The organism is Ensifer sp. 22521 (genome assembly GCF_052044795.1).
In the GTDB taxonomy this organism is placed as follows: domain Bacteria; phylum Pseudomonadota; class Alphaproteobacteria; order Rhizobiales; family Rhizobiaceae; genus Ensifer.
This window is the reverse complement of sequence record NZ_JBQENM010000030.1, coordinates 1-57,671: the sequence shown is the minus strand read 5'-3', so window position 1 is coordinate 57,671 and position 57,671 is coordinate 1. Positions and strand designations below refer to the sequence as shown.

Annotated in this window: 52 protein-coding genes and 1 pseudogene (1 of these 53 running past the window's edge); 33 read left to right on the top strand and 20 right to left on the bottom strand. The window is 62.9% G+C overall.

Translation table 11 applies throughout. The features are described 5' to 3' along the window. From ACTJKE_RS30945 to ACTJKE_RS30920, 6 genes are all read right to left on the bottom strand, one after another. Positions 1-144, bottom strand: partial view of an ABC transporter permease gene (locus tag ACTJKE_RS30945; protein ID WP_440639058.1) — the 5' end (the start) only. Its footprint begins 1,032 nt before the window's first position; the window shows 144 of its 1,176 coding nt (coding positions 1-144); the start codon lies at positions 142-144; its stop codon lies off the left edge, out of view. Beyond that, on the bottom strand, positions 141-1,139 hold the full coding sequence (locus ACTJKE_RS30940; RefSeq protein ID WP_058328051.1) for an ABC transporter permease: 999 nt from the start codon (positions 1,137-1,139) through the stop codon (positions 141-143). Before ACTJKE_RS30940 ends, ACTJKE_RS30945 begins: the two co-directional genes overlap by 4 nt. Before the next feature lies 1 nt (position 1,140). Beyond that, positions 1,141-3,042 carry an ABC transporter substrate-binding protein gene (locus ACTJKE_RS30935; protein WP_112996869.1) on the bottom strand — a complete coding sequence of 634 codons (1,902 nt, stop codon included), beginning with the start codon at positions 3,040-3,042 and terminating at the stop codon, positions 1,141-1,143. Then, entirely contained in the window at positions 3,039-4,931 is a 1,893-nt protein-coding gene (locus ACTJKE_RS30930; RefSeq protein ID WP_058328053.1) for an ABC transporter ATP-binding protein, read from the bottom strand. The genes ACTJKE_RS30935 and ACTJKE_RS30930 overlap by 4 nt, the downstream gene beginning before the upstream one ends. Positions 4,932-5,053: 122 nt before the next feature. Next, positions 5,054-6,004 carry a polysaccharide lyase gene (locus ACTJKE_RS30925; protein ID WP_440639061.1) on the bottom strand — a complete coding sequence of 317 codons (951 nt, stop codon included), beginning with the start codon at positions 6,002-6,004 and terminating at the stop codon, positions 5,054-5,056. A gap of 8 nt (positions 6,005-6,012) precedes the next feature. Continuing rightward, positions 6,013-7,362, bottom strand: a complete 1,350-nt coding sequence (locus tag ACTJKE_RS30920; RefSeq protein ID WP_058328055.1) for an adenylate/guanylate cyclase domain-containing protein — start codon at positions 7,360-7,362, stop codon at positions 6,013-6,015. 374 nt (positions 7,363-7,736) lie between these two features. On the opposite strand from ACTJKE_RS30920, the gene ACTJKE_RS30915 reads away from it, so the two are divergent. Then, positions 7,737-9,074, top strand: coding sequence for a nucleotide sugar dehydrogenase (locus tag ACTJKE_RS30915; RefSeq protein ID WP_058328056.1), 1,338 nt, complete (start codon positions 7,737-7,739; stop codon positions 9,072-9,074). 51 nt (positions 9,075-9,125) lie between these two features. Here the strand turns inward: ACTJKE_RS30915 and ACTJKE_RS30910 are convergent, their stop codons facing one another. Further along, positions 9,126-10,295 (bottom strand): DUF3095 domain-containing protein, encoded by a 1,170-nt coding sequence (locus ACTJKE_RS30910; protein ID WP_058328057.1) that lies wholly within the window; start codon positions 10,293-10,295, stop codon positions 9,126-9,128. Positions 10,296-10,572: 277 nt separating this feature from the next. On the opposite strand from ACTJKE_RS30910, the gene ACTJKE_RS30905 reads away from it, so the two are divergent. Further along, a complete protein-coding gene (locus tag ACTJKE_RS30905; RefSeq protein WP_112996872.1) occupies positions 10,573-11,403 on the top strand; it encodes an MBL fold metallo-hydrolase in 831 nt (276 codons plus the stop codon). Here the strand turns inward: ACTJKE_RS30905 and ACTJKE_RS30900 are convergent. The 8 genes from ACTJKE_RS30900 to ACTJKE_RS30865 form a co-directional block, all read right to left on the bottom strand. Further along, a complete protein-coding gene (locus tag ACTJKE_RS30900) occupies positions 11,390-12,160 on the bottom strand; it encodes a polysaccharide deacetylase family protein (RefSeq protein WP_440661578.1) in 771 nt (256 codons plus the stop codon). The genes ACTJKE_RS30905 and ACTJKE_RS30900 overlap by 14 nt on opposite strands. Next, complete coding sequence (locus ACTJKE_RS30895; protein WP_113514512.1) at positions 12,157-13,254, bottom strand: glycosyltransferase family 4 protein; 1,098 nt, start codon at positions 13,252-13,254, stop codon at positions 12,157-12,159. Before ACTJKE_RS30895 ends, ACTJKE_RS30900 begins: the two co-directional genes overlap by 4 nt. A gap of 69 nt (positions 13,255-13,323) precedes the next feature. Then, the gene (locus ACTJKE_RS30890) at positions 13,324-13,599 is read right to left on the bottom strand and encodes a hypothetical protein (RefSeq protein WP_112996895.1); all 276 of its coding nucleotides are present in this window, start codon (positions 13,597-13,599) and stop codon (positions 13,324-13,326) included. A gap of 51 nt (positions 13,600-13,650) precedes the next feature. After that, positions 13,651-14,490 carry a transglycosylase SLT domain-containing protein gene (locus ACTJKE_RS30885; RefSeq protein WP_440639065.1) on the bottom strand — a complete coding sequence of 280 codons (840 nt, stop codon included), beginning with the start codon at positions 14,488-14,490 and terminating at the stop codon, positions 13,651-13,653. A 105-nt stretch (positions 14,491-14,595) separates the two neighbouring features. Then, positions 14,596-14,724: a hypothetical protein gene (locus tag ACTJKE_RS30880; RefSeq protein ID WP_245296165.1), complete on the bottom strand. Its 129-nt coding sequence runs from the start codon at positions 14,722-14,724 to the stop codon at positions 14,596-14,598. Next, on the bottom strand, positions 14,712-15,071 hold the full coding sequence (locus tag ACTJKE_RS30875) for a hypothetical protein (protein ID WP_063893374.1): 360 nt from the start codon (positions 15,069-15,071) through the stop codon (positions 14,712-14,714). Before ACTJKE_RS30875 ends, ACTJKE_RS30880 begins: the two co-directional genes overlap by 13 nt. A 41-nt stretch (positions 15,072-15,112) precedes the next feature. Further along, complete coding sequence (locus ACTJKE_RS30870; RefSeq protein WP_440639068.1) at positions 15,113-17,233, bottom strand: mechanosensitive ion channel domain-containing protein; 2,121 nt, start codon at positions 17,231-17,233, stop codon at positions 15,113-15,115. A gap of 106 nt (positions 17,234-17,339) precedes the next feature. Beyond that, entirely contained in the window at positions 17,340-19,844 is a 2,505-nt protein-coding gene (locus tag ACTJKE_RS30865) for an SH3 domain-containing protein (protein ID WP_440693432.1), read from the bottom strand. Between the two features lie 472 nt (positions 19,845-20,316). Here ACTJKE_RS30865 and ACTJKE_RS30860 point away from each other — a divergent pair, with 472 nt between their 5' ends. From ACTJKE_RS30860 to ACTJKE_RS30820, 9 genes are all read left to right on the top strand, one after another. Next, positions 20,317-20,763, top strand: coding sequence for a helix-turn-helix domain-containing protein (locus tag ACTJKE_RS30860; protein ID WP_057251312.1), 447 nt, complete (start codon positions 20,317-20,319; stop codon positions 20,761-20,763). 27 nt (positions 20,764-20,790) lie between these two features. After that, entirely contained in the window at positions 20,791-22,662 is a 1,872-nt protein-coding gene (locus tag ACTJKE_RS30855; RefSeq protein WP_440693430.1) for an SARP family transcriptional regulator, read from the top strand. Positions 22,663-22,694: 32 nt separating this feature from the next. Next, positions 22,695-22,916: a hypothetical protein gene (locus ACTJKE_RS30850; protein WP_057251314.1), complete on the top strand. Its 222-nt coding sequence runs from the start codon at positions 22,695-22,697 to the stop codon at positions 22,914-22,916. A gap of 9 nt (positions 22,917-22,925) precedes the next feature. Next, a complete protein-coding gene (locus ACTJKE_RS30845) occupies positions 22,926-24,176 on the top strand; it encodes a YcaO-like family protein (protein ID WP_440693428.1) in 1,251 nt (416 codons plus the stop codon). Next, positions 24,173-24,898 (top strand): TfuA-like protein, encoded by a 726-nt coding sequence (locus tag ACTJKE_RS30840; RefSeq protein WP_058328063.1) that lies wholly within the window; start codon positions 24,173-24,175, stop codon positions 24,896-24,898. The genes ACTJKE_RS30845 and ACTJKE_RS30840 overlap by 4 nt, the downstream gene beginning before the upstream one ends. Before the next feature lie 120 nt (positions 24,899-25,018). Further along, positions 25,019-25,255 carry a hypothetical protein gene (locus tag ACTJKE_RS30835; RefSeq protein ID WP_058328064.1) on the top strand — a complete coding sequence of 79 codons (237 nt, stop codon included), beginning with the start codon at positions 25,019-25,021 and terminating at the stop codon, positions 25,253-25,255. A gap of 619 nt (positions 25,256-25,874) precedes the next feature. Beyond that, positions 25,875-26,912, top strand: a complete 1,038-nt coding sequence (locus ACTJKE_RS30830) for an isopenicillin N synthase family dioxygenase (RefSeq protein ID WP_058328065.1) — start codon at positions 25,875-25,877, stop codon at positions 26,910-26,912. Positions 26,913-26,957: 45 nt separating this feature from the next. Continuing rightward, positions 26,958-28,319, top strand: coding sequence for an O-acetylhomoserine aminocarboxypropyltransferase/cysteine synthase family protein (locus tag ACTJKE_RS30825; protein ID WP_082663593.1), 1,362 nt, complete (start codon positions 26,958-26,960; stop codon positions 28,317-28,319). Between the two features lie 180 nt (positions 28,320-28,499). After that, the gene (locus tag ACTJKE_RS30820) at positions 28,500-29,525 is read left to right on the top strand and encodes an NADP-dependent oxidoreductase (protein WP_440693426.1); all 1,026 of its coding nucleotides are present in this window, start codon (positions 28,500-28,502) and stop codon (positions 29,523-29,525) included. A 20-nt stretch (positions 29,526-29,545) separates the two neighbouring features. Here ACTJKE_RS30820 and ACTJKE_RS30815 read toward each other — a convergent pair whose 3' ends face one another. From ACTJKE_RS30815 to ACTJKE_RS30800, 4 genes are all read right to left on the bottom strand, one after another. Next, complete coding sequence (locus tag ACTJKE_RS30815; protein ID WP_440693424.1) at positions 29,546-31,306, bottom strand: tetratricopeptide repeat protein; 1,761 nt, start codon at positions 31,304-31,306, stop codon at positions 29,546-29,548. Between the two features lie 219 nt (positions 31,307-31,525). Further along, positions 31,526-31,801, bottom strand: a complete 276-nt coding sequence (locus ACTJKE_RS30810) for a hypothetical protein (protein ID WP_058328068.1) — start codon at positions 31,799-31,801, stop codon at positions 31,526-31,528. Positions 31,802-32,250: 449 nt separating this feature from the next. Continuing rightward, positions 32,251-33,297: an HAD family hydrolase gene (locus ACTJKE_RS30805; RefSeq protein ID WP_440639078.1), complete on the bottom strand. Its 1,047-nt coding sequence runs from the start codon at positions 33,295-33,297 to the stop codon at positions 32,251-32,253. Positions 33,298-33,340: 43 nt separating this feature from the next. Beyond that, complete coding sequence (locus ACTJKE_RS30800; protein WP_058328069.1) at positions 33,341-34,312, bottom strand: formylglycine-generating enzyme family protein; 972 nt, start codon at positions 34,310-34,312, stop codon at positions 33,341-33,343. Between the two features lie 254 nt (positions 34,313-34,566). Here ACTJKE_RS30800 and ACTJKE_RS30795 point away from each other — a divergent pair, with 254 nt between their 5' ends. The 11 genes and pseudogenes from ACTJKE_RS30795 to ACTJKE_RS30745 form a co-directional block, all read left to right on the top strand. Further along, complete coding sequence (locus ACTJKE_RS30795) at positions 34,567-35,538, top strand: AAA family ATPase (protein ID WP_058328070.1); 972 nt, start codon at positions 34,567-34,569, stop codon at positions 35,536-35,538. Between the two features lie 16 nt (positions 35,539-35,554). Beyond that, on the top strand, positions 35,555-36,550 hold the full coding sequence (locus tag ACTJKE_RS30790; RefSeq protein WP_113514497.1) for a DUF58 domain-containing protein: 996 nt from the start codon (positions 35,555-35,557) through the stop codon (positions 36,548-36,550). A gap of 71 nt (positions 36,551-36,621) precedes the next feature. After that, positions 36,622-37,080 carry a DUF4381 domain-containing protein gene (locus ACTJKE_RS30785; protein ID WP_440693422.1) on the top strand — a complete coding sequence of 153 codons (459 nt, stop codon included), beginning with the start codon at positions 36,622-36,624 and terminating at the stop codon, positions 37,078-37,080. Next, complete coding sequence (locus tag ACTJKE_RS30780; protein WP_058328073.1) at positions 37,067-38,071, top strand: vWA domain-containing protein; 1,005 nt, start codon at positions 37,067-37,069, stop codon at positions 38,069-38,071. Before ACTJKE_RS30785 ends, ACTJKE_RS30780 begins: the two co-directional genes overlap by 14 nt. Continuing rightward, positions 38,068-39,639: a VWA domain-containing protein gene (locus ACTJKE_RS30775; RefSeq protein WP_440693420.1), complete on the top strand. Its 1,572-nt coding sequence runs from the start codon at positions 38,068-38,070 to the stop codon at positions 39,637-39,639. Before ACTJKE_RS30780 ends, ACTJKE_RS30775 begins: the two co-directional genes overlap by 4 nt. After that, positions 39,636-41,006 carry a BatD family protein gene (locus ACTJKE_RS30770; RefSeq protein WP_440693418.1) on the top strand — a complete coding sequence of 457 codons (1,371 nt, stop codon included), beginning with the start codon at positions 39,636-39,638 and terminating at the stop codon, positions 41,004-41,006. The genes ACTJKE_RS30775 and ACTJKE_RS30770 overlap by 4 nt, the downstream gene beginning before the upstream one ends. 130 nt (positions 41,007-41,136) lie before the next feature. Continuing rightward, on the top strand, positions 41,137-41,577 hold the full coding sequence (locus tag ACTJKE_RS30765) for a hypothetical protein (RefSeq protein WP_058328076.1): 441 nt from the start codon (positions 41,137-41,139) through the stop codon (positions 41,575-41,577). A gap of 10 nt (positions 41,578-41,587) precedes the next feature. Further along, positions 41,588-42,619 (top strand): hypothetical protein, encoded by a 1,032-nt coding sequence (locus tag ACTJKE_RS30760; RefSeq protein ID WP_440693416.1) that lies wholly within the window; start codon positions 41,588-41,590, stop codon positions 42,617-42,619. Beyond that, positions 42,531-43,067: an L-2-amino-thiazoline-4-carboxylic acid hydrolase gene (locus ACTJKE_RS30755; protein ID WP_058328078.1), complete on the top strand. Its 537-nt coding sequence runs from the start codon at positions 42,531-42,533 to the stop codon at positions 43,065-43,067. The genes ACTJKE_RS30760 and ACTJKE_RS30755 overlap by 89 nt, the downstream gene beginning before the upstream one ends. Beyond that, positions 43,064-44,299, top strand: a complete 1,236-nt coding sequence (locus ACTJKE_RS30750; RefSeq protein ID WP_440693414.1) for a Zn-dependent hydrolase — start codon at positions 43,064-43,066, stop codon at positions 44,297-44,299. The genes ACTJKE_RS30755 and ACTJKE_RS30750 overlap by 4 nt, the downstream gene beginning before the upstream one ends. Positions 44,300-44,325: 26 nt before the next feature. Beyond that, positions 44,326-44,559 (top strand): annotated as a pseudogene (locus ACTJKE_RS30745) (LysR substrate-binding domain-containing protein); the annotation flags it as partial. Between the two features lie 11 nt (positions 44,560-44,570). Here ACTJKE_RS30745 and ACTJKE_RS30740 read toward each other — a convergent pair. After that, complete coding sequence (locus tag ACTJKE_RS30740; protein ID WP_058328081.1) at positions 44,571-45,800, bottom strand: ROK family transcriptional regulator; 1,230 nt, start codon at positions 45,798-45,800, stop codon at positions 44,571-44,573. 232 nt (positions 45,801-46,032) lie between these two features. Between ACTJKE_RS30740 and ACTJKE_RS30735 the strand changes: the two genes are divergently transcribed. The 11 genes from ACTJKE_RS30735 to ACTJKE_RS30685 form a co-directional block, all read left to right on the top strand. After that, positions 46,033-47,271, top strand: a complete 1,239-nt coding sequence (locus ACTJKE_RS30735) for an extracellular solute-binding protein (protein ID WP_058328082.1) — start codon at positions 46,033-46,035, stop codon at positions 47,269-47,271. A 179-nt stretch (positions 47,272-47,450) separates the two neighbouring features. Then, positions 47,451-48,332 (top strand): carbohydrate ABC transporter permease, encoded by an 882-nt coding sequence (locus tag ACTJKE_RS30730; protein WP_058324648.1) that lies wholly within the window; start codon positions 47,451-47,453, stop codon positions 48,330-48,332. After that, positions 48,332-49,177, top strand: coding sequence for a carbohydrate ABC transporter permease (locus tag ACTJKE_RS30725; protein ID WP_058324649.1), 846 nt, complete (start codon positions 48,332-48,334; stop codon positions 49,175-49,177). Before ACTJKE_RS30730 ends, ACTJKE_RS30725 begins: the two co-directional genes overlap by 1 nt. A 5-nt stretch (positions 49,178-49,182) precedes the next feature. Further along, positions 49,183-50,199, top strand: coding sequence for an aminotransferase (locus ACTJKE_RS30720; RefSeq protein ID WP_113514489.1), 1,017 nt, complete (start codon positions 49,183-49,185; stop codon positions 50,197-50,199). Between the two features lie 3 nt (positions 50,200-50,202). Beyond that, positions 50,203-51,138, top strand: coding sequence for a PfkB family carbohydrate kinase (locus tag ACTJKE_RS30715; protein WP_058328083.1), 936 nt, complete (start codon positions 50,203-50,205; stop codon positions 51,136-51,138). Then, on the top strand, positions 51,135-52,220 hold the full coding sequence (locus tag ACTJKE_RS30710) for an ABC transporter ATP-binding protein (RefSeq protein ID WP_058324652.1): 1,086 nt from the start codon (positions 51,135-51,137) through the stop codon (positions 52,218-52,220). Before ACTJKE_RS30715 ends, ACTJKE_RS30710 begins: the two co-directional genes overlap by 4 nt. Positions 52,221-52,324: 104 nt before the next feature. Beyond that, on the top strand, positions 52,325-53,383 hold the full coding sequence (locus ACTJKE_RS30705; protein WP_058328088.1) for a D-TA family PLP-dependent enzyme: 1,059 nt from the start codon (positions 52,325-52,327) through the stop codon (positions 53,381-53,383). Between the two features lie 316 nt (positions 53,384-53,699). After that, positions 53,700-54,737, top strand: coding sequence for a sulfate ABC transporter substrate-binding protein (locus ACTJKE_RS30700; protein WP_440639090.1), 1,038 nt, complete (start codon positions 53,700-53,702; stop codon positions 54,735-54,737). A gap of 116 nt (positions 54,738-54,853) precedes the next feature. Beyond that, positions 54,854-55,714 carry a sulfate ABC transporter permease subunit CysT gene (gene cysT / locus ACTJKE_RS30695; protein ID WP_440661586.1) on the top strand — a complete coding sequence of 287 codons (861 nt, stop codon included), beginning with the start codon at positions 54,854-54,856 and terminating at the stop codon, positions 55,712-55,714. Beyond that, positions 55,704-56,606: a sulfate ABC transporter permease subunit CysW gene (gene cysW / locus ACTJKE_RS30690; RefSeq protein WP_113515237.1), complete on the top strand. Its 903-nt coding sequence runs from the start codon at positions 55,704-55,706 to the stop codon at positions 56,604-56,606. The genes cysT and cysW overlap by 11 nt, the downstream gene beginning before the upstream one ends. Positions 56,607-56,619: 13 nt before the next feature. Continuing rightward, on the top strand, positions 56,620-57,671 hold a 1,052-nt coding region (locus ACTJKE_RS30685; RefSeq protein ID WP_440639824.1), incomplete at its 3' end, for a sulfate/molybdate ABC transporter ATP-binding protein.

Genomic DNA, 57,671 nt, shown 5'->3' with positions numbered 1-57,671 from the left:
TTTCCACCACATCAGGCGAAGCTGGGAAGCCTGGTTGACGCGTACCTGCTCGTCCGTCATCGCCTCGACTGAATAGGGATCGAAGGGAGCAGTCGATACGTAATGCGGCAAGGGCTCGCCGGGCGCCGGAAGAAATGACGTCACTTGGTGCTCCTGCCTTGCAGCCGAATTCGAGGATCGAGAATGGCAAGCGCGATATCGGAAATCAGCACGCCGATCACGGTCAGAAACGCGAGGAACATCAGGAACGAACCAGCGAGATACATGTCCTGGCTTTGCAGGGCCTTGATCAGCATCGGCCCGGTGGTTTCCAGCGACAACACGATCGCGGTGATTTCAGCGCCGGAAATGATCGCCGGCAGGATCGAGCCGATATCCGATATGAAGAAGTTCAACGCCATGCGCAGAGGGTATTTGACCAGCGTGCGCATCGGCGAAAGGCCCTTGGCGCGGGCCGTTACGACATACTGCTTCTGCAGCTCGTCGAGCAGATTTGCGCGCAGACGCCGGATCATGCCGGCTGTGCCCGCCGCGCCGACGATAACGACGGGGATCCAGATATGTTCGAGGATAGACTTCGCCTTGGCCCAGCTCATCGGCTCGGCCAGATACTTCTGGTCCATCAGGTGGCCGATCGAAATCCCGAACCAGATATTGGCGAAATACATCAGGATCAGCGCCAGCATGAAATTCGGAATGGCAATGCCGATCAAACCCACCAGCGACAGGCCGTAATCGCCCCAGCTATACTGGTGGGTCGCGGAATAGATGCCGATCGGAAAGGCGATCAGCCAGGTGAAGATGATGGTGACGAAGGAGACGAGGATCGTCAGCCACAGACGGTCGCCGACGACGGCGCTGACCGGCAGTTCGTATTCGAAGGAATAGCCGAAATCGCCTTGCAGAATGCCGCCGAGCCAGTAGACGTAGCGCAGGACCGGTGGCTGGTCGAAGCCGTACTCCTTCCTCAGCGCCTCGATCTGCTCCATGTCGACGCCTTCGCCCTGCGCCTTGATCTCGGAGACATAGCTCTCGAAGTAGTCGCCGGGCGGCAGTTCGATAATGGTGAAGACAAGTGCCGATATGATGAGGAGGGTTGGAACCATCGCTGCGATACGCCAGAGAATATATCGCAGCATGTCAGGCTTCCTGCTCGATCCAGAAGGTATCGGTTTTGTAAACACCAAAATATGACGTGGGATCGAAGCCGTAGAGCCCCGTTTCCGGCACATTCCGCAGCTTCTTCGCCACGAGGATCGGCTGTAGCGAGGCGTTGACGATACCGATCGAGAAGACCTGGTCTGTGTAGATCGACAGCATGCGGGTCCAAATCTCCGTGCGCTCGGCGTCTTCAGCCGAATGCCGCCAGCGTTGCAACAGCTCCGTCAGTTCAATAGCGGCAGGCAGATCCGGCGGCTGGCCCATTTCGCCATGGGACAGGTAGTTGAGCCCCCAGACCGGCCATTGCAGCTGGTCGTCAGCCGTCGGCGCCAGTTGCCCCGGGTTCATGCCCGGCGTCGGAACGCCGTTGTCGAGCCCGAACCACATCGACATGACGATCTCGCCGCCGACAGCACGGCTGCGGAACGTGTCGCGCTGCGAGGTGCGGATGAAAAGCGATATCCCGACCTTCTGCCAGTAGTCGGTGACGAGCTGCAGCACGTCCGTCTCGAGCGTGCTTTCGCCGGCCGTTTCCACGACGATTTGCGCGGCCCTGCCATCGGGCAGGACGCGAATGCCGTCACTATCGCGTTGCGTCAAGCCCGCTTCGTCGAGCAGTGCATTGGCTTGAGCTGGATCGTGGGCCACCCAAGCGTTGGCGAACTCCGGACGGAACAGCGGGCTGTCCGGCAGAACCGTGTCGGCGCTCTCCTTGGTCAAGCCGTAGAAGACTGCCTTGTTGATCTCGGTGCGGTCGATGGCCAGCGAGAGCGCACGGCGAACGCGCACATCCTGCAGCAACGACCGCCAGACCGTGTCGGAGCAGTTGAGGTTCGGCAACAGCGCCAGGCGCGAGCCTTGCGTCTTCTTCCACAGAAGCACCTTGACCGGGTACCGCTTCTCGGAATCCTTGAGGAAAGTATAGTCGACAAAGTCGATGCCCGTCGCCTGAAGGTCGCTTTCACCCGTGCCCGTCTTCGCCGGGATCAGCGCCGACGAGCTGACGTTGAGCACGAACTTGTCGATATAGGGAAGCTGCAACCCGTTCTCGTCGACGCGGTGGAAGTAGGGGTTGCGCTCAAAGATGAACTGTTCGGCAGGAAGCGGCGTCGTGTTGCGCCATGGATCGAGCGTCGGAAGCTCAGGATTCTCAGGGCGATAGGAGCGAGCCATGCGCATATGGAGCTGGCTCCACTTCTTGACGCGCTGCTCCTTCATCAAAGCCTTGAGCTTGTCTTCTTCCTGATATTTCTCGTGGAACTGCTTGAGATAGGCTGAAGGCACCGCCACCACCAGCGGTTGCGGTGCGGCGAGCTTCTGCAGGAAGTCCGGGTTCGGCGTCGACCAAGTATAGCGAACGGTTCGTTCGTCGATGACTTCGAACTTTCCGGCTTCGCCGTCCATCACCAGCGCAGTCGGCAAACCGGCGGGGCTCAGCTTCTCGTTGTTGAGCACATCGTCCCAGCAATAGCGGAAGTCCTCCGCCGTCAGCGGCGTCCCGTCGGACCACTTGTGCCCTTCTCTCAGGTGGAAGGTGAAGATGCGGTCCTCGACCGTCTCGTAGCTTTCGAGGACATCCGCTTCGAGCTTCAGCGTTTCATCATAGCCGACCAGTCGGGCATAGCCGTAGACGGTCATGAGCCGGATGTCCTTGGCACTGCCGATGATCATCGTCACGTCACCGCCGTGCTTGCCGGGCGTGCGCCCCAGCGCCGCGACGTTGATGACACGCGGCGTCTTGGGCAAGCGCTCGCTGACCGGCGGAAGCTTGCCGTCGGCAATCAGCTTTTCCAGAAACGCCGGTTCACCCCCAGCAGCCAGGAGCCGCATGGGGAATGCCACGGTTGCAAGCAATGCCAGTACAGTTCGGCGGGTGATCATGGCCGTAACTCCCTTGCATCCACGGACCGGCGCGCCAGCACGAAGTGGTCGCCACCGAGATCGGCGGGGATGAGCGTGTCGCCAGCGTCGTCGACACGGAACTGCGGTCCCCAGCGCCGCATATCCGATCCTTCGCTGTCCTTCAGCCTGTCAAAGTCGAGCGGCCGATCGAGATCCGGATAGGGAACGGCCGCCAACAGCGACTTGGTATAGGGATGAACCGGCTTGCGCATCAGCACCTCGCGCGGGGCGAGCTCGACAATGCGGCCGGCGCACATGACGGCAATACGGTCCGCCATGTAATCCACGACAGCGAGGTTGTGCGAGATGAACAGGCAGGTCAGTCCCAGTTCCTTCTGCAAATCCTTGAGAAGGTTGAGGATTTGCGCCTGGACCGAGACGTCGAGCGCCGATACCGGCTCGTCGCAGATCAGCAGCTCCGGCACGAGCGCGAGAGCCCGCGCAATGCCGATGCGTTGACGCTGCCCGCCCGAGAAACTGTGCGGATAGCGGTTGATGAAGCGCTGGTCGAGCCCGACGGCTTGCAGCAGTTCGCGCACGGTCTCGACGCGCGATTTGCCCGTTCCGCGCCCATGGATCTCCAGGGGCTCGCTGAGAATGTTCTTGACGGTCATGCGCGGGGAAAGCGACGAAACCGGGTCCTGAAACACCATCTGGATCTTCGACCGGAGCGCCTTCAGTTCGTCGCCTTGAGCCTTCAGCACATCGACCGGACCTTCGCCGTTGTCGAAGGTCACCGAGCCGGTGTCCGGCGTTACCGCCCGCATTAGGATCTTGCTGACGGTCGTCTTGCCGCAGCCGCTCTCGCCGACGAGGCCCAGGCATTCGCCGCGGCGGATATCAAAGCTGACATCGTCGACGGCGCGGTGATGAGAACTTTCGCCCCCACCAAACCAGGACGATTTTCGCGTTCCATATGTCTTCGAGAGGTTACGGACGGACAGCAGCACCTGTGGGCCAGCGCGCCGGTTGGCCACCGAAGTCCCAAGCACTGACCCGGCCTTGACCGGCACTTCGCGCAGCGCCTTCAGCCGTTCGCCGGGCTTCATGTCGAAATGCGGAACGGCGGCCATCAGGCCCTTGAGATAGGGATGCTGCGGGTTGCGGAAGATGGCCTCGACAGGACCAGCCTCGACGATCTGCCCATGATAAATCACCACAACCTCGTCGGCCATGTTGGCGACGACACCGAGGTCGTGGGTGATCAGCAGCATTGCCATATTGAGCTTCACCTGAAGCTCGCGCAGAAGTTTAAGGATCTGCGCCTGCACCGTCACATCGAGCGCGGTCGTCGGCTCGTCGGCGATCAAGAGGGCCGGCCGGCAGATCAGCGCCATCGCAATCATCGCGCGCTGGCGCATGCCGCCGGAAAGCTCGAACGGATACATTTCGTAGGCGCGCTTCGGATTGGCAAAGCCAACATAGCCGAGCAGTTCCTCGGTCCGTGCCCGGCGTTCAGCCTTTTCCGCATCCGTGTGGATCTTCAGCACCTCGGAAATCTGGTTTCCGATCGTATGGAGCGGCGACAACGACGTCATCGGCTCCTGAAAGATCTTGCTGATACGCGTGCCGCGCAGGCTACGTATCTCATCACCTTCCCGCTCCAGCGAAAGCAGGTCGATGGGCTTTGCCGCCGTGGTGGGATCGTTGAACAGAATTTTGCCACCAACCCTGGCGACGTTGGGCAAGATGCCCATCACCGCCTGGCTGATTGCCGACTTGCCCGATCCCGACTCGCCAACGAGCGCCGTGACCTTGCCGGACAAAATCCTGAAATTCGCATTATTGACGGCTTGAACTTCGCCGCCAAGCACCGAGAATGTGATCCGCAGACCTTCAACTCGAAGCAGGTCCGCCCCAGATGTCATAGCAGCACGCTTCCCTCATTGCTTTTTATCCGCCGCCTCTAAAAAAAGACTAGCGCAGCTTCAGAGGGCTGTCCAGCATGGCCAACTGCAACCGGAGCATTGCCCCGTGCATCTTCAGTTGGTTAGAGCGCGGGGCACGTCCCGCCCTTCAGCACGTCGGCGCAATTCGGCGAGCGGCGGAAGTCGTCATAAAACAGCGACCAGTCGGTCGTATCGGCAGCCCGATAGGGGCCGAACTTGAAGTACTGGTTCTTGCCGAGCCCCTTGTCGGCGTGGCCGACATGCCCCGCCACCGTGATGATCGGCTTGCCGTTGGCGAAGAGTTCGATGCGTCCCGTGCCACCGGCCCCCGGCAGCGTGTAGATCGCGAAGTCGATCCAGCCGGACTTCGGATCGGGCAGCGGGTTGCCATGGTTCGTCACCTTGATGGCATCTGTGCAGGCGTTGAACAGACTGCCGTCTTCCGGTTTCCAGTTGCTGTCGGCGGCGACCAGCATACGCATCTGGTTGACGCTAGGCCGCCCCCACACGGGGATTTCGCCAGGTTTGCAGCTCGCCGGCGTACCTTCCGGGCCGGATGACAGCGGCGCGATGTAATTCGTCTCCACCGTGACGAAGAGCTTGCCCGCCTCGAGGCGTAAAGCAAGGAACGGACTGAAATCACCTTCGGCGCCGGGATCGATCTCACGCTTCCATTGGGCGATCAGATAGCGATGATCCTCCTTCGGGACCGGATCGGCGAACTTGACCGCGAAACCATACCAGACCCCCTGGTCGTAGGGCACGCGTAGCGCCGTCTTCTCCCAGATCTCGGCTCGCTCGCTACAACCGTCGAGGGAATCCGGACAGGTCGGAACGACGCTCAGCTTGAGTGCGCCTTTGCCGGTGTGCGTCACCTGGTTTTGAAATTCCACCGTGCCCGCACTCTGCTCGAAGTTATCGCGATAGTAGAGCCCGCCTTCGGGTGCGAAATTCTGTCCCTCGAAGCCGTCTGACAGTTTGCTTTCCCACGGCTGCGCCATCGCGCCTCCTGCCATGGCGATGCTGGCGGCGACAAACACGGCTCGGAACATTCTACCCCCTATTGAAGCATCTTGTCGATAAGGCCGCGCGGCGGCTGAAGCGGACGAGTATTGCGGTGAAGCAGCATGACATGTTCCGCCTCGGAAAGTCCATCCTGCAACACATCGTCGAAGCGCTCATCTGCTCTGGCAAGCAACGCTGCATCGTTGGGGTAGAGAATCGTGAATTTCTGCCGCACTCCGCGCAGTTTTTCCTGGCCGAGCGCCGTCCAATCTCCGCCGCAGTAATTGACGAAGGCCTCGCTGGCGACGACGCTATGCGCATATTTCTTGGTGAGGTTCTGCAACCGCTGCACTTCGTTGACGGCCGAGCCGAAGGCGGAGAAGGTCAGCCGGTCGCGCAGGCCGACATTGCCGAACATCACGTTGCCGACATGCAGCCCGATGCCATAGCCGATGGGATCGCGGGATTGCTTGCGCCGTTCGCCGTTCAGCATCTCCATGCGCGCCGTTGCTGCGCGCACGGCGGCAAAGGCCTCGCGGGCGGCAAATTCGGACGGCTCCTTATGGCGCCCACACGGATAGACGGCGATGAACCCGTCCCCGACGAAGCTCAGGATATGGCCGCCATTGCGATTGAACGGCGCGGCGATCGCGTCGAAATAGGTGTTCAGCGTCTCGATATAGGACTGCCGCCCCTCCTTCTCCGCCAGCATCGTCGAGCGACGCATGTCGGCCATGACCAGGATCGCGCGCACGGTTTCGCCGTCGCCGCGGCGGACCTGGCCGCTCATCACGCGCCGACCGGCGCTGGAGCCGAGATAGGTGGTCAGCATATTGTCGGCGAGCTTTCCGAGCACCGCCATCTTCGCGGCGACCGCCAGGTGGTGCTGAAGCTTGAGCAACGCCCCGATCACATCATCGGTGAATCCGCCATGGCGATCCGTCGTCCAGGATCCGACCATGCCATGCCCCGAATCGGCGCCGAGCGATTGCATGAAGGCCAGGTAGTCCGTGGCGCCCATCTCCTTGAGATCGTCGAAAATCGGGAACTCGGACGGCATATCCTGGTAAAGACGCCGCCGGACATGCTCGAGATTGTTGTTGAGCAGATAGTAGTAGGGGCTCTGCAGGAAACGCTCGGGATTGAGCGCCAGCTCTTCGTGCCGAAGGCCGCTTACCTCGACGCCCTTGCCGCGGATCCAGGTAAAACCAAGCGCATCATAAAGCGGATGCAACATCGAAAAGGAGAGATGGACGCGCATCAGCGGCAGGCCGGCGGCAGCGAGCCGCTCGCAAAAGCCTTTGACGATCGTTTCCAGCGGCGCGTCGCTGAGCGACGTCCGCATCAGCCAGTCGGCAACCCTGTCGATGAGGATTTCGGATACGTTGTCGTTCGTCGGGGCCATTTCGCGTCCTCACCATGACAGACCGTCCCGCGTCAGCATCCGGAGACGACGAACGCCCCGGCAAGTTGCCGATCCATGTTCGCGGTGGATGATGATGAGCCGTGCCCGTTAAGAAAATGCTCCAACCGATTCCGGCGTCGATGACGTGCAGGCACCCGGAATGCGGCACTTATATGGTGCAGATATTGATGCCACCCGGCGATTTCCAGAGGCCGTGCAAAGTTTTTCTCGCATGATGTTTTGATAGAGGGCTCAAAGGCCTGTCCTTCGGCGTGACGCAGTGCCTCGCTTGACTTGGGGCTTGTTTCTCTCCAACAAACCACGACATGTTCGCGCGGCGTCACGCGTCTGTCCACGAGATCCGGAAAGCAAACTTGACCTCACCTCATTTCGAAAGCCTGCTCTCGTCCATCTCCGCCTCGAGCGCCAAGGTCGGCGTCATCGGTCTTGGCTATGTCGGCCTGCCGCTCGCCATCGCCGCTGCTCGCGCGGGTTTTGCCGTTACCGGCTTCGACATCGACCCCACCAAGATCGTCGCGCTCGACGCGGGCAAGTCCTACATCGCCGCCGTATCGGACGCCGCGCTCGCGAAAGAAAGCGGTGCCGGCCGCTTCCGCTCGACGACGGACTTTCAAGAGCTGGCGGACTGCGACGTCATCATCATCTGCGTGCCGACGCCGCTTACCAAACACCGCGACCCGGATCTTTCCTTCGTCGAAAAGACGTCACGCGCGATCGCGGCGACCCTCAGGCCTGCACAACTCGTCGTCCTGGAATCGACCACCTATCCCGGGACGACCGACGGCGTCGTACGCACCATCCTCGAGGAAACCGGACTCAGGTCCGGCAGCGACTTCTTCGTCGGCTTTTCGCCGGAACGCGAGGATCCCGGCAATCCGACCTACGAGACGGTGAGCATCCCGAAGGTCGTCGCCGGCGATGGACCGCAGGCTTCGGCCCTGATGGAGCGGTTCTATGCAGCCGTGGTGAAAACTGTCGTGCCGGTCTCCTCCAACGCCACGGCGGAGGCCGTGAAGCTCACCGAGAACATCTTCCGCTCCGTCAACATCGCCCTCGTCAACGAATTGAAGATCGTCTACGAGGCCATGGGCATCGACGTGTGGGAAGTGATCGAAGCGGCGAAGACCAAGCCGTTCGGCTATATGCCGTTCTACCCCGGACCGGGCCTCGGCGGCCACTGCATTCCGATCGACCCCTTCTACCTCACCTGGAAGTCGCGGGAATACGAGCTGCCGACACGCTTCATCGAGCTTGCTGGCGAGATCAACTCGGCCATGCCGCGCCATGTGGTCAGCCGCCTGGCCGAGGCACTCGACCGCAAGGCTGGCAAGGCGCTCAGCCGTTCCAACGTCCTCGTCGTCGGCCTCGCCTACAAGAAGAACGTTCCGGATATTCGCGAGAGCCCGTCGCTGCGCCTGATCGAGTTGATCGAAGAGCGCGGCGGACGCACTTCCTATCACGACCCCTACGTCGCCGAGATCCCACCGACACGCGAACATGGTGCTTTGAAGGGCCGGCGTTCGGTCTCTCTCGACGCGCAAACAGTCGCGGCGTTCGATGCCGTGCTGATTGCCACCGATCACGACCAGGTGGATTACGTGGCCCTCGCCGGTTCCGCCTCGCTCGTCGTCGATACGCGCAACGTGTTCTACCGCAACGGGCTGACCGGCGAACATATCGTCAAGGCTTAGTCCGCCGAGCCCGCCAAAGGCTGCAAACCGGCGGCTTCTCGCTTGTGTTGGCTATGCGGCCTGCACGCGCGCCAGGGCGGCCTTGAGCTTGCTTGCGGCCACTGCGTAGCCGCCCGACGCACCGTCGACGAAATGCATGTGGTCCCGTGTCATCGGCGTCGGAACAATGCAGGTCATCAGCGCCGAATCCTGTTGATGCAAGCCATAGTGCCCAACACCTGCCGCCTCTGCTTGTCTCAGCCGAGCCTCGATCCGTTCGAGCCGTTCAGTGCTGATGTCGATCGTCATTTTCAGCCCGTCGTCGAACTTGCGGAAATCCGTGTTGTCGGCGAGGTCGCGGCGGTAGCGGTTCGTGTCGAACGAGCCCAGATTCCAGCCCAGCCGGAGGCAAACAAACAGAACCAGCGTCTGCACGGTAATGAAGCAACGGGGAAGAAAGCGCCGTCCTTTCGGCGCCGCGGCCCGCGCCTCGGCTTCGATGCCCTTGAAGGAGAAACGTGGCCGCGGCCCAAGTTCGGGAACAGGATGGCCATTGCGTTCTTCCTCGTCGGCCAATGCGACGATATCGGCGATCAGCGCCTGAAACTCCGGTCCATTGCCCTTCGCTCCCGGCACGGCGATGATCGAGGCAATGGCGCCGTGTCGGGACTCGATCGGGTTCCAACGACAGGAAAGCCCGGTGAGGTCGGGCCGGCTGCCGGCCGCCGCGGCGCCGACGGGATAACGTCCCGCCTTCATCTCCGCTTCGGCCCAACTGGCGCCGCCGCCCGCAAACATCGCGTAGGAAACCTCTTCGCTCGCCTTGAAGCGGGCGACGCGCATATCGAGGCCGTTGGCGCGGATATCGCTGACCGGTACCAGGGCGGCGCGCAATTCGAGCCCGAGCTCCTCAACGACCCAGGTCTTCAAGGCGGCGAGTGCGTCGCGTGCACGGTTCGCCATCGGCGCCGGCAGCGCGGCGAGCGCGCCGTCCCCTCCGAAAACAAAGGGCATCGACTTTTCTTCGAGCGCGTTCATCAACGCCGAAATGACGCTTGCGCCTGCCATGTTCACAGTTTTGTAGCGGCCTTCGGCGATCGCGCCGGTGGAGTCGACGATGTCGGCGACAGCGAGAAGCCAGCCGTCCGGCAGCGGGCGATAATTCGCCTCGTCCGCGACCCCTTCAAACGCATCGAAGAGAGGTACGCTGTCGTAGAACCGTCCGTCTGTTGCCTCAACCATGGGTAACCTGTTCCCTACGTTACTGCGTTCGATAAATAATCCACGTAACAGCGCAAGGAAAAGTTTCATATGATGCTGCTAAGGCCTCGCCATCGGTCCGGCGCCCCCCGCTGAAATGCGGTTCCGTCGGACGATTTCCAACCGGGCGCTCTTGGCGACGCTAAGGTTACTTTCCAAATAATAACCCATGGCATTGCAGGGGTGTGGCCATTGTGCTTGTTTAACAGTCATACAAGGATCAAAATGGTCCGAGCGTGCGTAGTGAAGCCAAAACTGAATGCGTGACGACAACTTTCGAGTGCGGTTCTGGGGCGTAAGAGGAAGTTTGCCGGTATCCGGCGAACAGTACCTCACCTATGGGGGAAATACATCCTGCATCGAGATTCGATGCGGCAAGGATGTTTTGCTCTTCGATGCGGGGTCCGGGCTGCGCGAGGCCGGTTACTCGCTGATCGCCGAAGGCGTCGACCAATTCGACCTTTTCTTCACCCACAGCCACTATGACCACATCATCGGCCTTCCCTATTTCAAGCCGATCTACAAGTGTCAGAACTCGGTACGCTTCTGGTCCGGCCATCTGCACGGCACGATGACCACGAAGGAAATGATCCGCGACTTTATGCGCCCGCCGTGGTTCCCGGTGGACCCGGATATCTGTCAGGCAAGCCTCGACGGCCTGGATTTCAAACCCGGTGACGTGCTGACGCCACGGGCGGGGATCACGGTCCGCACGACAAGCCTCAGGCATCCGGGCGGCTGTGTCGGGTACCGCGTCGAATGGAACGGGCGGGCCGTCGCGCTCGTCTACGACACCGAGCACGAGCCCGGCATTCTCGATCCTGCGGTTCTCGATCTGATCGCCGGCTGTGATCTGATGGTCTACGACTGCACCTATCTCGAAAGCGAGATGGATCATTTTCAGGGCTTCGGGCACTCGACCGGCATGCATGGCGCCCGGTTGGCGATGGCCGCCGGTGTCAAACATCTGGCCATGTTCCATCACGATCCGTCCCGCACCGACGAGGCGCTGGCCGCAATGGAACGCGACGTTCAGGCGACGTTCGCCGGCGCTTTTGCCGCCCGCGACGGACAGATCATCGAACTGTAATCTCGCGGCCGGCAAGCCAACGGCAGGCCGGATGTCTGCTGGTCGCCGCAAAGAGCTTTTCGAGGAACGCCCAGACGCCCTCGTCGTGAACGAGGTGATGCGTCAGCACGCCGATCGTGCGGCCCTTCTGCTCCGCTCTCTCCTCGACATCGCCGGTCACCTGCCGAAGCCTCGCAATGATGTCGGAGACGATCAGTGCATGGTCGCGGCAACCGCGCGTCCCGCGCCAATCCATGACATCGACATGCGTGTTGACGAGCTTGAACGGCGATGGTTTCTCCGGCCCGAAGACCGAGAGCACCTTGAAACCGATGTCGGGCAAGCCGTCGAGAAGCGTGTTGTCGATCCGGTTCCACGGGGGAACGAGCATCGGCACGAAGCCGCCCGGGAAGAGCGTCCGCAGGCGGTCATAGCCGAGCTCGAGTTCGTGAAGCACCGTGGCGCGCGGCCGGTGCGCGCCAAGCTCCTGCTTCTTTTCCGCAGGCGGCGCATGATTGCGATGCGCCCACCCGTGCACGGCAATGCTGACATCTTCGAGCCCGGCAAGGCGGCGTGCGAGCGCGTCGCCGGTCTGGGCTGGCGGAACGGCCAGAACGACCGGAAGAGCGTGTCGGTCGACCAGCGACAGCAGCCGATCGAGCGCCCGCGTCGGCTCGGCTGCGTCGTCGTCACGCAGCCAGAAATCCACCGGCCGTCCCGACGCTTCAAGGCGATCGAGCTCCGCGGCAAGGCGTTGCCAATGGATTTCCTCGGTCATTTCTGCGTCTCCAGAAATTCATCGAAAATCGAGCGAAGCCGTCGGGCGGCTGCCGGAAACGAGCGCTCCTCATGAACGAACCGTCGGGCGGCTGCGCCCAATAGCCTGCGGCTGGCCGGATCCTCGATCAGGTCGCGCATCGCCGCCGCATAGGCGCCGATATCCCCTTCCCGCGTCAGCAGCCCGGTCTGGCCGTCCCGCACCACTTCCGGCACGCCTGCCGTTCGTTGCGCAACGACCGGCAGGCCGGCAGCCTGCGCTTCGAGATAGGCAAGCCCGTAGGCCTCGCCGCAGCCGGGCCACACGTAGAGATCAGTGCTGGCAAGAATATCCGGCAGGTCGGCTGCATCCTTTTCGCCAAGCCACATCAATCGCTCGGGAGGCAACGTCGCAAAGGCCCCCATGACTTCGTCGCGGCAAGGTCCGTCGCCGACGATCGTCAAGGTCCAGGCGGCGTCGGCAACACGCGTCAGCGCCTGCGCCAGCATGCGGTAGCTGTTCATCTTGTCGCCGCTGCGCATCATCGCGACCACGACCAGCCGGCAGGGGGCATCGGCTGATGGCTTGCTCTCAATGAACGGCGCAGCGTCGATGAACGGCGCAAGCATCGCGTGGCGGCATGAGGGAGCGGCTTCAAGAAGGCCGTCGCGGTCGCGGCGCGTCAGGCAGATGTTGACGGCCGCCTGCGAAATCCCCGCAAGAACATGGCGTTGGGCAATCGCGCGGACACCTTCATTCCGCCGCATCGAGTATGACGCTTCCGCCGTCGCATAGGGAATGGAGAACTCGACCGCGAGCCCGGGGCCGAGAAAGTCGGGCGCCTTGTAATAGGGATGGTAGCAGAACCAGAGATCGGGAACGCCCTCGCTCTGCCAGAGTGCCCGAAGGCGCGCGGTTTCGGCTTCCGCCGCAAGCTCAAGTTCCCGGAAATCCTGATCCGACGGCTTGGCCATGAAACTGCGCAGGTCCGATGCAATTGCAACCTCGTGCCCACCGATCCGCAGTGCCGCGATCAGCATGCGGGCCATCAGCCGGTCGCCTGACGGCACCGGGTGATCGGGGGATTTCAGCGGTGCATAAAAGGCGATCTTCATCCGCAGCGAGCTATCGCGCCTCCGCCCGAGACTGTCAACCAACGGGTTTCCCTACGCACAACCGGTTCGTCAATCGATCGGCAGATCATAGTAGTCGCGTCGGATAAGTCTAAGCGTGCGATCCGGTTCAATGACGTAGGTCTCCTGAACGAAACTGTTGCCGCTCGTGAAGCGGTGCGGGACGATGCTGCCCACCGGCGCCTTCGTCAGCTTCGTGCGGGGCTGTCCACCATAGGTGATGCTGCCCGGGATCGGCTCGATATCTGGCGTGGTACAACTGGCGAGCATCAGAGCGAAAAGGCAAAGAAGGGCAGCCGACCGCCTCACAGGCGAGTTGCTTTTCATCGCGACCATTTCGAGACCTCCACATCTCGCGAGAACACGTGCGCCGCACGCCTATGGCGCGGTGGCCGCCGAGTTGTTTTCGACTTTCGCCGCGGCTGCGTCAGCGTCATGGGCGTCCAGCAGGCTATAGGCCACATAATACTTATAGATGTTGCTGACAAATTGAACCGTCTCGCGCCCGACGATCGCGGCGGCGGCATTTTCGACATTGCCGAACCAGAGGTTCGGATCGAGCCCCATATCCTTGGCCTTTGCCCGGAACTTGCGCAGGTTCCCGGGCCCGGCATTGTAGGCCGCGAAGGCAAACAGCAACTGATCTCGCGGGGTCACGGCCGGGTCGTTGAGGTAGGTATCGACGAGTAAGCGCAGATACTTGGATCCAGCTTCGACATTCAGATTCTCGTCCTTGTCGATGCCGTGGATGTTGACCGCCTTGTCCGCTGCGGTCGACGGCAGGAGCTGCATGATGCCGACAGCACCGCGATGGCTGCGCCTGGACTGATCGAGCTGTGATTCCTGGTATCCTTGCGCCATCAGCATCAGGTGATCGAAGGAATAGGTCTTTCCGTGCTTGCGGAAGATCTCGACCAGCACTTTGAAGCGTTCGACATCCGCCGGATCATAGGCACGCTTCAGCATCTTGTCGCCCTTGTAGTAGGTGTTCTTCAAGATGTTGCCGAAGGTGGTGCCGACGCCTTGAGCTTCGGGCTGTCCTTGCGGATCGCCCAGGCGAATTTCGCCGTGATCGGACACAGCGATGTCCTCCCGCACCTTGAGGTCGGTGAAGACCTTCGACCAGATGTTCGCCTTGTACATATCGACGACCGTCCACGGCAGCAGGCCGGCATTGATCATCTCCAGGACGTCTTCGTCTTCCAGGTTCTCATTCATGTCCTTCAGCAACAGTCGGGCGGCCGGACTTTTCGAAACCGGCACTCAGGGCCGCCAGGTGCTCGAAGTAGCTGCTCGAGCGGCGCACATGGATTTCCTGTCCGCTCAGGCAACAAGACTGGCGATTGCGGGCGCGGATGGGCCGGTGACGAGAACCTCCTTGGCTTCGTCGTAGAGCGGCGCCGTGAAATCCACCTCGGCAAGCCGTGTTTCGGTGATCGTCAGGTTCGCCATGACGATATCGCCGAGACTTTTTCCAGCGCCGACAGAAGTCTCGCCCGCGGCATCGGTACAAAACCGACGCGGATCTTGTCGATCTGCTTCTTGCGGCCCTTGTTGAGCTCGTTTTCGAGCGCCGTCCCGAATTCGACGGCCGTACCCAACTGCTGGCCACGGTCGATGAAGTAGATCGTCTTGCTGAACGGTACGATGATACGGATCACGCGTCGCTTTTCCATCCCGTCGAAGTCGTCCGTGTGCGGAACGAACATCGACCGAACGAATTGCTCGTTCGATTGCGCCCAGCCGTTATCCCCCCCGAAAAATACGAGGAGCATTGCCACCAAAAGCAGGCGTTTCATGACCGGCCTCCCATGCCCCCGAGAAACCTCGATGATAAAGGCTATTCCTGTGGCGCACCGCCTTCGGCAAGGACGGCCGCAGCTTTCTTCTTTTCGATGGCATCGCGGGTCGCGGCAGCGGCCGCAGCGGATTGCTGCTGCTCGTCGCCCGCCACCTGCACCGTCGGAGAGGCGAAGTTGATGCCGTTTTCCTTGAAGGCTTCCTTGATCATGACCTGAGCCCGACGCCTCACCTGGGTCTGGCTTCCCGGCTTCGTCTTCATGGCGAAACTCAAGGTCATACCGTAGTCGCCAAAATTCTCGACCCCCTTCATCTTCACCGTTTCCAAGATCAGAGGTCCGATATCCGGATCCTCGAGAAGCTTGGCTCCGATGCCCTTCACCACCTTCTTCACCTTAGCGACGTCGGCATCGAAGGAAACGTTGATCAGGAACTTGTCGATCACCCAGTCACGGCTCATGTTCTGGACTGCGCCGAGCGACCCGAAAGGCACGGTAAAGACCGGGCCACGGTGATGCCGGAGCTTGACGGAGCGGATGCTGAAGGATTCGACCGTGCCCTTGTAGCTGCCGCTCTGGATGTATTCGCCGATGCGGAAAGCGTCGTCCATCATATAGAAGATACCGCTGATGACATCCTTGACGAGCGTTTGCGAACCGAAGCCGATCGCGACGCCAAAAACGCCGGCGCCGGCAATCAGCGGACCGATTTCCACTCCCAGACCCGAGAGCACCATCAGCACCGCCACGATGGCGATGAAGGCCGCGAGAAAATTGCGCAGGATCGGCAGTAATGTCATCAGACGGGTGTTGCGGGCGCGCTCGGCCGGGTCCTCGGTCGCATGATTGGCCTGCTTGACACGCAGATTGATGAAACCTTTCACCAGCTGCCAGATCAGATCGGCCGCCAGCAGGATGACGATGCCGGCCAATGCCCCTCGGACAACCCGATTGAAGGCGTCGTCGTGCATCATGGCAGTGGCGCTGACCTTGAAGACGAGTGCCAGCCAGCCGGCGGCCAGAGCGATAACCAGCAGCCTCGCGCCGCGCTCGATGAAGATGTTGCGCATGACACGCGTATCGTCTTCGGCGGAGGCATCCAGCAAGGTCTTGGTGAAGGCGCTGGTGAAGCGCAGCAGCGGCGGTATGCCGATCACGTAGAGGCCGATCCAGAACAGGACGTCCATGCCGGCGACCCAAAGCATCCACAGCACGATCAGGAAGGCAATCAACAACACGTTACCGACGATGCGGCGTGAGCCGATGACCGCGCCGACTGGCCGGCGCACCACCGTCACGATCCCGAGCACCAGGACCACCAGGCCGAGAGCCGCGGCGATGAGATCGTGCACATCGGGGGGAATGGAAAGAGCGTGCATCGCATCGCCGACACCCCACACCAGGGCAGCAGCGCCGATCAGCCACAACCAGTGCCGGTGCCAGAAGCGGGCCTCATCCGCCGTCAGCGACATATAGCCGGCCCGCCCATCTGCACTCCCCTCGCTGGCCGGTCCACCGGTCAGCACAGCCGAGGCGATGATCATCAGCAGGCGGGCGCCGATCCAGGCCCCGAGCAACGGCGCAATCGTGGTCTCCAGCCGCCTCGGCCAATCGGCAATGGCGAGCACCGACATACTGGCGGCCGCAAAAACGATGAGCGGCAGAACCCGTGTCAGGATTGTTCGGGCCGGCCCCGTCAGGACCGCACCCTTCAGGCTGCGCCCCAGCACCCAACGCAGCAGATACTCGGCACCGTAGCCGATCAGCAGGATGAAGAAGAACCCCTTGAGGATCGGGGCGGCACCGTGGTTTTCCATGTCGCCGGCGAGGCGATCCCGCGCGGCTTGCATCTCGGGCATAACGCGCGGCACCGCATTGGTGATGCCTGTCAGATGGCGCCTGATCTGGGCCGTCGACCGGGCGACAATCCCCGTCGCAGGCGCCTCGGTCGCCGCCGCGGCAGGCGCCTGTTTTGTCGAAAGCCACTGCTTCACTTCCGGATCGTCGAGGAGCTGGATCAGTTGCTGGACCTTGGCGGGCGGCGCGGCGGGCGCCGCCTCCTGCGCAAACCCCTTGGAAACGGGACCGAAGATAATTGAAAGAAACGCGAGAAGGCCGAAGACCGGCCCCAGAAAACGACGCGACGACCCGACACAGCCCATTGTGACCACCCCCAGGGATCATGCCGGCCCCGACCGGCATGATTCTCAACTTTTACAAATGCTAACATACCTGTAGGCGGTTCTACCAACGCCCTTTCGCCGCGGATCAACGGCGCCGGAAACCGCCGCCCCCATGGAAGCCTCCCCCACCGTGGAAGCCACCGCCTCCCTGAAAGCCGCCGCCACTGTGGAAACCGCCTCCACCGCTCGGGAAGTTCAGCGGCCGCTGATTGAAGGACTGACGCTCGAAGGAACGCTGATTACCGAGCTGTCGGCCGATATTGTCGATGGCCAGATGATCGGGCGCGCGGTCCAGCGTTCGTGCTCCCTGACCGGATTCGATCCGCTGGTTCAGGTTTTGGACAGCGTCCGGATGCCTGGCGGAAAACTGTTCGCCCGCCTTGGCCCTGTCCTGGATGGAAGGCTTGTCGATCGGCTGCCAGCCGTCAGGCGTGTGCTTCTGCCATTGCCCGTCGTCGCGGCGATAGACGTTTCCGTCGCGCCCGGCGTAAACGTCGCCACCCTTGCCACCGGCGACGAAACCATGGTTGCCGTCTGACGTGCGCCAATGGGCCACCGCTCCGGCCGCAGTCGAACCGCCGGAAACGCGCGCAAAGTCGGAACCGTGCTTGACGGATGCCGTTCCCCAGCTCCCGTAGACATTGTGTCCGCCACGGGCGATCGCCGCGTTGCCGGTGCGCGGATTGTAGGCGGCGACGAAGCCTCGGTCACCGTTCGGCCCGTAGCGGACGGCGCCTCGCATATAGGTACCGGTGCGCGGATTGTAGGCCGCACCGGCGGCGATGCCGCGATAAGGCCCATAGGCATAGCCGTAGCGGCCGAACGTTCCGACAGCCGGGTTATAGAACGCACCGACGCCATAGGTCACGGGACGCGGATAATAGGGCCAGTAGCCGCCGCCAGCCCAGCCATAGTCCCAATAATCGTCATAGTACCAGCCGGTGCCGTAGACGAAGGTATCCCAGGCGAGATAGGCACCGAGATAGCCCGTCGTGTAGCCGAACCAGACCGCGTCGGGCTCGGTCTCGTAGATCCGTACATAGGTGGCGTTGTAGACGGGCGAGGATGGCGGGATCTTGTAGATCGCGTCGGGCACCGCCTTAGCGACGCTGAAGGGTCCGGTCGGCGTATCGCCGACGAACCAGACACCGTCCTTCACCACGAAATACTTGTCACCGACCTTGATGACCGTCTCGTTGGTATTGACGGCGAAGGCGAGCGAGGTGCCGTCGATCTTCTCGAATTTCGGATCGCCGCTATAGGCCACGTCCACCTTGACCGAACCGTCGAGCGCCACACGCGCCTTTTCGGGGATGCTTGCCTTCAGCCGCGCCTCTGCATTTTCGGATGTGCCGGGAACCGACGAACGCACCGTGTAATAGGCCGCGTCCTGCGGGATGTTCTGGAAATCTTCGGGAAGCTTGCGCGTTGCGAAGGTCCACGGACCGTCGAGGGAGGAACTCGAGAACCAGCGACCGGAGACGAGGATGTACCAGTTGGAATCCGCATCGCGATAGAAGACGTCGCTCTCGCTGTTGGTCGCGACCTTGAGGCCCGTGCCGGGCACCGGCTCCAGCTTCGGCTCGCCGTCGAAGACAAGCAACTCGGAGGGTTTGTCCGAGTAGATGACGTCAGGCGCCACGGCCTTGTCCGCTTGCGGCGGAATAGCCGCCTTGGCATCCTTCCAGTTGTCGTCGTCCGGAAGCTTGCCGAAAATGTCCGGCAGGGACGCTGCAGGCTGCCACCCCGAGGCCAGGTCCTTCGATTGCAGCCACGCCTTGTCGTTGCGCAGATAATAGCTGCTGTCCGCATCGAACTTGAACAGGTCCCAATTCGTGTTGACCGCGAAGGACAGGCCTTCGACACCCTTGACCGGCGCGAACACCGCCTTGCCGTCGGTCTGCAGCAGCACCGCCGGCGCCTTGCTGACGAAAATCGGCGGCGCGTCAGCCTTCAGCCCCTCGACATTGCCGAGCCGCTCGTAGTCCGCCAAGCTCGCCGTCAATTTGTCTTCTGACACCGTGATGGTTCCGACCGGCATCAGCTTGCCGACCTCGAGGGCGAGATCCACCAGTTCCTTCCGGTCGAGGACGGAAAAATTGATCTCCGTCATCTTGATGTCCGATACGACGACCTGGCCGGATGCGCTGTCGGCGTCGGTCCTGCCTGTCACCCCGATGACGCCATAGATCAGCTTGGCATCGTCGGACTGCTTGTATTCGGCGGCGATCAACGCATCGAGATCGGTGAAGTCCTTCCAAGCGTTGATCTGAGGCTGGTAGAGCGTAATGGTCGCGCCGCTGTCGGTCTTGAAGGCGCGTGGCCAGCCGAGCCCCTTGGGATCGGCATCGTTCAGATACTTGCCGCTGACGAAGCCGTTCTGGCCATTGAAGCTCACCGCGCACCATGTGCCGCCATCGTCGCATTCCTTGACGTCGACTTCCGCGCCTTCCGCAATCGTGCCGAGGCTGTCGAAGCCGGTGCCCGGCCCTTCCCGGAAATTGACGGACGCGTTTGTCGTAGCCGAACCGGCCTCGGCCGGAACGGAGGCAATCGCGAAAAGGGTCAAGGCCAGGGTCAATCTGCGCATCACGGTTCTCCGGCGTCTAGCATCAATCCGAACCGGCACCGTGCTGTCGCCGCCTGTGCCACGTTGTTGGCAGGTGAGGAGCGGACATCGGACCGGTATGATCGCAGCATCTTCGGCATCGGGGGCAGCACAAGTACGTAACAGTAACGGCGACCGTAACAGGCCGTTGAAAAGGGACGATGAGGCCCGGCCATGAGCCTCCCTTCGGGCCGCCGAACGCAGATTGACGCAGGATCGATTCGCGCGGGGCCCTTCGTATTTTGGCCGCGATCGAGGCAACGTGACGCACTCGACCCGTCACAATTCGCGCGCTTGCGCCCCGATGACGGCAGCATCGTCCGGCTCATCCCCTGGAAAACCGGGACGGCGCCGCAAATCTCCGCGTTTTAGCCCGTAGTGATTGCATCGGGGGATTTATTCAAGCAAACTCATATGTATGATTTGACCATTCCTACGTGCGGAGGAAATACAAGTGAACACAAAAGCCCCCAGCCAGATTGATGTCTTTGTCGGTTCCCGCGTCAGGATGCGTCGGTTGATGGCCGGGTTGAGCCAGGAAAAGCTGGCCGACGGTCTCGGGATCACATTCCAGCAGGTTCAAAAGTACGAAAAAGGCACCAACCGCATCGGCGCCAGCCGTCTCCAGGCGATCGCCGATATCCTCGGCGTGCATCCAAGCTTCTTCTTCCAGGAAGGCGACGACGCCGCTGCCCGCAACGGCGACACGACGCGCGAGCCGAGCGAAATCTCCTCTTTCGTTTCGTCGAAGGAAGGCATCGCTCTCAATCGCGCCTTCCTGAAGATCACCGATCCGGTGCTGCGCAAGAAGATCATCTCGCTCGTCGCCGCCGTCGCCCAGACGCCCGAGACGGAGAGCACCCGTACAGGGACCAGCCACGCCCAGGATCTGCACGGATAAGCGCCTGCACCCGACAGGAATGACCGGATGACATTCAGACTGCAGACCCTCGGGCGCTTGCGTCTCGTCGATAAGGACGGGCGCGAAGTGACGTTCCCGGAGAAGGGTCTGCTTATCCTTTGCTATCTGATCGTCGGCGGATATCGCGAACAATCGAGAAACGATATCGCCAAGCTGTTGTGGGACGAAGTCGTTCCCAGTCAGGCCTTCGTCAATCTGCGCAAGACGATCTCCCGGATTAGTGCACGGCAGGGCGAACTCGGCTGTCATTTCCTGAGCTTCTCTCCATCGTCGGTCGGACTCGACGTCGATCGACTGCAGAGCGACCTGGATGAAATCAGTCGTGATCCGGGCGATGCGCTCAACCGCTTCCAACTGGCAGCAACGACATTCCAGGAGGACTTTCTCAAGGATCTGAAGTCCCAGGGGCAAGCGCTGCACGGCTGGATCGAACGGCAGCGCGGCGAACACATGACGCTCTTGCGCGAAAGCCTGATCGCAGCCGCGCCGGAAGCGGCGAAGAGCCATCGCAAGCTGGTCAAGGCCGCGGCAGCGCGGCTCCTCGAGCGCAATCCGCTCGACGAGGACGTGCGCAAGATCCTGACCCAGGTGTTTCAGCTGGAAGGCAATCACCTGGAAGCGAGAGCACTTGCACACAGCAATGCGCCGGTTGCTCCAGCCATCGCGGAATGGCGGCCAGCCTCGACGATCTTTGCGCCGGCCTCCGAGGCGGCCGCGGACTTGCGTCCACCGCGCGTCGTGCTGCTGCCGCCGAGCAACGGAGCAATCGACAGTCCCGCCACCCAGTTTGCTGGCGCCTTGATCGAGGACGTCACCATCGGCCTTTGCGCGCTCCGGTCGGTTTCGGTCATCGCCCCCTACACGGCGGCACAAATCAGCCTCCAGGCCGACAAGGCAAACACCTACCAGAAGCACGCCATCAGCTACATCCTCGACACTCGCCTGACGGACGAGGGCAGCCGGCTGACTCTATTCACGCAGCTGATCTTCTTTGCCAATGACGAAGTGATCTGGGCTGACCGCTTCAATCTCGACGGCGACGGGCTGATGACGTCCAGGCGGGAGATCGCACGCCAGATCGCCTATGCCATCGCCAGCCAGGTGGAACGCAACGAGGCGCATCGCAAGACCTACGAAACCAATGTCGGCTCCTATCGCAGCTTCCTGCTGGGGCAGCGCTATCTCAAGCAGCTGAACCTTCCGGAAGTGCGGCGCGCTCGCAAGAGTTTCCGTGAATCGCTGTACGAGAATTCCGACTTTGCGCCGGCGATGAGCGGGCTGGCGCGCAGCTACTTCTTCGAGTGGCTGTTGACGGCGCGTGGTGACAGCGAGTTGCTGGCGCTTGCGGAAAGGCATGCGCGCGACGCGGTGGGGGCCGACGACACGCTGGCAACGGGCTATCGCGAGCTCGGTGTGGTCAAGCTCTATCTGAGGCAGTTCGATGAAAGCATGGAGTACCATGACAAGGCGGAGGCGCTCAGCCCCCAGCATGCCAACGTGATCGCAAGCTATGCCGACACGCTGGTGCAGGCCTCGCGTCCGGAAGGTGGTCTACGCAAGATCCAGGCGGCACTCGACCTCAACCCGATCGCACCGGACGAATATTTCTGGACTGCAGCCGGCGCCAGCTATTCGCTTGGCCAGTACGAGCAGGCGATCGCGTATATCGAGCGTATGCGCGATCCGACGCCTGCAGACCGGTTGTCGGCCGCGAGTTGGGGCATGCTTGGCAACAAGAAAAAGGCCCGCCAATTCGTCCGCAAAACATTCGACGTACACCCGGATTTTGATCTCGACAAATGGATGGCCATCGTTCCCTTCAGGGAAGAGTGGCAGCGGGTCCACTATTGCGAGGGCCTGCGCAAGGCAGGTTTTTGACGTCTTCATTCAACGAAAGCCAGGAGGGGTAAATGGCGAAAGTGGTGGTAATTGGCGTGGCAGGCGACGACAGGCTCTGGATGGCGGATCTGGACGCGGGAACGGTGACGCAAATCCCGACGCCGACCCAAGGACCGCTGGCAGCGGCCAACGATCTGCGCGTCAACGGTGGCGCAACAGTGCACAAGGGCGTGAACCTCGCTGTGGTGGCGGCCTCGTCCGGTTCGGTTTCCGGCGGGTTCATGGACGGCTAGCGCCGACAGGTGGCGCAAGTCACCGGAATTGACCGGCCGTCGGATGATTGTTTCGGTTATCCCACGGCCGGCCTGCTTTCATACAGCGACCGCGCCTGTTCGCCCGAAGAGACCCTTCGGCGCATCGAACCGTTTTTGCCGACATTCGGCGTCAGCAGGCTTGCACGCCTGACCGGGCTCGACAAGATCGGGATCCCGGTCTGGAGCGCCATTTCCCCGAACGCGCGGTCGATCGTCATCAATCAAGGAAAAGGCATCACCGACAATGACGCCAAGGTTTCGGCCGCCATGGAGGCGATCGAACGCGCCGTTGCCTGCGCGCCGGCAGTGCCGACCCGGATGGCGAGCCGACGGACATTATGTGAAAACGGCGATCGGGCGTTGACGCTCCCAGGATTGGTGGCCACCGGCCAGCCGGACCTCGGCGACGATGAGACGGTCGCCTGGCTTCGCGGCTTCGATCTCGCAGACGAAGCCACCACATGGGTACCGCTTCATGCGACCACCCTCGACAGAACCATCGAGGGCTGCCGGTACTGGCTATCCTCCGATGGCCTTGCCTCCGGCAACACCGAGACCGAAGCCATTCTGCACGGTCTGCTCGAGCGCATCGAGCGCGACGCCGAAACGCTCTGGCGTCTGCTGCCGCTGAGCGGAAAGCTCAGGAGTTGCATTGATCCGGCATCGTTCGAGGACCCGATCCTCGACCGGATGGCGCGGCAGATCGCGACTTGCGGACTGCAACTGCGCCTCTTCGACATGACCAGCGACATTGCCGTCCCCTGTTATGCCACGACACTAGCCGATGCCGGCATTCTGAACGCGCGGCAACCTCGGTACCACGACGTGACGATCGGCCACGGAGCGCATCCGGTGGCGCGCAGAGCCGCCATCCGCGCCGTGACGGAGGCGGCCCAGTCAAGGCTCACCTATATCAGCGGGGCCCGCGACGACGTCTTTCCCGAGACCTTTACCCGCCCCCTTCCGGGCGAGACGCAGCGCCTGTTCGAGGCGGTCCCGCAAAGGAAGCCACCGCCGCCATCAAGCGCCGAGGGCGGACCGCACGCGCTGCTGCGGTTCGCAATCCAGCGGCTCGAGGAGGCGCGTATCCGCTCGGTTGTGGTCGTACCGCTGGTGGAGGAAGGCGCCGTGCCGTTCTCTGTCGTCAAGGTTCTCGTTCCGGGCCTCGAGAACCCCGACGGGCTGCGCAAGCGCCGTTTCGGAGAACGGGCGCTGGCACGCGCACTGGAGGTCGGATGAAGGTCGCCTTCGTCGGACCGACCCTGCCGGACGCGCGCCGCGTTGCGGGCGCCGCCATCACTCTCCAGCCGCCTGCCGTGCAGGGCGACATTCTCCGCGCGACCGAGCGTGGTGCGACGGTTATCGGTCTGGTCGATGGCAATTTCGAACAGGTCGCCCCGGTCTGGCACAAGGAGATCCTCTACGCGCTGACGCAAGGCGTTCAGGTTTTCGGGGCAGCCAGCATGGGCGCGCTTCGCGCTGCCGAATGCGCTCCCTTCGGCATGACGGGTATCGGCGAGATCTATCGGCAATATGCGCAAGGCGAGCGAGTGGACGATGCCGATGTCGCCCTGATCCATGGTCCGGCTGAGCTTGGATACCTGCCGCTGACCTTGCCGCTCGTCAATGTGGACGTGACCCTCAGACGCCTGGCGGATCGCCAGCTGCTTTCTGTTGAAGCGGTGGCGGCGGTCGGCGCCGCGGCAACCGGCGTCTTCTACAAGGAGCGCACCTGGGCCGCGGTTGTCGAGCGCGCGGGCCTTCCTGCCGGTATAGACCGCACGCGTCTCGCAGACCTGCTTGCCGCCGAATTCGTCGATCAGAAACGTATCGATGCGCTGCTTTTGCTCGACGCACTACACAACGCGCCAAACCAACGAACGGTTGTGGCACGAGACTGGAAATTCAATTCTACCAGCATGTGGAAGAGGTTGTCCGGTCAACCTGACGCTTCATCTTAAGCGCGTGGTTTTCCCATACAACGTGTGTCACGCTCATGTCACGCGCACTGCCGCGCAGTCAGGCTATGATTGGTCACGCTGAACTGGATCTGGCTGATCCATAGGGAGCTGGGGAAAATCATGCTGTCTTCATTTGCTGTACCGGTGGAACCGGAAGACAAGGAGAAGGAGCTTCTGGCATTGGCTCGCCTTGTCACCTATGCGCGAGACTCCGCCAAGACCCTCAATGTCGAAGGTGTGCAATACTGCCTCGAACTGGCGCTCGCATCGCTGCTCAAGGAGGCAGAGGAATGCGGAGACAAGCGCGCACATCTGACCAACGAACTGCTGACGCGGCCAAGCCTCGGCCGCTGCTGAGGCCAGCAAGTTCGGGCGTTCTGCGTCCAGAATTGCGCAGTCGTGAAGGATCGTCCTCCGTCTTCCGGGACGATGGAATGATCTGATCAACCCAATCGTTACAAGGCCCTGTTTTGCAGAAATGCAAAACGGGGCTTTTCATTTTCCGCCTGCAAGCGAGTTCGCCTGCTGCGATGTGCACGGCGCGGCTTAAGGTGACGGCACTGCGGCTCCGCCGCTGCGTCACCGTGCAGTTGTCGGATATTTCAATTTCGACGCGACGACGCTCGCCAGGGCGAGATGGAAGAGGACGGACGGAATTTCCCCGGAACCTCAGCCCGTTCGAATGTTTGCTTCGCCTGACGCGCGGTATTTAGTCCATAATTTCCATAGATATTATTGAATAATTAGCGCCGCCGGTTAGGCTTGAACCACTCGACACAAGCGGGGATGCCATGAGCCAACGCCGTTCAACGACCAGCGTTTTGTCGCGCAGCACCCTCTTGCGACCAATAGGCACTGCGGCGGCTGCCGCATCCGCCGGCCTCACCTGAAGTCCTTCGATGTGCCCCTGCTCGCTCCGCTTAATCCGCGGGTTTCGGGAGCCAGCGGCACGCCTAACGAAACAACGGAGACTATCTTGAGCCAGACCACCCCTACCCTACCCGTCCTCGACCTTTCGCGCTTTGCGGCGGGCCACCCCGAGCGGGCGACGGCGCTCGATGAATTGCGCAGCGTTGCCCGCTCGGTGGGCTTCTTCTATCTCGAAGGCCACGGGATTCCGCAGGAAGAGATCGACGGTATCCTTTCGCTTTCGCGGCGTTTCTTCGCACTGCCTGAGGATGACAAGCTGGCAATCGAGATGCGCAAGTCGCCGCATTTCCGCGGCTACAATCGCGCCGGGCTCGAATATACCCGCGGCACCCAGGACTGGCGCGAACAGGTCGATTTCGGCCCCGAGCGCCAGAGCCTTGAGGTCGAGCCGGAGGATGCGCCGTGGAAGCGGCTGGTCGGCCCCAACCAGTTCCCGCAAGCCCTGCCCGAGTTGAAGCCGGCGATCCTCGCCTACATAGACGCCGTCACCGGGCTCGGCATCCGCCTGATCGAGATTTTCTCCGAGGCGCTCGGCCAGCAGCCCGATGTCTTCGGGCCGATCTACCGCGACGGCCCCAACCAGCTCCTGAAGATCATCCGCTATCCCGGCCGCGACAAGACGGAAAGCGACCAGGGGGTGGGCGCCCACAAGGACGGCGGTTTCGTCACCATCCTGCTGCAGGACGTGGTCGGCGGTTTGCAGGTCGATGACGGCAAGGGCGGCTGGATCGACGCGCCGCCGAAACGCGGCACCTTCGTCATCAATGTCGGCGAACTGCTGGAACTGGCATCGAACGGTTATCTGCTCGCCAACATCCACCGCGTGGTCACGCCACCGGCAGGCGGCGACCGGCTTTCCGTCGCCTTCTTCCTCGGCGCCAACCTCGCCTCCACCATCCCGGTGCTCGACCTGCCGCCGGAGCTTGCGGCCGAGGTCCGCGGCGTCACCCAGGATCCGCAGAACCCGCTCTTCCATGAGGTCGGCCGCAACGTGCTGAAATCCCGGCTGCGCTCGCATCCCGATGTCGCCGCCGAGCACCACGCAGACCTGCTGGAACAACAGAAGGCGGCCGTGCCCGCCTGATTGACCGGACAGCGCCGATCAACCCGAGAGCCAAGGAGAAATGGCATGACGATCCATCAGAAGCCGGAGGAACCAGCAGCCGAGATCAAGGCACCGACAGGGCTGCGCGAGACCGGCGGACGGCTGCATCCGGAAACGCTGGCGCTCCATGGCGGCAGCTATCGCTTCGATCCGGCAAGCGGCGCCGTCGCCGTGCCGATCTACCAAACGACCTCCTATCAGCTGCCGGGCACGGATGGCGCCGACAAGCTCTTTGCGCTCGAGGCTCCGGGGCATCTCTACACCCGTGTCTCCAACCCGACGCAGGACGCCTTCGAGCAGCGGCTGGCGGAAATCGAAGGCGGGGCAGCAGCACTGGCACTCGGCTCGGGACAGGCGGCATCCGCCTTCGCCCTGCTGAACCTTGCGCGCGCCGGCGACAACGTCGTCAGCGCCGCCGGCCTCTATGGCGGAACCTGGGCGCTCTTTGCCGCGACGCTCAAAAGCTTCGGCATCGAGGTGCGTTTCGTCGATGCCGCCGACCCGGAGGCCTTCGCCCGGGCGACGGACGATAGGACACGCGCCTACTATGCCGAGTCCTTGCCGAACCCGAAACTTGACGTCTTCCCGATTGCCGAGGTCGCCGAGGTGGGCCGGCGCTTCGGCATTCCGCTGATCGTCGACAACACGGCCGCACCGCTGACGATCCGCCCCTTCGATCACGGCGCCGCAGTGGTCGTCTACTCCACGACGAAGTATATCGGCGGTCACGGCACCTCGATCGGCGGCGCGATCATCGACAGCGGCCGCTTCCCCTGGCACGACCATGAGGCGCGGCACCCGAACCTGCATGAGCCGGACCCGAGCTACCAGGGCAAGACCTGGCTGGAAAAGGCCGAGGCGATCGCCTTCCATCCCTACATCCTGCGTGCCCGCGCGGTTCTCTTGCGCGACCTCGGCGCCGCCATCAGTCCGTTGAACGCCTTCCAGTTCATCCAGGGCCTGGAGACGCTGCCGCTCAGAATCCGCCAGCACAACGAGAATGCGATCAAGGTGGCCGAGTTCCTCCGCACCCACCCGAAAGTGGCGCGCGTAATCTTTCCAAAATTCCAGGAGGGCGAAGCGGAGGCTCGCGCCGAGAAGTATCTCCGGAATGGACACTTTGGAGCCCTGGTCGGCTTCGAACTGAAGGATGGACGCGAGGCGGGACGCCGTTTCATCGACGGGCTGAAGCTGCTCTACCATGTCGCCAATATCGGCGACGCGCGCTCGCTTGCCATCCATCCGGCGACGACGACGCATTCGCAGCTTACCGAGGAGGATCAGCTCAAGACCGGCGTGACACCGGGTTATGTCCGGCTTTCGATCGGCATCGAGCATCCGGACGATATTATCGCCGACATCAAGCAGGCGATTGACGCCGCCTGATCGAACGCTTTTGCAGGAGTTGCCGCGGGCTCGCCCTTTAGGGTCCGGCCCGCGGCGCCATTTTGGCGTCCGAACGCGCCGGTAGGCCTCCGTTCGGTTTCATGCCACAACATGCTCTAATCGAGCGTCCGTCGGATGGCACCCCGGCGCAGATCCGGCCATGCATAGGGAGGAAAGACAATGAGCACGAACACCCAGGTTCTGCTGGCCGCCCGGCCATCGGGGCGACCGACGCCGAGCGACTTCCGCATCGTCGAGACGGCAATCCCGGAGCCGGCCGAAGGCGAGGTTCTGCTCAAAATCCTCTACCTCTCGCTCGATCCCTACATGCGCGGGCGCATGAACACCGGCCGGTCCTATGCCAAGCCGGTGGAGATCGGCGCGGTTATGGAGGGCGGCACAGTTGCCCGCGTCGTGCGCTCGCGCCACCCGGATTTCAGCGACGGTGATTTCGTGCTCTCCCATTCCGGTTGGCAGAGCTATGCGCTGTCGCGCGGTGCGGATCTGCGCAAGCTCGATCCGTCGGCGGCACCTCTGTCGGCCGCGCTCGGCATTTTGGGCATGCCGGGCTTCACCGCCTATGCGGGTCTGCTGACGATCGGCAAGCCGAAGCCGGGCGAGACGGTCGCCGTGGCCGCCGCAAGCGGCGCCGTCGGCTCGGCCGTCGGCCAGATCGCCCGCATCAAGGGTGCGCGCGCCGTCGGCATTGCGGGCGGTGCGGACAAGTGCGCTTTCGTTCGCGACACGCTCGGCTTCGATGCGGTGATCGATCACCGCGCTCCGGATTTCGCCGAGCAACTCGCCGCGGCGTGCCCCAAGGGCATCGACGTCTATTTCGAGAATGTCGGCGGCCATGTCTGGGACGCGGTGTTTCCGCTGTTGAACGATTTCGCCCGCGTGCCCATTTGCGGGCTGATCGCGCACTACAACCAGGCCGGCGGTCCGCAGGCTGGCGGCGACAGGCTGCCGGGCGTCATGCGGGAGGTTCTGAGCAGGAGCCTGCTGATCAGGGGCTTCATCCAGCGCGAATTCGCCGATCAGCGTCCGGTTTTCTACCAGGAGATGGCGGGCTGGATCGCCAACGGCGAGGTTCGGTACAAGGAGGACGTTGTCGATGGCATCGAGAACGCCCCGAATGCCTTCATCGGGCTGCTCGAAGGCCGCAACTTCGGCAAGCTGGTCGTGCGGGTGGCCGCCGAGAACTGAAAACCACGCCTCGCGAGCGATCAGTGCAGGCCGGCGAGGCGGACGCCGGCCTTGCCAAGACCATCATCGAGAAGCGCGATCAGTTCGGGCGTATAACCACGCGCGGCGAGTTCGCTCTCAATCGAGCCAGCCTTGTTGCGCTGTAAGCCGTCAAGGGCACTCGTGGCCTCTCTGGTTAGGCCGAGTTGACCTGCCGCCGCCATCCGCAGGAGGTTGACGGCAGTGTCGGCGGGATTGGCAAGCTGGCGCGCACGCGTCAGCGCTTCGCGGTATTTGCCGTTTCGGTAGTCTTCGAGCGCCAGCGTGAGCGCCGCGTCGTGGTGCACATATTCGCAGCCCACTTCCGCCACCCGCGCAAGGTTCACGCCCTCCGAATATTGCCCGCTGACGAAGAGCAGCAGACCGAGCCGAGCGGGAATGGCATCATCGAGCGGATTGAGCGCAACGGCGCGGCGACCGGACATGAACGCGGCCTCCGTGTCGCCGGTGGCGAAGCGCGCCTGCATCTGAGCGATGTAGCTCTGGCTCGATTGCGGTGCGAGAGCTATGGCCTTATCCGCGAGCTTCACCGCCCGCGCCGCCACCGTCGGCGAGGCGCTTGCCTCGCCGGTCGCCACCAGCACCGTGGCCAGGCTGGCAAGGACGTCAGGGTCTGTCGCCTGATAGGTCACCGATTGCTCCAGGCAGGCATGTGCCGAAGCCAATCCTTCCGGGTCGATCCGCGCCAGCGCGACATCGGCAAGAAGCACGCAACCGTAACCGAACGACGGTGACACGAGCTGCCGCGCCGCCTCCAGGCTCACGATGACACCTTCTTCGCCGGCGAGCGATCGGGCAAGCCGAGCCAGCAGTTTTTCCTGAACTGCTCGAGCGTCACCGCTGTCGATATCGGCTTTCGCAGTACCCGCTCGGAGCGCCTCGTTGCTTTGCGCATCGACAACCTGCCACGAGATCTGATGCTCCTTGACGTCAGCGCTGTAAGCGACCGAGAGCCGGTACTCCTTGCTCCCCTGCAGCTTCACCGGCGGTGCCGACGTGACCCAGCCGGTGACCGATGCAACATCGACGCCCGGCGCCGGCGCCTGCGCCAAAGTGCGCACCGCGGAGAACTGCGACAGCGCGTGGACCAGATAATCGCCCGCCCTCCTCTGCTCTTCGGCACCGGCTCCGCTGGCCGCCGGAACGTCGATGACGATCGTCGGCTTGGCGGAAAGCACCGGTTGCCACGGGAGGCGCTCGACGACGGAGAGATAGAAGGCTCCAGCCATTGCCGCCGTCCCTGCGACAGCGGCGCCGATCAGACCGAACGGCCGACGCTTCGGCTGGACGATGGCGGGAATGACGGCGACCAGTTCCTCCGACTCGTTCGCCATCTGCTTGGGAGCCGTTGCGATTTCCGACGGGTCCGGTGAGCGGTCGCTCACCGCGAAATGCGGAACGTAATTGCCCTTGGGAAGCTCGATGCGAAGCCTCGCCTTATCGCCGACCGTCTCGTAATATTGCGTCAGCGCGGCGCGCAGGCGCGAGGCTTCAACACGCACGATCGGATCGGTTGCCGGATCAAAGGAAGCCGGCCGACCGAAAACGTCGATCGCGATGGTATAGGCTTTGACCTGCCCCGAGCGGCCAGCGAAGAATTCATCGACCAGGTAGCGCAGGAGTTTCCGGTGGCGCTCAGTGGCATGAAACTGACTATCGGCAAGAATACGATCAAGTGCAGGGCGTGCGTCACATTCGGCAACGGCACAATGAGCTGCTTGACCCGCATTTCTGGCTTCCATGATGCGCTCCCAACTGCCCACAACCCCAAAGAGAGTGCAAACGCGAGACGAACTCTAGACGAGAGCCGCAGTGGCGAAAAGAAAAATATTGCGCCATCACAAAACATTTTCACGAAGGAAATGAGTCATTTTAAAATAGAGCAAGAACCAACCGAAAATCCCACAGAATTTTCACGGGATTTACATGAAATGTATGAACCCAAGAAGGCTATCTGTTAATCACAATGGACGAGGTTCGCGGCCTGAATCGATGATACAGATGGAAATTACCTCTTCTTCGATCTCGCGACAGATCAATTCATACTCCGAGATCATCGAATGATCCAGAGGATCGAGCTTACGTTGCCGGTCGAGCATGGAGCTCGCCTCTTCATAGGCCTCGCAGAGGCTGGAAAGAGAAAGGTTCTTGACGCTCAGCAGTTGCAGTTGACCGCGCAACGCCGGAAGCTTCAGCATGAGCTTCAGAAGTCCGCGCTGTACGGCCGCGTTGGGCATTGTTTTCTACCCGCCTGATCGACAATCGATGACCTTGCCGCCAGCCCGATACGCTGGCGCACCATTTCTCAAGGATCATTTTATCCGGGACCGTGACGACACATCAGCCCGCCGAGCGCTCAACCAAAACTGGCAGCCGGACCGGACCTCTCCCTCGATGGTTAACGTGACAACAGACGCTCCGTTTCGGAAGTACGTAACAGTAACTTTGCCCCGATAGTCTTGACGTCGACGATATGATCGTCCGAGTTCGTCCTTGGATACGACAAGCTTTATGCCTCAGCAGGTCCCGGTATCGCCAAGGCGATCCCTATCGATGACAGACCGGTTTGGACGCCTTTGTCGAACCGTAGGTCATCGTCTCCGGAACTCCTCAAAGACTAGAATCCGTCGGCCGGAACATCGCAGGCGAACTCGACCGACATGGGCGCGCAACGCGAGTCCGCACGCTACTTGTCGAAAGCATAGATCCTGCGCCAGTCCTCTTTCATGTCGACCAGCAGCCAGTTTCTCTGTTCGGCTTCGGTCAGCGCCTTGTCCAGCTTGCCGACGGGCGATTGCCGGTCATAGGCCCATTCGCGCTCGCCGTCCGTATGGTGCACGATCAGGCCGAAGCGTGGACCGGAGCCCGCTGTTACCCAGCGCAGCATCTCATAGTCGCCGTCGGAGTTGCCGGCCGCAAAGATCGGCCGCCGGCCGATGAACGTATTGATGCCGACGGGTTTGCCCGGGCCGTCGTCGATGAAGTCGATCTTGGGCTCACGCGTCAGCACCGGCGTATCGCCGTCGAGGTCATATTTCGTCGTGATGCTGCTGCCGACGACCTGTTCAGGCGGGATACCGTACATCTGTTCGGTCATCGGCCGCATGAATTCGATGCCGCCGCCGGAGACGATGTAGGTCTTGAAGCCGTTTGCCCGGAGATAATCGAGCAGTTCACGCATCGGCAGGTAGGTGACCTCGTTGTAGGGACGGTTGAAGCGCGGATGTTTGGCGGTCGCAAACCAGTCCTTGACCGTCTTGGTAAACGCATTCGTCGTCATGCCGGCATGGGTCGCCATCACGAGTTCGACGATGCCCTTCTCGCCGGCGGCGGCGACACCCGTCATATCGCCCTTGAGCAGCGATGCGAATGGCTCCTTGTCCTTCCACTCCGGGTGTTCCGGCGCCATCGCCTTGACGCGATCCATAGCGAACATGCCCTGAAAATAGTTCGGCTGCTCAGACCAGAGCGTGCCGTCATTGTCGAAGACGGCGATCCGTTCCTCCGGCGCCACGAAGTCCGCCCCGTTCTCGCTGGTCACGCGCGTGACGAAATCGACGATGGCCGTCTTTGCCTCGCCATCATTCCAGGACGGAAGATTGGCGGCCGGCGCATCGGCCGCGACGACGGCGGCCGGAACGGCGAACGCCGTGGAAAGCAGGAGCAGGAGTCCGACGAGCCGCGAACGGCGCCGGCTCGGCGAGGAATTGGATCGCATCGCAATTGCAGTCATCACGCATCCTCCTTGCGGGAACGAATTGTAACCCCGGGCAAGGTCAGGGCCGCCGAATACAGCGGAACCCGATATGGGTGGTCGCCGCGTTTTCCTCATGCGCATGGCGCGCCGCCGGCCGGTAGCGGCGGCAATAGTTGGGCGCGCAGAGATGCGAGCCACCTTTCACCACCCGGCGGGCGATGTGGATCGTCGGTTGTCTCGGATCGAAGCTTGCTTCCCTGTCGCCGCCCCGCGGATTGGAAGGGATACAGCAGCTCTTTTGCGCCGGCGCCGGATGGTTGGTCGACCAGAAGTCGCGCGTCCATTCCCAGACATTGCCGATCATATCGTAGAGGCCGTAGCCGTTCGGTGGGAAACTTGCGACCGGAGAGGTCCGTTCGAAGCCGTCGGGTCTGAGATTTTCTGTCGGGAACATGCCGTGCCAGGTGTTCGCCATGAAACGTCCCTCCGGCACCAGTTCGTCACCCCAGGCAAATTCCGCGCCCTCAAGCCCGCCCTTTGCCGCGAACTCCCATTCTGCCTCCGTCGGCAAGTCCTTGCCCGCCCATTCCGCATAGGCCCTGGCATCCAGATAGGAGACCTGGACGACCGGATGATCGAACTTGCCGCGGATATTGCTCTGCCGCCCATAGGGCCGCCGCCAATCGGCACCGAACTTGAAGTTCCACCATTGCGACGGGCTGTTGCTGGTAACCCGCTTCGGCGGATCGAAGATCACCGAGCCGGCACGCATCATCTCCGGCAGGGCGCCGGGATAGTCCTTGGGGTCCGGCGTCTTCTCCGCCTCGGTGACGTAGCCGGTTGCCTCGACGAATGCGGCGAACTGCCGGTTGGTCACCGGCGCCACGTCGATCCAGAAGCCGTCCACTTTGACCGGATGCGCCGGCGCTTCCTCCGGATAGTGCTTGTCCGAGCCCATGACGAAGGTGCCGCCTTCGATCCAGATCGGCTCGCGCGCGCTGATTGCTGCCGGCGTTTCGTTGAGAAGCGGTATCTTCGGCGACACGTGCATGCGGCTTCCATCTCCCGAGGGTGGGTCGGCCACCAAACCGGTCCAAGCTAACGCCATTTTTCGCCCGCCCAAAGTACGTAACCGTTACGATGGCAAACAAAACCTCGTGGTGACGATGAAAATCGGCCAAATGTGGTGCTTGCGGGGGTCTTCGTTACTGTTACGTTCTTTCCAATTGGCCTGATTTAACAATAAGCTCTGCCGAAATTTCATGATGACTGATGCTGCCGGAGAGGCAGAGGGAGCAGGAATTCATGGGTGCACGCGACGATATCGAGCAACTCGGCAAGCGCATCGGCGAAGCGATCATCGGCCAGGAGGGCATGATCGAGCGGTTGCTGCTGGGCTTGCTCAGCAACGGCCACTTGCTCGTCGAAGGCCTGCCGGGGCTCGCCAAGACCCGGGCCATCAAGAGCATGGCAAAGAACCTCGACGCGGAGCTGTCGCGCATCCAGTTCACGCCCGACCTCCTGCCCGCCGACATCACCGGGTCGGAGATCTATTTTTCCGACGGCGGCAAAGGCGAGTTTCGTTTTCAGGAAGGCCCTATCTTCGCCAACCTCATCCTCGCGGACGAGGTGAACCGTGCGCCGGCGAAGGTGCAGTCGGCCCTGCTCGAAGCGATGGAGGAACGCCAGGTCACCATCGGTGGCAAGAGCCACACGCTTCCGGATCTGTTCCTGGTGATGGCGACCCAGAATCCGATCGAGCAGGAAGGTACCTATCCCTTGCCCGAGGCACAGCTTGACCGCTTCCTCATGCACATCCAGGTGGATTACCCCGACGCCACCTCGGAAGCCGACATCATGCGGCTCGTGCGTTCCGAGGAAATTCACGCGAAACCCAACAATCACGCCACGGAAAAACTCGCCCAGAATTCAGTGTTTACCGCGCGCCAGGAGATTTCGGCGATCACGGTTTCAGAAGCAATCGAGAACTACATCGTCGCGCTCGTCATGGCGACCCGCTATCCCGACAAGGTCGACAAGGATCTCGCCAAATGGCTGCAGGTCGGCGTCAGCCCGCGCGGTGTCATCGGTCTCGACAAGGTTTCACGGGCCCACGCCTGGCTGAACGGCCGCGACTTCGTGACCCCCGACGATGTGCAGGCCACCGTGCACGACGTCTTTCGCCATCGGCTGGTGCTTTCCTACGAAGCACATGCCGGCGGCACCACCGCCAACCAGGTGATCGACCGTATCGTCGAACTCGTCGCGGTCGCCTGAGGATGGAGGTTTGCCGATGGCCATATCCCTGCCGGCTCTCGCCCGCTCCCGCGGCATCGTAAAACCCCGCCAGGTCGATACGACCGGCGTCTACACGTCGGTCGACACGCTCGTCGGCCTCGAGGCCATGGCCCGAGACCTGACCTTCCTGCGCAAGGCGCCGGTGCAGCGCCTGCTCGCCGGCCGCCATGAATCACGCATGCGCGGCCGCGGCCTCTCCTTCGAGGAGCTACGCAACTATCTCCCGGGCGACGACATCCGCGCGATCGACTGGCGAGTGACGGCACGCACCGGCAAGCCGGTCGTCCGTATCTATGACGAAGAGAAGGACCGGCCGGCCCTGATCCTCGTCGACCAGCGCATCAATATGTTCTTCGGCAGCCGCCGGGCCATGAAGTCGGTCGCCGCGGCCGAGGTCGCGGCGCTCGCAGCCTGGCGCGTGCTGGCGCTCGGCGATCGTGTCGGCGGCTTCGTCTTCGGCGACGAGGAGGTTACCGAGGTGCGCCCTTACCGGAGCCGCGAAGCGGTGATCCGCCTTGCCGACAGCATCGTGCGCCACAATACTGCACTGCAGGCGGGTTCGCGGGCGCCGCATGGCGCAGAGCAGCTCGACGTCGTTCTCACCACCGTCGCCAACATTGCCCGGCACGATCACCTGGTCATCGTCATCAGCGATTTCGACGGCTACAGCCTCGAAACCCGCGACATGCTGTTGAAGCTCTCGGCCCACAACGATGTGATATCCGTTCTCATCTACGATCCCTTCCTGCTCGAGCTGCCGCGCAAGGGCGATATCGTCTTCAGCGGCGGCCTGCTTCAGGCCGAAGTGCAACTCGGCCATGGCAATGTGCGCGAGGCGATCGACAGCTTCGCCAGAAAACGCGGACGGGCACTGCGCGCCTGGCAGGAAGAACTCGGCCTGCCGATGCTGCCGATTTCGGCCGCCGAAGAGGTCGCGCCGCAATTGCGCACCATGCTCGGCCAGCTCGCCAGCCGGCAACGGAGGCGATAGCGATGGCGACGGCCGCCCCTGCGAAAGACCCGTTTTTCGAGGCAACCCTTCGGCAGCTCGCGGACATTGCCATGCCTCAGCCCGTCTCGATGATGCCGCAGACCTGGGCCTGGACGGCGCTCGGCTGCGTCATACTCCTGCTGATCGCCTTCGCATGCTGGCGCTGGTACCAGCGCTGGGAGGCCAATCGTTACCGTCGCGAAGCGCTCGCCGACCTCAAGAAAATCGAGGGACGCCTCGCCGCGTCCGGTACCCGCGGCGAGGCGCTCGTCGCTTTACCCGTCCTCTTGAAGCGCACCGCCTTGGTGCTCTGGCCGCGCGAAACGATAGCCGGGCTCCATGGCACGGGATGGACCGGCTTCCTCGATGCCCATTCCGGCGGCCCGGTGTTCCCGATCGCCTCGGCGCGTTTCTTCGAGGAAGCCGAATATCGTGGCAGCGCGGCGCTTTGCGCCGTCCCGGAACCCGAAGCGCGGGCCTATGTCGCCGCGGCACGTCACTGGATCGAGGCGCACCATGTACGTGCTTGACCACGCCTGGGCGCTGATCTTTCTGCCTCTGCCCTTCGTCGTCTGGTGGCTGCTTCCGCCCTACCGCGAGCAATCGGCCGCCGTCAGAATACCGTTCTTCAAGGACATTACGGCCACCGCCAATCTCGGGCCGACCGAGGGCTCCGTCGTCCCAAGGACCAATCTCGGACAGAAGGTGATTGCGCCCATCTGCTGGGCACTGATCGTTATGGCACTGGCGCGACCCCAATATGTCGAGCCGCCGATCGAAAAGACCGAGCCGCAGCGCGATCTGATGCTGGCGATCGATCTTTCGCAGTCGATGGACACGCGGGATTTTCGCGATCCCTCCGGCAACCTTCAGACCCGTGTCGAGGCGGTGCACAAGGTTGTCGCCGACTTCATCGACCGGCGGCCGGACGACCGGCTCGGCCTGATCGCCTTCGGTGACGCGCCCTATCCGCTGGTACCGTTCACGCTCGACCACAAGACGGTCAAGTTGATGCTGGCCGACAGCCTGCCCGGCATGGCGGGCCCGCGCACAGCGGTTGGCGACGCGATCGGGCTCGCGATCAAGATGTTCGACGCCAGCACCGCGCCCGACAAGGTGATGATCCTTTTGACCGACGGCAACGATACCGCCAGCAAGATGCCGCCCGACAAGGCCGCCAGCATCGCCGCCGACCGGAACGTGGTGATCCACACCGTGGGGATTGGTGACCCCAGTGCGCAAGGCGAGCAGAAGCTCGATACGGTAACCCTTCAGGGTATCGCCGAGACGACGAAGGGCCGCTACTTCTTCGGCCAGGACCAGGCGGGCCTGCAGAACATCTATGAACTGCTCGATCAACTGACACCGGCGAACCAGAAGACACTCTCCTGGCGGCCGCGCATCGAACTGTTCCACTACCCGCTTGGCGCAGCACTGCTTATCGTCCTCGCCTACCACGCCATCATGTGGTTCCTCTCTTCGCTTGCCGAGCGCCGCCGGCGGCAGGAGACGGCGCCATGATCTCGGACTTCCACTTCCTGAGACCGCTTTGGCTGCTGGCACTGCTCGCCGTCCCCCTGCTCATCTACCTCGTCAGCCGGCGCGGCGATGTCCGCTCGCAATGGCAAGGCATGATCGCGCCGCATCTTCTCGATCACCTGTTGATCGAGAAGTGTGGCAAGCGGCGCCTCCAGCCCGTGCACATCACCGCAGCGCTGATCGCCGTTGCCGCCATCGCTGCCGCCGGTCCGACCTGGCAGCGCGAGCGCCCGCCCTTCGTCGAGGACACCGCGCCGCTGGCGATCGCCATCGACCTCAACCCGACCATGAACGCGACGGACATCTCGCCGACGCGGCTCGAACGCGCCAAGCTCAAGGTCCAGGATATACTCAGCCTCAGAAAAGGTTCGCGTACGGCGCTCTTTGCCTATGCCGGCTCCGCCCATATGGTGCTGCCGCTGAGCGACGATGCGGCACTGGTCAAGACCTATCTCGCGGCACTCTCGCCTCAGATCATGCCGGTAGAAGGCAAGGATACGGCAAAGGCCCTGCAGGAGGTCGAGAAAGCCCTGGCCAATGAAACCGCGCCAGGCACGATCCTCTTCATGACCGACGGGGTCGAGCGCTCCGCCTTTCAGGCGTTCAGCCAGAATCAGGGGCGCAACGCGGTGATGGTACTTGGCATCGGCACGGTAGAAGGCGGCCCGGTGAAGACAGCCGACGGCGGGTTCTTGACCGACGCGACGGGCGGTCATGTTCGCTCCAAGCTGGATGTCGACAGCCTCAAGGCGTTGCAGTCCGCATCTACAGCCGAGGTCGCGACCATCACATCGGATGATGCGGATGTGCGCTGGATCGTCAGGCGCATCCAGACCAATTTTGCCGCAAAGACCGCCGAGGGGCTGACCCGCTGGCACGATGCCGGCTGGTGGCTGACGATCCCGATCGCCGTCTTCGGGCTGTTCTGGTTCCGGGGCGGCTGGACCGTGCGCTGGGCCGTCTATCTGCTCGCCATCAGCCTGCTCATGAGCAACGAGCGGGCGGAGGCGGCCGATAACCGCTTCCTCGATCTCTGGCTGACGCCGGACCAGCAGGGCCGTCGCGCCTTCGAGCAGGGCGACTTCCAGGGTGCGGCCGAAAAATTCGCCGATCCCACCTGGCGCGGAGCGGCGCTCTACCGTGCCGGCCGTTTCCAGGATGCGATCGACGCCTTTGCCGAAACCGATACGGCCGAGAGCTACTACAACCAGGGCAACGCCCTGATGCACCTCGACAAGGCGGAAGAGGCGATTACCGTCTATAAGCAGGCATTGAAACGCCGCCCCGACTGGCCGGACGCGAAAAGGAACCTGGCGGCTGCCGAAAAATTCAAGGCCGACAAGGACAAGCAGGAACAGGACGCACAGCAGGAACAGGCGGGCATGGACCCCGACCAGGTGCAGTTCGACGACAAGGGCAAGAAAGGCACGGAGGCGACGATCCAGGGTGGACCACAGACGGCGGACATGTGGATGCGCAACATCCAGGTCTCGCCCGCCGAGCTGCTCGCGCGAAAATTCGCGATCGAGGCAAAGGAGGCGACGCCGTGAGCGCCTTGTCCCGAATGCCTCGGCTGCTGGTCTGGCTCGTCGGCCTGTCGCTTTGGCTTGCGGGCGATGCGCTCGCCGCCAACCCCTTCGCGCGCGCCACGCTCGCGACAAAGGGCACGATCTATGCCGGGCAACAGATAGAGATCGACATCGACGTCTTCGTGCCGAACTACTTCCTGACGCCGCCGCAGTTTCCGCTGTTCGATCTTAGGGGTGCGGAGGTCACCATGCCCGACGACCGCGGCTTGAACCTCAACGAGACTGTCGATGGCGAGGCCTTTTCCGGAATCCGCAAAACCTATGTGATCACACCACAGGCGGCAGGTAATTACGCCCTGCCGACGATCGTGATCCCCTTTGGCTATGCCGCCGTGCCGGGACAAGTGACACAGGGTAAGGTAACCGTGCCGCGGCTCAAATTTACCGTGGAAGCGGTACCAGGAAGTGCCGGCGGCACGCCCGGCGTCACCGCTGGCGAAATCATCATCACGCAGACATTCAACCGCGACCCGGCCGGCCTGCTTGCGGGCGACGCGCTGGTGCGCACGGTCACCACCCGCGCGGCCGGCCTCGCATCCATGATGATCCCCGAGCCCAGCTTGAAGGCTCCGGAAGGCGTGCAGGTTTATCAGCACGATCCGGTACTCTCCGAGGAGCGCACGCCGCGGGGCGAGATCGCCGCGGGACTGCGCAAGGACACCGCAACCTACGTCTTTGCCGAGCCGGGCACCTTCTCTCTGGCGGCAATCACATTGGAGTGGTTCAATCCTCAGACCGGAAAGACCGAAACCGCAGAGGCCGATGGCGCGGAAGTGGTCGTCGGTGCCGGGCCGGCAACGAAGGTTGCCATCGCGCCACCCGCTCCTCCGCAGACAAAAGAACCCTTAGATTGGCTCTGGTGGAGCATTGCGACGGCCACTGTCCTCGCCGTCGCCATTGTCATCCAGTTCGCCGCCAATCTGTTCGGACGGCTGGAAACCTGGATCGATGCGGCCATGACGCGCAAGGCGCAGTCGGAGGAGACGGCCTTCCGCCATGTTCTCGACGCCTGCCGCGACCACGACAGAGCGCGGCTGGACGTGGCACTCGATCGCTGGTCTCGCAAGACCGGCAATGTACCGCTTGCGAAATGGTTTGAGCGATTTGCCGACCCGGAGACGAGGGTCGCTTTCGCTCGGCACCGAAAGAGCCGCTACGGCACTCCGCAATCCCATCACGAGCGGCCAGATTTCTCCCTGCTGCGAAGTGGATTGAAGTCGGCGCGGCGACGCTGGCTGGACGAATTCTCCGACGACGGCGACGAAGCGCTTGATGAATTGCCCAAGCTCAACCCGGTGTTCGACAGCGCCTTGCGGCAGAACCGCTGAAGCCGTGTGAGGCGGCGCGTTACGCGTCCTGCCTGCCTTCGTAACTGTTACGTACTTACCTGAGGGCGCGTTCGCGCGGAGATTGCATCGGTAAATTCGAAACTTTGCCTGCATTCCGAGAGCGATTTGTTTGCGGCCTGCGGCGCCAGCGCTCGCCGTCGTCACCGTGCTGATCGCCGTGATGGTGCCATCGGACCGGCTCGCCACCTTGCTCAATCTCTCACGCGGCAATGGCACGATCGTCTCCTATGAGGAGGGCCTCGGTGCGACGGTCGCCGTCATCGAACAGGGCCAGCCGGACCGGCGCTTCCGCCGCCTCTATATCCAGGGCGTCTCCAACACCGGCGACGCCATGCCGTCGCTGCGCTACATGCGGCTACAGGCGCTCTTGCCGCTCATGATCCACAAGGGCGAGCCGAAATCGGCGCTCGTCATCGGGCTTGGCACCGGCATTACCGCCGGCTCATTGCTCGCCTATCCCGGGCTCGACCGGCGCGTCGCTGCCCAACTGCTGCCGTCGGTCGCCCGCGCCTCGATTGTTTGCCGGCAATTTCAACGCGGCAGGGGATAGCCGCCTCGAAGTGCGCGTTGCAGACGGTCGCCGCGAGCTGATGCGCAGCGCGGAGCGCTACGATCTCATCACGCTGGAACCACCACCACCATCGGCCGCTGGCGTCGTCAATCTCTATTCGTCCGATTTCTACCGGCTGGCCCGCCAACGCCTCGCTCCAAACGGTCTTGTTGCGCAATGGCTGCCGATCTCCACCCAGAACGACGAGGACACCCGCGCGCTCGTGCGCAGTTTCCTCGACAGTTTCCCGCATGCCTCGCTCTGGTCGACCGAGCTGCACGAGATGCTGCTCGTCGGCTCCGTCGAACCACAGGCGCTCGACGTCGCGCACATTGCCAAGCACATGGCCGACCCGTCCGTCGCCGCGGCGTTCAGTGAAGTCGGCATAGGTGGCGCAGCCGACCTGCTCGCGACCTGGATGACCGACCGCGCCGGGCTTGATCGTTATGCCGGACCGGCGCAGCCTGTCACCGACGGCCAGCAGCGGATCGAATATGCAAGCTGGGTTCGTCCCGACGAGTTGCAGCGCACGCTCCCAGCCCTCGTCGGCCTGCGCAGCAAGGCACCGCTTGTCGGAGCGGACGCGGCGCTCGAGAAATCCGTAGCGGACGCCCACAACCGGCTAATGCTGTTCTATCAGGCTTCGCTCAACGCCTATGCCGGCTATCGCGACGAATGGGTCCGTGACATGGAACTGCTGATGCGCGTGGAGCCGGACAATCCCTATTACCGCTGGTTCGTTTTGATTGCGCACAGCCGAATCCGTGCCCCCCACGCGACTGCAGTTCGCGTCGTGTCGGTCGGGCTAAGATTGATTCCTGCAAAATCGCGGAATAGCGCAAAATTTTTGCACGACGCGAAATCCCTCCGGCACAGATTTGCAACACAGAGGCATTGCCTACGTAGTATCCTGCCGCTGTTGTTCTGCCCTGTGGCAGACAGGGAGGCATTCCATGGAAAAGACGGACAAAGAAAACACCGAAACCACGTCGCGGGCGGCAATGGATGGCGAGATCGGCATTCTCGCGCGCCGCCGCATTGAGGCCGGCATCATCGCGCCGATCTATGAGGCGATGCGCGAGGAGATCGGCGAGGAGCGCGCGCAAGCAATTCTCGACAAGGCGATCACCAAGGCCGCGATCGAAGCCGGCAGGACCTTTGCGGCAAAGACGCCTGGCGGCACCAACCTGCGCACCTTCCAGGAACTGCAGGATCTCTGGACCCAGGACGACGCGCTTGTCATCGAGGTAACGAAGGCGACGGATGAGGAATTCCACTACAATGTGAAGCGCTGTCGCTACGCCGAGACCTATCGCGAGATGGGGCTCAGCCATATCGGGCACCTCCTTTCCTGCAACCGCGACGGCGTTTTCTGCACCGGATACGATCCGCGCATCACGCTTGAACGCACCCAGACGGTGATGCAGGGCGCTACCCATTGCGACTTCCGCTACAAGCTGAACAAGGACGCACCGGAGCAGCCGAAATGAGCGCCGAAGCCTTGCGCACTGAGCCCAAGCGCATCAACACGCCGGTTACAAACGGCGACCGGCTGTGGAACGACCTTGTCGCGACCGCCCGCTTCGGTGGCACAGACAAGGGCGGGGTCACCCGCCTGACGCTGACTGAGGAGGACCGTGAGGTCCGCGATTGGTTCGTCGCCGCGTGCCGGGCGCTCGGCTGCACGGTTGAGATCGACGGCATTGGCAATATTTTCGCGACCTATCCCGGCGAAGACATGTCTCTGCCGGCGATCGCGGTCGGCAGCCATCTCGACACCCAGCCGCAGGGTGGCCGTTTCGATGGCATTCTCGGCGTGCTTGCCGGTGTCGAGGTGCTGCGCACGCTCAAGGAAACCACCACCCGGCTCCGCCATCCGCTGACGGTCGTCAACTGGACGAACGAGGAAGGGTCGCGTTTTTCTCCAGCGATGATGGGGTCGGGCGTCTTTGCCGGCGCGCTTTCGCTTGATGCGGCGCACGCNGTCACGGTCGGGGCGGCGCTCGACGCCATCGGCTATCGCGGTGAAGCACGGGTCGAGCCGGCCGCCTTCGCGGCCTATGTCGAGCTCCATATCGAGCAGGGACCGCTGCTGGAAGCGTCCGCAACCGAGATCGGCGTCGTCACCGGCATCCAGGGGCTGCGCTGGTTCGATATCACTGTCACCGGCACCGAGGCCCATGCCGGCAGCACGCCGATGGCGCAGCGCGACGATGCGCTTGTCGCCGCGGCCGAAATCGTGCTCGCCGTCAGCAACATCGCCCGCGAAAATCCGCCCGGTGTCGGAACCGTCGGCTTCGTCGATGTCGGTCCCAATTCGCGCAATGTCGTGCCCGGCACCGTCCGGCTTCAGATCGACATGCGTCACCCGTCCGAGGCCGGGCTTGATCGGATGCAGGCGGCGCTGGAGGATACCGTCCGGAGCGTCGGGGCAAGCGCCGAACTGACGCGCATCTGGTCGAAAGCGCCGGTCGTCTTCGATCCATCGATCGTGGATGCCGTCCGCAACAGCGCGGAAGCGCTCGGCTATTCGGCCACGGACGTCGTTTCCGGTGCCGGGCATGACGCGGCGCATATCGCGACGATCATGCCGACCGCAATGATCTTCGTGCCTTCCAAGAACGGGCTGTCGCACAACGAAGCGGAATACACCGCGCCCGAAGAGTGCGCCCGTGGCGCAGAGGTTCTGTTCCAGACCATCCTGGAACTCGACCAGCGCTGACCGATAAAGCCAAGCACCCACGGCAGAGGCTTGCCGCCCTGCGCGGTGTCGGCATCTGCCAACTGCCGGAGATGGTGATACAGCAAGACCTGAAGGATGGCACGCTCGTCGATGTGCTGCCCGATTGGGCGCCGAGGGCCGGCATCATTCACGCGGTCTTTCCCTCACGCCGGGGTCTGCTTCCTTCGGTGCGCGCCCTGCTCGATTTTCTGGCCGCCCGATATGCTGAACTTGCCCGTCTGGACGAGCCCAGAACCTGACGGTCGCGCCATTACACCGCGGCGTGCTCTCGTGTTTTCAAGATCGCGGAGAAGCGCGGATCGAACGTGCGGCTGATCGGCTCTGCGGCCGCACCGATCGCCACTGCCCAGGGGTCGGTGAAACCGATCTGCAATCGCGGGAGACTGCGGTCGCGCCGATCGGCGATCGAGGGGAGCAGCGGCATCATCGCCTCGACCAACAGGCGCGCGAGCCCCGGCGGAAGCCCACCGCACAGGATCACCGTCTGCGGGTCGAAGATCGTTTCGAGCGCCTGAACGGCGGCGCGCAGTTCAAAGACCGCCGCATCGAGCCAACGCCGCACCCGCTCGTCCGGGCCGGCGGCAATCGCATCGATATGGGCGTAAAGATCAGGATCGGCGGGATCGAGGTCGAGCAGCCTGCAGAGCGAGGCGATCGAAGCGCGATGTTCGAGCGGCGTGCGCTCATCCAGCGATGCGCCATGCGGCAGGCTGAGGATCATGCCGATCTCGCCGGCATTGCCATTGGCGCCGCGGTAGAGCTCGCCGTTGAGGATCAGCCCGGCGCCAAGGCCATAGCCGAGATAGATGCAGATGGCATGGTCTACGCCGTGCGCAGCGCCAACCATGCGTTCGGCAGTAGCGGCCGCGGCCGCGTCGTTCTGCAGGCCGACATCGAGCCCCGTGCCGGTCGCAAGCGTCTCGAGCAACGGAAAATTCTGCCACGCCGCCATCATCCAGGTATCGTCGTCGTCGGCTTCGATACCGAAGGGGCCGGGCATCGCCGCCCCAAGGCCGACGAGGCGATCTTCCGATTGCGGCGCGATCTCCGTGAGATCACGGCGGGTCTTCTCGATCAGTTCGAGGATCGTCCGCACGCCTGTCGCCGGCCCACCGGCAGGCAGGTTGGCCTCGCCACGGGCGAGCACCCGGCCGACGAGATCGACAGCGATGGTCCGCGTCACATGCCGGTCGATCTGCAGGCCGATCGCGAAAGCACCCTCCGGCACCAGGCGATAGGGCGTCGAAGGTTGCCCGCGGCCGTTGCGCACCGCCTCAAGCGATTCGACCAGCCCGTCCCGCTCCAGGTCCTCGATGATGTTGGAGACCGTCTGCTTCGTGAGCGCCGTCGCGCGTGCAAGGTCCGCCCGGGACAATTGGCCGTTCAACCGCAGAGCGTCGATCATGACGCGCCGGTTGTGTGCGCTCGTCCCCTCTTGGTTGGTGCCGCTCTTCGCCCGGATCAGGCGCATATCGTTCATCCAAAAAACCCCTCTTGACACTGTTAGAATATTGAACAAAAAATAAGTCAAGACAATTGACTTAATAGGAGCCCAAAAGAGCTCCGGGGGAACGAAAGCGGCGGCAAGCACCGCTGCAGGCGCTCCGATGGATATGTCGACGGCCGCTCGGAAACGGACGGACTTCTCGCATACGGCGTACCGTAGAGGCGCGCCGAAGAAGGCTGAAACGCTCAAGTTACTGGAGGAAATCATGTTGAAATCGATAAGAACCACCTTGCTTTGCGCGACCCTCGCTGGCGTCTCCTTCGTCGGCCACGCGCATGCGGAAACGACGCTCAACGCCCTCTTCATGGCCCAGGCGGCCTATAGCGAGGCGGATGTGCGCGCCATGACTGAGGCCTTCACCAAGGCCAACCCGGACGTGAAGGTCAATCTCGAATTCGTGCCCTATGAGGGCCTGCACGACAAGACCGTGCTGGCGCAGGGTTCCGGCGGCGGCTACGACGTCGTGCTCTTCGACGTGATCTGGCCGGCCGAATATGCAAGCAACAAGGTCCTGGTCGACGTCAGCGACCGGATCACGGACGAGATGAAGTCCGGCGTTTTGCCCGGCGCCTGGACGACCGTGGAATATGACGGCAAGCGCTATGGCATGCCCTGGATCCTCGACACCAAATACCTGTTCTACAACAAGGAAATCCTGGAGAAGGCCGGCATCAAGGCGCCGCCGAAGACCTGGGACGAGCTTGCCGAACAGGCCAAGGTGATCAAGGACAAGGGCCTGCTCGCAACCCCGATCGCCTGGAGCTGGTCGCAGGCCGAAGCCGCGATCTGCGACTACACCACCCTTGTCAGCGCCTATGGCGGCAAGTTCATCGACGGCGGCAAGCCGGCCTTCGCGTCAGGTGGCGGCCTCGACGCGCTCAACTACATGGTGACGAGCTACTCTTCTGGCCTCACCAATCCGAACTCCAAGGAGTTTCTGGAGGAGGACGTCCGCAAGGTGTTCCAGAACGGCGAAGCCGCATTCGCTCTCAACTGGACCTATATGTACAACCTCGCCAACGATCCGAAGGAAAGCAAGGTTGCCGGCAAGGTCGGCGTCGTGCCAGCGCCGGGCGTTGCGGGCAAGAGCGAAGTCTCCGCCGTCAACGGCTCCATGGGTCTTGGCATCACTTCGACCAGCAAGAACCCGGACGAGGCCTGGAAGTACATCGTCTACATGACGTCGCAGCAGACGCAGAATGCTTACGCCAAGCTCAGCCTGCCGATCTGGGCTTCTTCCTACGAAGATGCCAGCGTCACGAAGGGCCAGGAAGAGTTGATCGGCGCTGCCAAGCTCGGCCTCGCGGCCATGTATCCGCGTCCAACGACCCCCAAGTACCAGGAACTTTCGACTGCCCTTCAGCAGGCGATCCAGGAAGCACTGCTCGGCCAGGCTTCGCCTGAAGACGCCTTGAAGACGGCGGCCGAAAACAGCGGCCTCTGAGCCGCCCTCCCAAACCCCGGGCGGACAACCGCCCGGGGACCGCGGGAATATGCGGTGGCGCTGGCATCCAGGCGCTTTAACACTTTGATTTGGCGCATCATTCGCTTGGGTCGATGACGGTCCGGGGCAATATGCGATAGCATGACGGGGCTCCCTAGGCCCGAGAAGGTTTCCATCCTATGTCCGGCACCTGGATAACAACGCGCGCATGGCTGCTCATGCTGCCGCTGCTGGTGGTCATGATCGCCGTGATCGGCTGGCCGTTGATCGATACGGTCAGGCTTTCCTTCACCGACGCCAGGCTCGTCGGCACGGAAGGCACGTTCGTCGGCCTCGCCAACTATGCCAAGATGCTCGGCGGCTCGAACTTCCTGCGCGCCTTCGTGACGACGACCTGGTTCGCCGTCGTCTCGGTCACCGCTGAAATGGTGCTCGGGGTGCTCGCAGCCCTGCTGCTCAATCAACAATTTCGCGGGCGCACGGCTCTCAGAGCCTTGATGATCCTGCCCTGGGCTCTGCCGACGGTGGTCAACGCCACGCTCTGGCGGCTGATCTACAATCCCGAATATGGCGCGCTCAACGCCGTCCTGACGCAAATCGGCCTGATCGACAGCTACCGCTCCTGGCTCGGCGAACCCGGCTCGGCGCTGACGGCGTTGATCATCGCCGACTGCTGGAAGAACTTTCCGCTGGTTGCGCTGATCGCGCTCGCGGCACTCCAGGCCGTGCCGCGCGACATCACCGCCGCCTCGCTCGTCGATGGCGCGGGTCCGCTCAATCGCTTTCGCTATGTTATCATGCCGTATCTGGCGGGTCCCCTGCTGGTGGCCCTGGTGCTGCGCACGATCGAGGCCTTCAAGGTGTTCGACCTGATCTGGGTCATGACCCGCGGCGGCCCGGCCAACAGCACGCGCACGCTATCGATCCTCGTCTACCAGGAAGCGTTCTCCTTCCAGCGTGCCGGATCGGGCGCCTCGCTGGCGCTGATCGTCACGCTGCTCGTAACCGTACTCGCCGTCGCCTATGCAGCAATGGTGCGCAAAGCCGCAGGAGCATCCTGATGGAACGCCAGAACCCAGTTTTCACCGCCTTCGTCTATGCTGCGGCTCTGCTGCTGGCAGCCATCATCCTGGCCCCCATTCTCTGGCTCTTCGTCATGAGCATTTCGTCGGCCGCCGACCTCTCGACAAAGCCGCTCAACTGGTGGCCGAACGAGATCGATCTGTCGCGCTACCGCCTGCTGTTGTCCACGATCGAAAACAGCACCGGCGCTGCCTTTACTGCCTCGCTCTTCAACAGCCTGAAGGTTGCCGGGATGGCGACGCTGGCGGCGATCGCGGTCGCCATTCCCGCCGCCTGGGCGGTATCGCGCACATCCAACGTTTCCTGGTCGCTCTATGCGGTGATCGCCACTTACATGCTGCCGCCAGTAGCGCTTGCCGTGCCGCTCTATATGGGGCTTGCCTATCTCGGGCTTCTGAACTCGGTGTTCGGCCTGGCGCTTGTTTATCTCACCATTCTGGCGCCCTTCACCACCTGGCTGCTGAAATCCGGCTTCGATTCCATCCCGAAGGAAATCGAGAGTGCCGCGATGATCGACGGCGCCCGTCTCGACCAGATCCTCCGGCTCATCACCCTGCCGCTCGCGGCACCCGTCATGGCGACGTCGGCGCTCTTTGCCTTCCTGCTCGCCTGGGATGAATTCTTCTACGCGCTGCTCTTCACCTCGGATCTGCGCGCCAAGACCCTCACGGTTGCCATTTCCGATCTCGCCGGCGGCCGTGTCTCCGATTACGGGCTGATCGCCACAGCCGGGGTGCTGGCCGCCCTGCCCCCGGTGTTGATCGGTCTCGTCATGCAGCGTGCCCTCATTTCCGGGCTCACCAGCGGCGGCGTCAAAGGATGACGGCTATGACCAATTCGGAACGCCCGGCCGGGCTCATCGCAATCGATCGCGAAATGGCACGTCAGGCCTCGGACGCCATCGCCTCCGTACACCAGGCGACGGCGATGGCGGCCAGTGTGGCTGCCTCGCTGAAGTCTACCGGCAAGCTGCTGCTGCTCGGCATGGGCGGCTCGCATGCCGTCGGTCGCGCCGTCGAGCCGCTCTACCGCGCCCATGGCATCGACGCCATTGCCCTGCCGCTCTCGGAACAACTCGGCCAGCCGCTTGTCATCGAAGGCAAGACGATCCTCATCACCTCGCAGTCCGGCGAAAGCGCCGAGGTGCTGCGCTGGTTCAGCGAAACCAATGGCGCAACGCCGCACACCTTCGGACTGACGCTTGAAGGCGGTTCCTTCCTCGCCAGCAATGCGCCGTCTCTGGTCGGCGTCGGCGGCACCGAAAAGGCCTTTGCCGCCACCCGCAGCCTGACCATCAGCTTCGCCCTGCACCTCGCCATTCTCGCCGCCCTCGCCGATGATCCGGCCGATGCCCTTCACGCATTGGAAAACCCGCAATCGCCCGATACGTCGGCGGCACTCGAAGCCCTGCACAGCGTCCGATCCGTTGTAACTTCGGGCCGCCGGCTGCAAGGCCTCGCCGAAGCGATCGGCCTCGGTCTGACCGAGCTTTCCCGCCTGCCCTGCTTCTCGCTTGAAGGCGGCCAACTTCGCCACGGCCCGATGGAAATGCTCGGTCCATCCGTCGGTGTTGTGCTCTTCCGCGCGGCAGATCCGACCGCCGGCCTTGTAGAAGCCATGGCGCTTTCCGCCGCCGAAGCCGGCTCGCCGGTCATCGTCTTCGATGCTTCCGGCGAGGCGCCAGTCGAAGGCGTCAGCACCATTCCCTTTGCGCCGGCCGCGGGCATGGCGGCGATCTTCGCCATGCTGCCCGTCGCCCAGTCCTTCATGATCGCCTTTGCGGCGTCGCGTGTCGAGAATGCCGGCACCCCCGTGCGCTCGACCAAGATCACCCGGAGCGAATAAACGATGCGTCCTCTTGCCGTGGTCGGCAATGCCAATGTCGATCTCATCCTCGGGCCGGCGGCCCCCTGGCCCAAAGCCGGCACCGAAATCATCGTCGACCACGACGAGCTGCGTGTCGGCGGCTGCGCCGGCAACAGCGCGCTCGCCTGGGATTCGCTCGGCGTCGACTATGCGATCGCCGCCAATGTCGGCAACGATCAGTTCGGCACCTGGTTGAAGGAGGCTTTTCCCGAGCGCTCCAAGTCCTGGCCGGTCGAGAATGTCGGGACCACGCTTTCCGTCGGCATTACCCATCCCGACGGCGAGCGTACCTTCTTCACCACGCGTGGGCATCTGCCGCTGCTCAGCTTCGAGGAAGTCCGCATCATGCTCGACGGCGAGAAGCTCCGCGGTGGTTACGCGCTGCTGACCGGTGCCTTCCTGACCGATGCGTTGACATCGGACTATGACCGCTTCTTCGACTGGGCTGATGCCCACGACATCACCGTCGCGCTCGACACCGGCTGGCCGCTCGACGGCTGGACGCAAACAAACTGCGCGGCGACCATCGGTTGGCTGAAGCGTTGCCGGCTGGCACTCTTCAACGAGGTCGAAACGACCACGCTGACGGGCCTCTCCGACCCGACCGAGGCAGCGCACGAGCTCAGGAAACATATGCCCGAAGGCGCGATCGTCGTCGTCAAGCGCGGTCCGCATGGCGCGATCGCCATCGACGCGGATGGCCGCTTTTCATCAGCCGCAGCACCCGTCGTTTCCGTCGTCGATACCATCGGCGCCGGCGATGTCTTCAATGCCGGGTTCCTGGCGGCACTTGCGGCCGAGATGCCTTTGGGAGCCTGTCTTCGCACCGGCGTCGCCATCGCCTCGGAGGCGATTTCCACCCTGCCGCGCAGCTACGGCAACCCACTTTCGTCCTACCTTCAGGAGACCGGCGCATGAGCGCTCTCGCCATTCAGAACATTCACAAGCGCTATGGCGAGGTCGAGACGCTGAAGGGCATCGACATCGATCTCGAGAGCGGCGAGTTCCTGGTGCTGCTCGGCTCATCCGGCTGCGGCAAGTCGACCCTGCTCAACATCATCGCCGGGCTTGCGGAGCCGAGCGGCGGCGACATCCGCATCGGCGACCGCTCCATTCTCGGCGCCCACCCGAAGGACCGCGACATCGCCATGGTGTTCCAGTCCTATGCGCTCTACCCGAACATGAGCGTTGCAAGGAACATCGGCTTCGGTCTTGAAATGCGGAAGGTCCCCGCGGCCGAGCGCGAAAAGGCGGTGGCGGAGACGGCAAAGCTGTTGCAAATCGAGAACCTGCTCGACCGCAAGCCGAGCCAGCTCTCGGGCGGCCAGCGCCAGCGCGTCGCCATCGGCCGGGCGCTGGTGCGCAATCCGCAGGTGTTCCTCTTCGACGAGCCGCTCTCCAACCTCGACGCCAAGCTGCGCATGGAGATGCGCACCGAGCTCAAGCGCCTGCACCAGATGCTGAAGACCACGATCGTCTACGTCACCCACGACCAGATCGAGGCGATGACGCTCGCGACCCGCATCGCGGTGATGCGTGACGGGCGGATCGAGCAACTCGGCACGCCGGAAGAGATCTACGACCGCCCGGCCACGCTCTATGTCGCCGGCTTCGTCGGCTCGCCGCCGATGAACATCTTGGATGCGACCGTTGTGGAAGGTCGGTTGAAAATCGCCGGCGACGGCCAGGCGATCGCCCTGCCGGCACGCCTCCGCAACGTTGTCTCCGACGGCCAGCGCGTAAAGGCTGGTATTCGCCCGGAAGCGCTGCAACTTGCCGCTGGTGACGAGCCGGCGCCGCAGTTCAAGGCACGCGTCGAGGTGGTCGAATTGACCGGCCCCGAACTCGTCACCACTGCGCGGATCGGCGACCAGCGCATCACCGCCTGCCTGCCACCGCGCAGTTCGGTCCTGTCGGGCGAAGAGCGTGCCTTCACGATCGAGGCGGATGCCCTTCATCTCTTCGATCCCGACACCGGCCGGTCGCTGGCGAAAGACTGAGGGTGCCTGCGGGCGACGACCGGGATTGCTTTGGCAACGCCTTTTCCTTCTTGTGAGAATCGTTCATCACACGTTGTCCCGCGCGAGAAGAGGAAGTGACCGCGATGCCCCTGCCGATCGAAACGCCGGCCGTTCTCGTCGACCTCGAAATTGCCAAGCGCAATATCGAGCGCTTCCAGGCCTATGCCGATGAACATGGCATTCGCGTGCGCCCGCATATCAAGACGCACAAGCTGCCGCAGATGGCCGAGCTTCAGCTTGAGGCCGGCGCCGTTGGCATCACCTGCCAAAAGGTGACCGAAGCCGAAACAATGGTCGAGGGCAGCGACCGGATCAAGGATGTGCTGATCACCTACAACATTCTCGGCGAGGCCAAGATGGCGCGGCTGGAGCGGCTCAATGGCCGCGTCGCGCTTGCCGTCGTCGCCGACAGCGAGACCGTCATCGACGGGCTTGCGGAATACTTCGCCGGCAAGGACAAGCCGCTTCGCGTTTTCGTCGAATGCAACACCGGTGCCGATCGTTGCGGCGTTGGTGCGCCGGCTGAGGCGGCGAGACTTGCCAGCCAGATCGAGGATGCGAAGGGGCTCGTGTTCGGCGGCCTGATGACCTATCCCCCCGTCAACGGCGAGGCAAAGGTCCAGGCCTTCATGAGCGAAGCAAAGAGGCTGATCGAAGCCGACGGCATCGCGGTGCCGGTGATCACCTCAGGCGGCACGCCGAGCATGATGCACGCCGCCGGTGCGCCGGTTGCCAGCGAATATCGCCCCGGCACCTATATCTACAACGACCGTTCGTTGGTGTCTCGCGGTGTGGCAAGCTGGGATGAATGCGCGCTGACGGTGGTTGCGACCGTCGTCTCCGTCCCATCCGAAACCCGCGCGATCATCGATGCCGGCAGTAAGGTGTTGACCTCGGATCTGCTGGGACTGACAGGCTATGGTCACGTGCTCGGCCGCGACGACATCCGCATCGACCAGCTCTCGGAGGAACACGGCCGCCTCGTCACCGATGGGCCGATCAACCTCAAGGTCGGTGACCAGCTCCGCATCGTGCCCAACCACGCCTGCGTCGTGACGAACATGGTCGATGCGGTCCACATCATCGAAGGCGACACGCTCAAGGACACGTGGCCGATCGTCGCCCGCGGCCGCGTGCTCTAGTTTCGCACCCTAGGGACCCAGAAATCTGTGCCCGCCTGTGATCCCCGTATTTGCCACGAAATGCAGGGCTGAAGGCTCTTCGACGGGCTGGTCCAGCAAACGCTCGAAAGGAGAATCGACGCGCGTCCACTGGACACCGGCAGCGCGCCCTCCATCTAATGACCTTGGCGGGCCGGCACGGCCATACTGGGCGGTTGCAGGCAAACCGTTCCCGAAAAGGCGGCGAGAACGATAGGACATTTCCCGTTTGCCGCCCTCAGGGTCATCTGTTTGCGTTGTAGCAGTCGATAAAATTGATAGTTTTATCTGGTAACCGATGGAGGTCGAAATGGTCTTTGGACGAATTACCGGAATGGTGGGACTGGCAATTGTGCTCGGGGGCCTGCAGCTGGGAGCTGCGAGTGTCGCGTTTGCCGACACGACGATCTTGAACGTGTCCTACGATCCGACACGTGAACTCTATAAGGACTTCAATGCTGCCTTCGCTGAGAAGTGGAAGGCCGACACTGGCGAAACCGTGGCGATCCAGACGTCGCACGGCGGCTCCGGCAAGCAGGCCCGCTCGGTCATCGACGGCCTGCAGGCAGATGTCGTAACGCTGGCGCTCGAAGCCGATATCGACGCGATCGCCAAGGAAACCGGCAAAATCCCGGCGGACTGGAAGACGAAGTTCGAGAACAACAGCGCGCCCTACACATCGACGATCGTGTTCCTGGTGCGCAAGGGCAACCCCAAGGGCGTCAAGGACTGGGGCGATCTGGTGAAGCCGGACATCCAGGTGATCACGCCGAACCCGAAGACTTCGGGCGGCGCGCGCTGGAACTTCCTGGCTGCCTGGGCCTATGGTCGGGCTGCCAATGGCGGAGATGACGCCAAGGCACAGGAATATGTGGCGGAACTCTTCAAGCATGTTCCGGTGCTCGATACCGGCGCGCGCGGAGCGACGACGACCTTCGTGCAGCGTGGCCTTGGCGACGTGCTTCTCGCCTGGGAAAACGAAGCCTATCTGTCGCTCGAGGAACTCGGCCCCGACAAGTTCGAGATCGTCACGCCGTCAATCTCGATCAAGGCCGAACCGCCGGTGGCGCTCGTTGACGGCAACGTCGACGCCAAGGGCACCCGCAAGGTAGCGGAAGCCTATCTCGGCTACCTCTACAGCGATGCCGGCCAGAAGATCGCCGCCAAGCATTACTACCGGCCGTTCAAGCCGGCAGTAGCCGATCCGGCCGATGTCGCCCGCTTCGGCGAACTGAAGCTCGTCACCATCGAAGACTTCGGCGGCTGGAAGGAAGCCCAGCCGAAATTCTTCGGCGATGGCGGCGTCTTCGACCAGCTTTACAAGCCAGGCCAATAAGACCGACCTTAGACGCGCGGCTGGACAATCCGGCCGCGCGTCTTGCTTTGCCGCGCCGGGCCATTGGCACGAAGCGCGGTTCAATACGTCTCGCGAGCTTTGTAAAGGTAGTGTCATTGACGGAAGCGACGAAGACTGCGCCCTGGCGATTTCGCCAGCCGAGTGTTTTGCCTGGTTTTGGGCTGTCGCTCGGGATCACGCTGAGTTGGCTGGTGCTGATCGTGTTGATCCCGCTGTCGGGACTGGTGTGGCGGGCAAGCGGGCTCGGCTGGGCCAAGTTCTTTGAGCTGGCGCTCGATCCGCGCACGCTCAATGCCTTGAAGATCTCGTTCGGCACGGCGTTTCTCGCCGCCGTCATCAACCTCGTCTTCGGCGTCATCCTCGCCTGGGTGCTGGTGCGCTATCGGTTCCCCGGCAAACGGGTGATCGATGCCATGGTCGACCTGCCGTTCGCGCTGCCGACGGCGGTCGCCGGCATTGCCTTGACGACGCTTTATGCCGGCAACGGCTGGATCGGCCAGTTCATCGAGCCGCTCGGCCTGAAGATCGCCTTTACGCCGTCCGGCATCGTCGTCGCGCTGATCTTCGTCGGCCTGCCGTTTGTCGTCAGGACCGTGCAGCCGATCATGGAGGAGATCGACAAGGAGGTGGAAGAAGCCGCAGCCACCCTTGGCGCCAGCCGCTTCCAGACGATCAGCCGGGTGCTGCTGCCGGGGCTGTTGCCGGCCGGCTTGACCGGCTTTGCCCTCGCCTTTGCCCGCGGCGTCGGCGAATACGGCTCGGTGATCTTCATCGCCGGCAACCTGCCTTATGTCTCCGAGATCGCGCCGCTTCTGATCGTCATCAGGCTCGAAGAGTTCAACTACGCCGCCGCCACCGCCATTGCCGCGGTGATGCTGGCGATCTCCTTCGCCATGCTGCTCCTCATCAACTCGATCCAGGCCTGGAGCCGGCGGAGATATGTCTATGTCGCATGATCTGACCGCCAATCCTCTGCCCGCATCCGGCCCACAGCCCGCCCTGCCGGCGCTGGCCGCCGCCACCTCCGAAAGCCGCTTTGCCCGGCTGACCCTGACGATCACCGCCCTTGTCTTCGTCGCGCTGTTTTTGCTGTTGCCGCTTGCCGCCGTCTTCACCGAGGCGCTGCGCAAGGGGGTGGGTGAATTCGTTGCCGCGCTTGGCGACACCGAGACCTTCTCGGCCATCCGCCTGACGCTGATCGTCGCCGTCATCGCCGTGCCGCTCAACCTCGTCTTCGGGGTTGCCGCCGCCTGGGCGATCGCCAAGTTCGAGTTCAAGGGCAAGGCGTTCCTGACGACGCTGATCGACCTGCCGTTCTCGGTCTCGCCGGTCATTTCCGGCCTCGTCTTCGTGCTTCTGTTCGGCTCGCACAGCCTGATCGGTCCCTGGCTGCAGAGCCACGGCATCCAGATCCTGTTTGCCGTGCCCGGGCTGGTGCTCGCCACCGTCTTCGTCACCTTCCCCTTCGTCGCCCGCGAGCTGATCCCGCTGATGCAGGAACAGGGCTCCAGCGACGAGGAGGCGGCACTGTCCTTGGGGGCATCGGGCTGGCAGACCTTCTGGTTCGTGACGCTGCCCAACATCAAATGGGGGCTGCTTTACGGCGTGCTTTTGTGCAACGCCCGCGCCATGGGCGAGTTCGGCGCCGTCTCGGTCGTCTCCGGCCATATCCGCGGCGAGACCAACACCATGCCGTTGCAGGTCGAAATCCTCTATAATGAATACAACTTCGTCGCCGCCTTCGCGGTGGCGGCGTTGCTGGCGCTTCTGGCGCTGATCACCCTGATTTTGAAGACGGCGCTGGAGATCCGCTACAGCGCCGAGATCGCCGCCAGCCGCAGGCATTGAAAGGTCAAACGCTATGGACGTGCGCGTTCACAACATCCGCAAGGAATTCGGCCGCTTCCCGGCGCTCGACGACGTCTCGCTCGATATCCGCTCCGGCGAGCTGATCGCGCTGCTTGGCCCCTCCGGCTCCGGCAAGACGACCTTGCTGCGTCTCGTCGCCGGGCTCGAAAGCCCGACCGGCGGCACGATCTTCTTCGGTGACGAGGACGCCTCGCAAAAGACCGTGCAGCAGCGCAACATCGGCTTCGTCTTCCAGCACTATGCCCTCTTCCGCCACATGACCGTGCTCGACAACGTCGCCTTCGGCCTCAAGGTGCGCCCGTCGGGCCGAAGGCCGCCGGCCGCCGAAATCCGCAAGCGGGCCCTCGACCTGCTCGACCTGGTGCAGCTCTCCGGTCTCGACAAACGCTATCCGGCCCAGCTCTCCGGCGGCCAGCGCCAGCGCGTGGCGCTCGCCCGCGCCATGGCGGTCGAGCCGAACGTGCTGCTGCTCGACGAGCCGTTCGGCGCGCTCGACGCCCAGGTGCGAAAAGAACTGCGCAAGTGGCTGCGCGAGATCCATGACCGCACCGGCCACACGACGATCTTCGTCACCCACGACCAGGAGGAGGCGCTGGAACTGGCAGACCGCGTCGTCGTCATGAGCAAGGGCGCGATCGAACAGGTCGGCACCCCCGACGAGATCTACGACCATCCGGTCTCGCCCTTCGTCTTCGGCTTCATCGGCCAGTCGAACGCGCTCGCCGTCACGCTCCAGAACGGCGAGATCTGGTTCGAGGACCGGCCGATCGGGCTCAGGGCCCCGGCCGAGCCGGACGGGCCTGCCAACCTGCACTTCCGCCCGCACGACATCGAGCTGATCGACGGCTGCGGCGGCTGTCTTGCCGGCCTCGTCACCGCCAGCCGCCGCGTTGCCGGCACCCGCCATCTCGAACTCGATCTTGGCCGCAACCATCCGCATGTCGAGATCGAACTGTCGCCCGAACGCGCCGCCGCCGGCGACCACAGCCGCATCGCCTTCCGGCCGACAAAGTGGAAACTCTTCAGAGACAACAGAGAGCAGGC

Excerpts from the sequence above, each read along its gene's own strand:
- ACTJKE_RS30850 (WP_057251314.1), top strand. The coding sequence starts at position 22,695 with ATGGCGAAAGTGGTGGTAATTGGCGTGGCAGGCGACGACAGGCTCTGG.
- ACTJKE_RS30890 (WP_112996895.1), bottom strand. The coding sequence starts at position 13,599 with ATGAAAAGCAACTCGCCTGTGAGGCGGTCGGCTGCCCTTCTTTGCCTT.
- ACTJKE_RS30870 (WP_440639068.1), bottom strand. The coding sequence starts at position 17,233 with ATGGGCTGTGTCGGGTCGTCGCGTCGTTTTCTGGGGCCGGTCTTCGGC.
- ACTJKE_RS30735 (WP_058328082.1), top strand. The coding sequence starts at position 46,033 with ATGTTGAAATCGATAAGAACCACCTTGCTTTGCGCGACCCTCGCTGGC.
- ACTJKE_RS30805 (WP_440639078.1), bottom strand. The coding sequence starts at position 33,297 with ATGACTGCAATTGCGATGCGATCCAATTCCTCGCCGAGCCGGCGCCGT.
- ACTJKE_RS30840 (WP_058328063.1), top strand. The coding sequence starts at position 24,173 with ATGAAGGTCGCCTTCGTCGGACCGACCCTGCCGGACGCGCGCCGCGTT.
- ACTJKE_RS30940 (WP_058328051.1), bottom strand. The coding sequence starts at position 1,139 with ATGCTGCGATATATTCTCTGGCGTATCGCAGCGATGGTTCCAACCCTC.
- ACTJKE_RS30800 (WP_058328069.1), bottom strand. The coding sequence starts at position 34,312 with ATGCACGTGTCGCCGAAGATACCGCTTCTCAACGAAACGCCGGCAGCA.
- ACTJKE_RS30910 (WP_058328057.1), bottom strand. The coding sequence starts at position 10,295 with ATGGTTGAGGCAACAGACGGACGGTTCTACGACAGCGTACCTCTCTTC.
- cysW (WP_113515237.1), top strand. The coding sequence starts at position 55,704 with ATGTCGCATGATCTGACCGCCAATCCTCTGCCCGCATCCGGCCCACAG.
- ACTJKE_RS30905 (WP_112996872.1), top strand. The coding sequence starts at position 10,573 with ATGCGTGACGACAACTTTCGAGTGCGGTTCTGGGGCGTAAGAGGAAGT.
- ACTJKE_RS30855 (WP_440693430.1), top strand. The coding sequence starts at position 20,791 with ATGACATTCAGACTGCAGACCCTCGGGCGCTTGCGTCTCGTCGATAAG.
- ACTJKE_RS30895 (WP_113514512.1), bottom strand. The coding sequence starts at position 13,254 with ATGAAGATCGCCTTTTATGCACCGCTGAAATCCCCCGATCACCCGGTG.
- ACTJKE_RS30705 (WP_058328088.1), top strand. The coding sequence starts at position 52,325 with ATGCCCCTGCCGATCGAAACGCCGGCCGTTCTCGTCGACCTCGAAATT.
- ACTJKE_RS30780 (WP_058328073.1), top strand. The coding sequence starts at position 37,067 with ATGTACGTGCTTGACCACGCCTGGGCGCTGATCTTTCTGCCTCTGCCC.
- ACTJKE_RS30710 (WP_058324652.1), top strand. The coding sequence starts at position 51,135 with ATGAGCGCTCTCGCCATTCAGAACATTCACAAGCGCTATGGCGAGGTC.
- ACTJKE_RS30755 (WP_058328078.1), top strand. The coding sequence starts at position 42,531 with ATGGAAAAGACGGACAAAGAAAACACCGAAACCACGTCGCGGGCGGCA.
- ACTJKE_RS30730 (WP_058324648.1), top strand. The coding sequence starts at position 47,451 with ATGTCCGGCACCTGGATAACAACGCGCGCATGGCTGCTCATGCTGCCG.
- ACTJKE_RS30865 (WP_440693432.1), bottom strand. The coding sequence starts at position 19,844 with ATGCGCAGATTGACCCTGGCCTTGACCCTTTTCGCGATTGCCTCCGTT.
- ACTJKE_RS30715 (WP_058328083.1), top strand. The coding sequence starts at position 50,203 with ATGCGTCCTCTTGCCGTGGTCGGCAATGCCAATGTCGATCTCATCCTC.
- ACTJKE_RS30815 (WP_440693424.1), bottom strand. The coding sequence starts at position 31,306 with ATGGAAGCCAGAAATGCGGGTCAAGCAGCTCATTGTGCCGTTGCCGAA.
- ACTJKE_RS30725 (WP_058324649.1), top strand. The coding sequence starts at position 48,332 with ATGGAACGCCAGAACCCAGTTTTCACCGCCTTCGTCTATGCTGCGGCT.
- ACTJKE_RS30930 (WP_058328053.1), bottom strand. The coding sequence starts at position 4,931 with ATGACATCTGGGGCGGACCTGCTTCGAGTTGAAGGTCTGCGGATCACA.
- ACTJKE_RS30775 (WP_440693420.1), top strand. The coding sequence starts at position 38,068 with ATGATCTCGGACTTCCACTTCCTGAGACCGCTTTGGCTGCTGGCACTG.
- ACTJKE_RS30900 (WP_440661578.1), bottom strand. The coding sequence starts at position 12,160 with ATGACCGAGGAAATCCATTGGCAACGCCTTGCCGCGGAGCTCGATCGC.
- ACTJKE_RS30835 (WP_058328064.1), top strand. The coding sequence starts at position 25,019 with ATGCTGTCTTCATTTGCTGTACCGGTGGAACCGGAAGACAAGGAGAAG.
- ACTJKE_RS30700 (WP_440639090.1), top strand. The coding sequence starts at position 53,700 with ATGGAGGTCGAAATGGTCTTTGGACGAATTACCGGAATGGTGGGACTG.
- ACTJKE_RS30925 (WP_440639061.1), bottom strand. The coding sequence starts at position 6,004 with ATGTTCCGAGCCGTGTTTGTCGCCGCCAGCATCGCCATGGCAGGAGGC.
- ACTJKE_RS30820 (WP_440693426.1), top strand. The coding sequence starts at position 28,500 with ATGAGCACGAACACCCAGGTTCTGCTGGCCGCCCGGCCATCGGGGCGA.
- ACTJKE_RS30875 (WP_063893374.1), bottom strand. The coding sequence starts at position 15,071 with ATGAAACGCCTGCTTTTGGTGGCAATGCTCCTCGTATTTTTCGGGGGG.
- ACTJKE_RS30885 (WP_440639065.1), bottom strand. The coding sequence starts at position 14,490 with ATGAATGAGAACCTGGAAGACGAAGACGTCCTGGAGATGATCAATGCC.
- ACTJKE_RS30790 (WP_113514497.1), top strand. The coding sequence starts at position 35,555 with ATGGCCATATCCCTGCCGGCTCTCGCCCGCTCCCGCGGCATCGTAAAA.
- ACTJKE_RS30795 (WP_058328070.1), top strand. The coding sequence starts at position 34,567 with ATGGGTGCACGCGACGATATCGAGCAACTCGGCAAGCGCATCGGCGAA.
- ACTJKE_RS30740 (WP_058328081.1), bottom strand. The coding sequence starts at position 45,800 with ATGAACGATATGCGCCTGATCCGGGCGAAGAGCGGCACCAACCAAGAG.
- ACTJKE_RS30825 (WP_082663593.1), top strand. The coding sequence starts at position 26,958 with ATGACGATCCATCAGAAGCCGGAGGAACCAGCAGCCGAGATCAAGGCA.
- ACTJKE_RS30920 (WP_058328055.1), bottom strand. The coding sequence starts at position 7,362 with ATGGCCCCGACGAACGACAACGTATCCGAAATCCTCATCGACAGGGTT.
- ACTJKE_RS30935 (WP_112996869.1), bottom strand. The coding sequence starts at position 3,042 with ATGATCACCCGCCGAACTGTACTGGCATTGCTTGCAACCGTGGCATTC.
- ACTJKE_RS30810 (WP_058328068.1), bottom strand. The coding sequence starts at position 31,801 with ATGCCCAACGCGGCCGTACAGCGCGGACTTCTGAAGCTCATGCTGAAG.
- ACTJKE_RS30880 (WP_245296165.1), bottom strand. The coding sequence starts at position 14,724 with ATGGCGAACCTGACGATCACCGAAACACGGCTTGCCGAGGTGGATTTC.
- ACTJKE_RS30720 (WP_113514489.1), top strand. The coding sequence starts at position 49,183 with ATGACCAATTCGGAACGCCCGGCCGGGCTCATCGCAATCGATCGCGAA.
- ACTJKE_RS30785 (WP_440693422.1), top strand. The coding sequence starts at position 36,622 with ATGCCTCAGCCCGTCTCGATGATGCCGCAGACCTGGGCCTGGACGGCG.